Below are 56,034 nucleotides of genomic sequence, written 5' to 3'. Positions count from 1 at the left end.
TTCGACGACAAAGAACAGCGATACCGCACTGGCGATCAGGATCACAAGACCGTTGGCCCAGACCTTTGCCAGCATGATTTCAAACGGATCAAGCGGCATCACCAGCAGATGTTCAATCGTGCCATGTTCGCGTTCACGTATAAGCGCCGCCCCCGAGAGGATGATCGACAGCATGGTGATGTTGTTGATGATCTCCATCGCGCTGGTGAACCATGAACTGGTGGCGTTTTCGTTATAGGCATAACGTGTCACAAGTGTCGCCGGTGGTTCGTGATTTGCCGCGACATAGGCTGAAACCCCGCCCATGAAGGTCCGGACTTCCTGGGCGATGATATTGCTGACATAGCCTTGGCCGATCCCGGCCTGCATCATGGCGGTGGCATCGATGTTAAGCTGAATTTCCGGTTGATGACCGGCAATCAGATTCTTTTCAAAATCGGGCGGGATCACCAGAACAAAGGTGTATTCGCCGCCATCCATGGCCGCGTCAATGTCACCTTCGCTGATTTCCCCGGGTATCTTGAAAAATGGTTGCAGAAATGCATCACCGATCTGGCGCGACAATTTGGATTTATCCAGATCGGCAATCGCGATCGATGCGTTTTTAAGGTCATGGGAAAAGCCGGTGGCGGCATTGTAAATCGCAAATGAAAACGCCCAGCAGATCAGGATCAGCAACACGACATCGCGACGGAGGCTGAAAAGCTCCTTGATGCCCAGGCGATAGATATTTTCAATCCGTTTGCCATACATCGCGGTCATGCCTCCTGCTTTTTAAGCAGCAGCATCGAAAGTACGGTCAATGCCGGGAAGAAAATCACCAGGGTCAGGATTTGGGGATAAAGTTCGGCAAAGCCAAGCGCCTTGGTAAAGACCCCGACACTGATCGACATGAAATGCGATGTCGGCATGATGGTCGAGAGCACGGCGGGCGCCCCTTCAAGCGAGGATATCGGCTGCATCATTCCGGAAAACATGACCGAGGGCACCATCGTCGCAATCGCGGTTCCGAACAGGGCGGCGATCTGGGTCTTGGTAAAGGACGATATCAAAAGCCCCAAACCGGTTGTGGCAAAAACAAACAGGAAGGCCCCGACAATAAGGGTAAGCGGATTTCCCTGCATCGGGACTTCGAACCAGAACAGCGCCATTGCGACCATCAGAACGAAATTGATCAGGCCTAACCCGACATAGGGCAATTGTTTGCCAATCAGGAATTCGATCCGCGTGACCGGCGTGACGTAAAGGTTGGTGATCGATCCCAGTTCCTTTTCACGTACCACGCCGACCGCCATCAGAACGGCGGGGATAAACATCAGCAGCAGCGCAATCACGGATGGCACCATGGCATAGATGCTTTTGAAATCCTGATTATAGCGATAGCGTGTCTCAATGCTTACCGGCAGAGTTTGCGCGGGCAAACCGGTCCGGCGCATGCTGCGTTCGTTCAGATATTTGCTGTGAATGCCTTCGACATAGCCATGGATGGTTTCGGCGCGAAACGGCATGGTGCCGTCGATGGTTGCGGCGACTTCGGGGCTGCGTCCGGCTTCAAGGTCGCGGCCAAATCCCGGCGGAATTTCAATCGCCAGCGTGATATCGCCCGACAGCAACCGTTGTTCAAGCTCGTCATTGCTGTTTAACGGCGGCTGTTCGCTGAAATATCGCGACCCTGCAAGGTTTTCAAGATAGGTGCGACTGGTTTCCGTCCTGTCGCGGTCGAGTGCGGCATATGTCAGATTTTCAACGTCAAAGGTAATGCCAAGCCCGAAAACCGGCATCAGAATCGCCGTACCCAGCAAGGCAAACATCAACCGGATCGGATCGCGGATCAGTTCCATGGTTTCGCGCAGTGAATAGGCCCACAAACGGCGCAAACTGAAAATTGATGCCTTGGCCGGTTTCCATTTCATCGCACCGGTTTCATCGTCCCCGTTCATGGCCGATGCATCCGGGGCAGGGGCGTTGTCATCAATGCCGCTGGCTTCTTCCAGATGGCTGATGAAGGCTTCTTCAAGCGTTTCGCAACCGCGTTTCTGCGTAATTTCATGCGGGGTGTCGCTAATCAATACCTTGCCCGCATGCATCAGCGATATGCGATCACAGCGTTCCGCCTCGTTCATGAAATGGGTAGAGATAAAAATCGTCACCCCCTGATCGCGCGAAAGCTCGACCAGTAATTGCCAGAACGCGTCACGTGCCACCGGATCGACGCCCGATGTCGGTTCGTCCAGTATCAGGATTTCCGGGCTGTGAATGATCGCAACCGCAAGCGATAAACGTTGCCGCACGCCAAGCGGCAGGCTTTCAGCCATGTCATCGTGATATTCGCTCAGGCCGAACCGTTCGGAAAGCTCGTCAATCCGCGGCTTAATCCGATCTGACGGCAGATGAAACAGCCGCGCGTGAAGCTCAAGGTTCTGATAGACGCTCAGCTCGGCATAAAGCGAAAAGGCCTGGCTCATATAGCCGACCCGTTTGCGAAGTTCGGTATCCTGCCCATCGACCGGTTTGCCGAAAAGCTCTGCCGTGCCTTCGGTCGCGGGCAAAAGCCCGGTCAGCATCTTCATGGTTGTCGTCTTGCCGCACCCGTTCGAGCCGAGAAACCCGAAAATCTCGCCTTTTTCGATGCGGAAACTGACATTATCGACCGCGGTGAAATCGCCAAACCGCATGGTCAGGCCGTCCGCGACGATGGCCGGAACATCGCCATGTGTGGTGCGCGGCGGAATGACAAGGTCCTTATGGCCCTTGCGTTCTTCTTCGGGCAGAAGCCTTACAAACGCGGTTTCAAGGTTATCTGCCCCGGTGCGCTCCAAAATCTCGTCCGCTGTGCCGCTTGCCAGCACCTTGCCGTCATTCATCGCAATCAGTTGGTCGAAACGGGCGGCTTCATCCATATAGGCGGTTGCGACCAGCACGGTCATGCCGCTTTGGGTTTTGCGGATCTGGTCGATCAGTTCCCAGAACTGTCGACGTGACAGGGGATCGACGCCGGTTGTCGGCTCGTCCAGTATCAATATTTCCGGATCATGGATCAGGGCGCAACACAGGCCAAGCTTCTGCTTCATCCCGCCGGAAAGCTTGCCGGCTGCGCGCTCGGTAAAGGGTTCAAGCCCGGTCGCCTTTACCAGCTTTTCAATCCGGTCATTGCGTTCGCGCGCCGACTGGCCAAACAAACGGCCAAAGAATTCAAGGTTCTCGCGGATCGTCAGGTCCATATAAAGGTTCTTGCCCAGTCCCTGGGGCATATAGGCGATTTTGGGCAGAACGCTGTTTCGGTGGCGCGTGTCGTCCATCGGCCCGCCCAGCGTCTCGACCACGCCATCCTGCAATTTGCGCGCACCCGATATCAGGGCAAGGGCGGTGGATTTACCCACACCATCGGGCCCGATAAAGCCGATGGTCCGGCCTGTGGGGATATCAAGGCTGATATCGTCAAGCGCATGAACATGGCCGTATCGGTGGCGGACATGGTCCAGCCGCGCGGCAAGATTTGCGCCATTTGCAGGAGCATTACTCATTCCTGAAGGCTCTGGTTCAGTGTCGCGTCATCGGGAACATTGGGGGTAAAGCGTTCCGGCCAGTTTTTATGATCGGCCAGCATGACATAGGCCTCGCCGGGCAGGCCGGTTTTGACCCGTTTGCTATGCTCTTCAAGCAATTCGCGCGCGATGCGGATTTTAACCCGGAACATCAGCTTGTCGCGTTCGCTTCTGGTTTCGACCTCGCGCGGGGTGAATTGTGCATCATCAGCAACGAATGATACATAGGCCGGGATCACAAAATTCGGTGCGGCATCCAGAACAATGCGCGCCTCGTTGCCGACAAAGGCCAAACCGGCCTGCCGGGTCGGAAGGAAGATCGTCATGTAAACATCGGTGAGGTCCAGAACCGTTACCACCGGGTCGCCACCCGCAAGAACTTCGCCCGGTTCGGCAAGGCGATATTGCACCCGCCCGCCGCGCGGTGCCTTAAGCACGGAATCATTGATCTGCACCTGAATGCGGTCAAGTTCGGCCTGGGCGGCTTCGACATTACGTTCGCTGCTTGTCAGGCGCGATTTTGCCGCCGCAAGGGCGGCCTCGGCCACGTCGCGTTCCGATTTGCGCTGATCGACCTGTTCACGCGCGATATTGTTGTTTTTGACAAGCTCGTTGGCGCGTTCAAGCTGTCGCTGCGCGAGCGAAAGCTGGCTTTCTTTCTGAGCGATATCGGCCCTGGCTTCGAAAATGCCTTGTTGCGCACTCGCAACTTCGGCGCGGGCCTTGGCAAGGCTGGCCTGAAGTTCGGCCGTATCCATCCGCGCCAGAACCTGACCGGCTTGGACCACATCGCCCTCATCGACCAGAACCTCGTCGACCCGGCCGGCATATTTGGTTGCCACCCGGACTTCTTCGGCCTCGATCCGGCCATTGCCGCTGGCGATGAATTCGGGAAGGGTTTCCTGATTTTGCTGCCAGTAGTAGTAACCGCCCCCGGCAATCGCGATGATCACGACAAGGATCGCCAAAGGCACGCGCAGTTTGCTCATTCCGCCCTCCAAGACAGGATTGCCGGGTTTGTGGCCACGGATGTGCCATCGGCATATAGGGGTTATCGCAAGCAGGTTATAGCTTTAACGCGATAAAGTCTGGAATGATCCTGACCTGAACGGCAAGGTAAATCTTTGATCTTACGCAATTTAGAAAAGTATCAGGAAGGTAGCGAAAGGTATTGTGATCCAACGCGCTTAGATATCGATGTCAGCCCAGATCAGGTGATGATCCGATGCTGCCTGATGTTTCCTGATCAGGTCGGGATAGGTTTCCCAACGCGGCGGGCGTGATCCTGGCCAGATGCCCTTGCGGTAAATGCCGCCCTTGGTGACGCGGTCAAACAGGGCAGGCGATAACAAAAGATAATCGATTTTATCATCATCATTGCCAAGGCCATGCGTGCCGGTCCCACGGTCGCCATTACCGGCATTGAATTCGAACTCGGTAAAACTCGGGTGGGTCGACACATCCCGAAGGGCCGTACCATGCAGCAACGGATCAAGTTCGGGACTGTCGGGGGTATCGTTAAGATCGCCCAGAACCACGATATTTTCGAACCCCTCGGCGATCAGACGATTGTAATAGGCGGCAACCGCCAATGATTGCGCCAGTCGCTTGGCGCGGCTTGCCGGATCATTGCCGCCATATTTGCTTTTGAAATGGTTGGGCAGGACCATGATCTGTGCGCCCGATGGTGTGATGATTTCATATTCCGGGCAATCGCGGCTGAAAATCGGGGCACCGTCGGGTTTCAGGTCATCAACGTGGCTTCGCATTTCGCCAATCGGGTAACCTTCGTGGGTAGCAAGGCCGACATCAATGCCGCGCCCGTCATTGCCATCAATGATCATCATATGGCGATAGGGCACCGGCAAAACGCCCTTTTCGCGCATGAAATCCTGAAACGCCAACAATACCGGGCGGCTTTCGATCTCGACCAGTGCCAGAACATCCGCCCCGATATCACCGATCATGCGCGCGGTGTTTAACATTGCCGCTTCGTCCACCGGCCCCATGCGAAGTTCACACCAGCCAACCCAGTCATCGCGGCCATCGGCCTTGATATAGGGTTGTTTTGGCGGGCGCGGGCGTGAAATAAGCTGGCCACGGATTTTGCGAATGCGGGTAAAGGGGCCTTCGTCGCCGCGCAACATGCCCATTTTTGTTATCAGCGTTAACATCTGTGCCTTGTCGGCATCGCTGTAAACCGGCTTTTCAAACAGCTTGTTCAGTTCTGCATGGGCATCCAGCACATCGCGATGGGCTTCGGGGTTTTCATCGTTAAAGACTTTTGCCCGGTCAAACAGGTTTTCGACGTTAAACGCAGCAATCCGCATGACGTGCCCCGATGCTCATGTCGCCGTGGCGTGGTGAAGGATGAAATTCTACCACAGGTATTATGCGGGCATGGCGTCAAATATGAAGTGTCATGTTTGTGACGATATCGGGAAGGACGGACGATTTAGTCCCCATATGGGGATGTTTTGAAATCCCGACCCGCCATAGGGTCCGGCATGTAACGGGCGATCAGCTGTGTGAAGCACTGCGGGATCGCGTTCTGCTTCATCGGGAAGGCTTTGCAAATATGAACAACGTTAACCCCTTCAAACCGACCGTCGTTTTTGTCGATGATGACGAAAATCTGCTGCGTGGCGTTGCGCGTGCCCTGGGGCAGCGTTACAACGTGGTTTCCTTCTCCGATCCGGTCGAGGCTCTTTCATGGCTTCGCGATAATCATCGAAAAGTTGACGTGATTGTTTCGGATCTGGCCATGCCGGGCTTTTCCGGCATGCGGTTGTTACGCGAAATGGTCGGTATTGCGCCGAATATCCCGCGTGTTCTGCTATCGGGGCATCTTGATAATTCTGCAATGAACAAGGCCATCAACACGGCTTTTGTATCGTGCATATTATCCAAGCCCGCATCGATTGAACTGATCCGCAAATCCATCGAACAGGCGCTGAGTTCGCGGGCGATTGATCTGGCCGGGACCCTGATTACACCGGGGCTGGTCATGCGGGCGATCAAAAATAACGGTTATTCTATTGTCTTTCAGCCACGCATCGAGACAAAGACCGGCCTGGCCTGCGGGCTTGAAGTCCTGATCCGTTTTCCGAACCTTCAGAAACGTTTCCTTCTTGAGGAAATCATTCTGGCCTGCGAAGGGCATCCGGCCATCAATCTGCTGACCACAGCGGTGATGAATGAAGTGCGCAGGCAGGCCAAGGATATCCGGTCCCGGTTCGATTTTTCGCCGACCGTCTCGATCAACTGTTCGCCCTATTCCATTCGCAATAATTGCTTTCTCGAAGAAATCCTTCATTTCAGAAGCGACATGCTGCTTCGCGATATCAGGATCGAAGTCGAAATCACCGAACATAGCGACATCGTCAAAGACCCGGCATTTCTTGCCAATGCCAAAATGCTTAAAAAGCGGGGTGTTGCGATTTACATTGATGACTTCGGCTCGGGCAGCAATTCGGTGGAGCTTCTGGAAACCGGTGTTTTCGCCGGGGTCAAGATTGATCGCGAATTTATCGCAACAGCAAACGGGGATTGTCTCAAATCATCATTTGCCGCGTGGGTTGTGAAAGCTTCGCATGATCTGGGCCTGCGCGTTGTTGCCGAAGGTGTCGAAGACGCCAATGTTGCGCAAAGGATGCAGGCGCTTGGTGTTGAAGAAATGCAGGGCTTCTTTTTCGCAAGGCCGGCAGCGCTTGATAAAATACCGACCGGTGCTTTTGCCCTTTGCTGAAAGCTGTTTTACCTTTGAACGGCTAAGCCTGATTCTTACATCTTCAGATCAAATACAATCAGCCCGGAAATCTCGCCATCGGCGGCTTTGACCAGCTCGGCACCCAGCGCCTGATGTGTCGGATGCGCAAGATAGGCATCGCGCGCCCTGGCATCGTCAAAATCGATGCAGAAACCGTTCGTGAAACCCTGTTCGAGTTTTTCCGGGCTGACCGATACGCCGCCATCAAATCCGCGCATCCCTGCGATCTGGTTGCCAAGTTCTGCCAGTGCATCAAACAGGCTGGTGATCGCCGCCTCGTCAATACCGGGTTTGAATTTGATCAGGACGATATGACGGATCATGGCGGGGCCTTTCACTTGGCTGCGGAAACGCTTGATTGAACCGGTATATCGCGTTGGGTGTCAATAGAGGGGATCAGACTATTATGCGTAATGGCATAATGGCTTATCCAAAAGTTTTGGTTGAAATAATGTGACATACCGCACTTCCGTAAATTTTTCCTCTTGAAATATAGCATCAAATACATACTTTAGGATAGGTTTGGTTGCGTGGTATAGGTGTTTTTCCCTTGCGCAGTCGTAATCGGGTGAAAAGGGGATAGGTGATATGGCTTTCAATATTTTCGGGAACAATGGATCTTCACAAGGACAGCAGATCTATGAAGCCCTTGGCAGATCGATGGCGGTGATCGAATTTTCGCTGGATGGCAAAATCCTGACGGCCAATGCCAATTTCCTTTCGACGATGGGCTATGAGCTTGGCGATATCGTCGGCAAGCAGCATGCGATTTTCGTCACAACCGATTACGCAAAAAGCCCGGAATACAAGCAATTCTGGAAAACCCTTTCGGATGGAAAATTCGTAGCCGATGCATTCCAGCGTGTGCGCAAGGACGGGGATATAGTCTGGCTTGAAGCGACCTATAACCCGATCCTGAATGCGGCAGGAAAGCCGGTAAAGGTCATCAAGTTTGCGACCGATATCACCGCACGACGCAAAGAACGTGCGCTTAACGAGGGCGTTCTGACCGCGATTGACCGATCCCAGGCGATGATCGAATTTGATCTGACGGGCAAAATCCTTAAGGCCAACGCGAACTTCCTGAAAACCATGGGCTATTCCGAAGGGGAGGTTGTCGGCAAGCATCACAGCATGTTTGTCGCCCCGGGCTATGCCCAATCAACCGAGTACAAGGATTTTTGGGCCAGCCTGCGCCGGGGTGATGTGCAGGCCGCACAGTTCAAGCGGATTGCAAAAGGCGGCAGGGAAGTCTGGCTTGAGGCGACCTATAATCCGATTTTTGATCAGAATGGCAAACCTGAAAGGGTGATCAAGCTCGCTACCGATATTACCGAGCAGGTGCAGCTTCTGATCGACCTGAAAGCGATGATTGACAACAATTTCACCGAAATTGACAGCAATATCGCAAGTCTTGACGAGGCCGCCCTGAGCGGCACATCCGCCGCGGCGCAAAGCTCCAACTCGGTCCAGACCGTTGCCGCCAGTGCAGAGGAATTATCCGCCTCGATTGCGGAAATCTCGCGCAGCATGGCGCAAAGCCGCGATGAAACCGAACGTGCGTTCTCGCAAACCGTCAACGCCAACCAGTCGACCCAGAAAATGGCCGATGTGGTTGCCGCGATGACCGGCATTGTTGAAGTCATTCAGGGCATTGCCGGGCAGATCAACCTGCTGGCGCTTAACGCAACCATTGAATCGGCACGTGCGGGCGAGGCTGGCAAAGGCTTTGCCGTCGTCGCCAACGAGGTCAAAAACCTTGCCAATCAGGCTGCCAAGGCCACCGATCAGATTTCAGCCGAAATCAGCGGGGTTCAGGAAATTTCAAACGAGGTTGTCAATTCGCTTGAAACCATTCGTGGGTCCATCGAAACGGCGCGCGATAGCGTGACCAATATTTCGTCCTCGGTCGAAGAACAGAGTGCAGTGACCGAAAGCGTGTCGCAAAACATGCAGACAATGGCCGTATCGGTCGATGAGCTTGTCCGGCGGCTTGACGAAATCCGCACGATTTCAAGCGGGGTTGGCGGATCGGTCAAACGCACCCGCGAAGCTGCCGAAGTCCTGACGCGCTAGTTCCGGCGATATCCGATACGATAAAAGCCCGGCTGGTTAAGCGATTAGCCGGGCTTTTGTCTTTTTTGGCGGGGTGAGGAGGGGGCGATTAGCGGTCCGACAATGCGCCTTCAATCGATTTGGCGATGATCGACAGGCCAAGGTCGAGCTCCGCGTCGCTAATCGTCAGCGGCGGGGCAATGCGGAACACACCGCCCATGCCGGGCAGCTTGACGATATTCATGCTAAGCCCGTTTTTGAACGCCTCGGTCGCAATCGCGGCCCCCAGATCATGATCGGGTTCCCGGAACTGGCCATCCGCGCCACGTTTGACGATCTCCACACCCAGCATAAGCCCCCGCCCGCGCACATCGCCGACGCAATCATACCGGTCTTTGAGCCTTGATAATCCATCAAACAGCTTCTGACCCGATGTCCGGGCGCGGTCGACAAGTTTCTCGTCGCGTACTACGTCAAGCACGGTCACACCGACCGCGGCGGGCAGGGGATCGGACACATGGGTGGTGTAAAACAGGAAGCCCTTTTCATGGGCGGCATCCTCGATTTCAGCCGTGGTCATGACAGCCGCCAGTGGCAGGCCAGCACCGATGGTTTTGGACAGGGTCATGATATCGGGTGTCACGCCATCGCGTTCAAAGGCGAACATATCGCCGGTGCGGCCCACGCCCGTCTGGGCCTCGTCCAGGATCAGCAACATGCCGCGTTCAACGCATTTCTGTTTAAGCGCGGCCAGATATCCCTTGGGCAGCGGCAACATGCCGCCCGATGACAGGATCGGTTCGGCAATAAAGGCGGCAAGATTGCCGGTCGACTGGCTATCGACCAGATTAAACGCATCATCAAGCTCCGTCTGCCAGTCAAGCGACCCGTCGGCATGTTTGAAGCGCGGGCGAAAGGCATTGGGGGCGGGAATGGCGAATGATCCGACGGCCGCCGGGCCATATCCCTTGCGCCCGGCACTATAGGTTGCCGATGCGGCAACGCCGGTCATCCCGTGCCAGCTTTTGGAAAAGGCGACGATTTCATGCTTGCCGGTGACAAGCTTTGCCATGCGGATCGCGGCCTCGTTGGACTCTGCCCCGGTGGAGAGCAACAAAACCCGATCCAGCCCCGGTGCCAGTTCCGCCAGACGTTCGGCCAATGTCACCACCGGGCGGGACAGCATGCCGCTAAACAGATGGGCGACTTTTTCGACCTGGCTTTGCACGGTTTCGACGATTTTCGGGTGTCCGTGACCCAAAAGGGCGCTCATTTGACCGGATGTGAAATCCAGAATGGGACGGTCATCGGCGTCATAAACGAACGATCCCTTGGCGCGTTCGATGATGGCGGGTTCGAACGTGCCGCCATAGCGGATCAGGTGTTTTTTGGCGGCGTCCCAGAATTTCGGATCGGCGTTGCGTGACATGATCGGCTCCCTGCAAGCATGTGTCTTTGATTGATCCAGATGGTATCTGCTGGCAGGCAACCCGTAAAATTGATAGTTATGGCATTCTGGTATTGGAAAAATTGATATGGTGCTGGGGCGGCGATGCAGACTTTGCTTGATCTCAAATTGCTTGCGACCTTCGTGCGGGCCGCGCATTCCGGCACGCTCAGCGCCACCGCCATTCAGGTGGGCCGCACGCAATCAACCGTGACCATGCAAATCCAGCGTCTTGAAGAAACGCTGGGCCAAAGCCTGTTTCACCGAAGCGGCAGCGGGGTGAGCCTGACCGGGGCGGGGGAGCGGTTTCTGGGCTATGCCGAGCGGATTTTACGCCTGCATGACGAGGCGGTTTCGGCCTTTTCCGACAAGGGTTTGCATGGCTCGATGGTGTTTGGCTGTCCGGAGGATTACCTGATCACGTTTTTCCCGGCTTTGCTTAAAAGCTTTGGCACCATCCACCCGGATGTCGAGATCAAGGTGGTATCGGCGCCAAGCCCGGAATTGAACCGCCTGCTGCATGCCAGCCAGATCGATATGGCCATCACCTCGACCCCGGAAATCCATGACCGGCACAAGATCGTGCGCACCGAACAGCTCGCCTGGGTCGGAAGCAAACCGGCGCTGGAACTCCATGATTTCCCCGATGGCGCCATTCCGCTTGCGATGCCGGCCTCAAACGCCATGGATCACAAGGCGGCCTGTGATGCGATGGATGAGGCGGGGATGCGCTATAAAATATCCTATGCCAGCAATAGCCTGACCGGCCTGATCGCGGTGGCACGGTCCGGCCTTGCGATCAGTGTCATGATGCAAAAGGCCGTCCCGGCGGACCTTTACATCCTCAAATCCCCGATGCCTGCCTTGCCGCAACTGGGTTTGCAGGTCGTGACATCAAGCACCGCGCGCAGCCCGGCGATTAGCGCGTTTGGGGATCACATCCGCAATTTGTTGCCGTTTTTGTGATTATGAAAATAACATTCTAGGTTTTGTTTGTATATTTTTTTGAGTTTAGGTTGTTTCGTTTGATTGTATTTCTTTTATTATTTCTTTGCATAATTTTTCTTCAATATCTATTTTTCCATATTCTTCTAATCCCTCTTCGTGGTTTTCAATTTTTATTTTTATGTTAATCTCCTTTTTTATTTCATCTTCGATTTCAGAAAAGAAGCTTAACTGTCCGATTTTTGTTGCTCTTGTGTACGGTTTAAATTTCTCAAAGAATCCTAAAGGTCGTGACGTGGGCATGCTTTTAAAGTGTGGTGTATATTTTTCGCCGTACTGATTTGATTTTTTTGAAATTTCCGAAGATATTTCTTTGTTTCTGAAGTTAAACAAATCAATTTCCATTGATTTTTCTAGTTCTTCTTTTTTTATAAGTTTCTTTATGGAGTTTTTTTTGTTTATTTCCATTTCAACTATTTTTGATTCATAATCTTTTTTGGTCGTTATAGATATAAATCTACCAAAAAATTTCACGTTTTTATTTTTGTCTGTGTGTCGAAATTCTGCTTCGAATGTTCCGAATAAAGTAAATGTTCCATCTATGTCAAATTCAATTATTGAGTGATCTGTGAAAGGGATTGACATTGGCGAAATGTTTTTAAATATTTTTGATTTATCTATTCCTGCATCGTCAGCTATTCGTGCAATTTCAGTTGACTGACTTGAGAAGATTCGTTGTATGGCTGGGATATTCCATTCTTTATCATCACTCATCTTCCCATTCCTCTTCGATCATAGGGGCCGTAGACAGATCGCATAGCGTGAACGTGCTATGATTTGCTCCGCTTTTGTCGAAAGAGAGGCCAGTTTCCATAAGCTTGTTCCTCAGAAACTGTTCTGCCAGAAATAGTTTTTTGGGATCAGACTTTTTTGTATCTTTCCATTCAAGGTTCTCTGCCTTGTAACGGATATCGCTAATATGGATATCTTCTCTTTTGCACCGAATGGTAAGCTGTACTTCCGGTTCTAAAGCTTTGGAATCTTTGCCTCTCTCATCGCGTATCGTCATTAGAGGCTGTTCTTTAGGATCCCATCCGCTACCCTCTAAAAAAGCCTCTTGGCTATTTCCTGCTTGTAGTTCATGTGCGGGTGACAACAACCATATTGGATTGCCATCGTTGCCGTAAGTTGTTGTGATTTTTATCTCAAATAAATCGCGATTATTTGTAAGCTGTCGCTCGTGCTGCTTTGTGGTATTGGCTTCGGCAACGAGGCTTGCATCTGCGAGGATTCCGCTGGTTTTGGCTATTAATGCAAGCCCTCCACCAACCTTGGATGACTTCTGTTCCTTAATGCTTTCTGTGTGATTCACTGTTTTGACGCGAGAAAGATCAAGTGTTTTCTCGGGGTTGATTTTAACATCACCAACTGGTCGAGCTAATATTTCTGCTGCTTTTAACCTGACTGCGAATTCGACATTGTCGTTGTCGCCTCCACCGAGCCTTCCTTTATGAAAATGTACGCGCGCATGGATTGTCATTATTTTTGATGATCGATTTTTCTTCTTGTGCCATGCGTCCACCCCAAGCAGAGCATCAAGATGTCGTATTCTGTTACCTGCCATCGTAGGGGGCTCTCCACGTTCTTTTGGGGGACAGAAAATGTTAATACGGCTTGGTTTTAGCTAAAACCGAAAGATTATAACTCAGTATTTGTATGCTTTGAATGCGCTCAAAGCTGATGATGCCTAATTGAAGGCAAATTTTAATAAAACTTTGAAATAAACTCTCTCACGAAGCAAGAAGAAATCCTTTCTCTCGAAAATGAACTATGTATTTCAAAGTCATAGATTTTTAGCGGAGATAATTTTTCCGTTGATGGGGCTTAGACCAACTCCGCCAGATATTCCACGGGATGCTTGGGCTTCGCCCCTTCAAATCGTGCGACCTGACAGCGGCAGGAATAGCCGGTGACGAGCATGTTATCCAAGCCCGTCTGATCGACTTTCTTTTTCCAGCTTTGGTCATAAAGGGCGCGGGAGGTTTCCTGATGGCGGGTTTCGTGGCCGTAAACGCCGGCCATGCCGCAGCATCCGGTTTTCCCGGTCGCGAGTTTGATGCCAAAGGCCTCGAAAATCTTTTGCCATTTGATGCTGACATCGGGGATTGATGTTTTTTCCGTGCAATGCGGGAAGAGCGTTGCCGGGGATGACGCAGACGCAGGGTTTGCGCCGGTTGCGGGCAGGGTGAGGCGGTTTTCCGTGATCTCGCCCGCCAGCCATTCATGGAACAGATGCACGCGGTAATCCGGGCGGTCCGTGCCAAGGCGCTGGGCGTATTCCTGCCGATAGGTGAGCGTCACACTGGCCTCAATCCCGATCAGGGGGACGCCGGTTTTCGCCATTCGGCCATAGACAATATCGTTTTGCTTTGCCTGATAATCAAAGCGTTTGAGGAAGCCCTTCACATGCAATGCCTTGCCATTCGGGCGATAGGGCGGCACGAAAACGCGGTAACCAAGCTTTTGCAGCAGGTCGATATGGGCGGTGAAAACATCGATGTCATAGTGGCTGGTGAAGCAATCTTGCAAAAGCACCACGGATTTGGCACGATCCGCAGCGGAAAGCGCTTCGAGCTCGGCGAGCCTGAATTTGCCGATGCCGCGTTTGCGAAGGGCCGAACGCACGCTTTGGCGGCTGAGTTTTGGCAAATCGGTCAGGCCGATCAGGCTTTTGAAAATCCACGGCAGCGGCGGGATGGATTGCAAGCTATTGAAAAGCAACGGTGCCTTGGCCATCAGGGGCGCAATGCTTTCAAGCTGTGCGATCACGTAATCCTTCACCGGGCGTTTGTAACGGGTGTGATAGGCCTCCAGGAAGCGTGATTTCATTTCCGGGATATCGACCTTGACCGGGCATTGCCCCGCACAGGCCTTGCACGACAGGCAACCGGCCATCGCATCATAGACATCGTGCGAGAAATCGCGCGCATTGATCACGGCGAGGTCCTGATTGCGCGGATCGGTGCCGACCGAAAGCTGCCTTATCCATTCACGGACAAGGCCTGCCCGGCCCTTGGGCGAATGAACGCGGTCGCGTGTGACTTTGTAGGACGGGCACATCGCATCCATCAGGTCCCAGTTAAAGCAGGCCCCATTGCCGTTGCACCGCGTCGCGTTAAGGTATTCATCACGCAGCCTGTCTTCGATCTGGCGGTCAAGCTGGCCACGCATCGGGGCTTCGTCAATTGCGGTGATCGGGGTGTTTTTCGAATAGGGGGAGGCGATCTTGCCGGGGTTTAATTGTCCTTCCGGATCAAAGGCTTCCTTGATGCGCTTGAGCACATCATAAAGCTCCGGCCCGAAATAGGTGGGCGAATATTCACCGCGGAAACCCTTGCCATGTTCGCCCCAGATCAGGCCGTTATATTTTTTGGTCAGGTCCACAACCCTGTCCGATACACGGCGCAGGCGCGCTTCGTCCTGCTCGTCACACATGTCAAGCAACGGGCGGACATGCAGACAGCCGACATCGACATGGCCAAACATGCCGTAATCAAGGCCTTCGGCGTCGAGCAAAGCGCGGAATTCCGCGATAAAATCGGCAAGGTTTTCGGGCGGGACGGCGGTATCTTCGACAAAGGGGGTCGCGCGGCGCTTGCCCTCCAGATTGCCAAGCAGGCCAACCGATTTCGCCCGGATTGACCAGATGGCGGCGATTTGGGTGGGGTCGGTGGCCTGCACAAAGCCGATGGGGGCGTGATCTGCATTCGGATGGGCATCAAGATGGGCGCGAAGTTCGGCCTGTTTTGCCGCGACTTCCTCGGGTGTTTCGCCAACAAATTCAACGACATTGAAGCCGCGTGTCTGGACCGTGCTGCCCTCTGTGCCCAGCAATTTGCCCAGCAGATGCCAGCTTTCATCCTGCTTTGCCAGCTCCATGACCTTGTCATCGATGCTCTCAATCGCGACCGGGTCAAACTGCACAAGGGTGCCGACATGGCGAAGCGCACTGTCGAAGCTGTCATAACGCACCACCGTGACCGCCTTGTGCTTTGGCAGGGGAATGACACGCAGCGTGATTTCCTTGACCATGCCAAGGCTGCCCTCCGCCCCGGCGATCAGGAAGCTTAAATTCATATCCCCTTGATCCGAAACGGCTTCCTTGATGTTATAGCCCGTAAGCCCCCGGTTCATTTCCGGGAAAATCGCGTTGATCTGATCGCGGCGCGGCATGATTTCGTCGTGGATTTTGCGATAAAGCCGACCGGTGCGGTCATTGCGGTTCATGATTTCGGCGGCGTCCGTGGCACTCATCGCATGGGTGCGGAAATCGGTGCCGTCGATCAGAACGGTGGTCATGTCATTGATATAATGGCTTGTTTTGCCATAAATCCGCGATCCCTTGCCGGAGCTATCGGACCCGATCATGCCGCCAATGGTCGCCCGGCTGGCGGTGGAAACGGCGGGCGGGAAGAAGAAACCGTGCGGTTTGAGCCAAGCATTCAGCTGATCAAGCACCACGCCCGGTTCGACATGGACCAGCCCCTTTTCGGCATCAAAACCCAGTATGTTATTGAGATGCTTGGATGTATCGAGCGTGATGGTGGTGTTGAGAGACTGGCCATTGGTGCCCGTCCCGCCGCCGCGCGGGGTGATTTTGACCTCGCTAAATTCCTCGCGCCCGGCAAGTTCCATCACAACGTTGATATCATTGCGGTTTTTGGGTTGCAGGACAGCGGTTGGCATCACCTGATAGACGCTGTTGTCGGTGGCATTGATCAGGCGGGACGGGAAATCGGCATGGATTTCACCGGCAAATTTGCCTTCTTTTTCAAGGGTTTTGAGGAAACCAAGTGTCAGACTGTCAAGCGACCGGTCCGGGGTCAGAACCGGCAGGCGATTGAAGCGCGAAAAGCTGCGGCGGGCGGGTTTTGGCGCGGGTGTCGGCTTGGCGATTGGGGCGGGCGCGGTCATGATGTCTCTCTGGGCTTTTTTGCGGCGCGGGCGGCATTATTTTCCCCATTTGACAGGAGGCCGATTAAATAGACAAATTTAAAATTCCGAACGATTATTCATTTTTAGTGAATAATCCGATTTTTCAACCCGGTCGGTGGCCCTATGCCGAACGTGCCGAGGGGGCAAAAAAGGGCTCCGGCGTCGGTTTTGTTAAAGTCGTATTATATGATTATAATGAATTTTGTATAAATTATACTATCACTTTGGCGCGCAAATGGTCCCGATCCATCAGTAAAACGGCGGTGTTCAGCGCTTTGAGGCACCGCCAACGTGGGAAATTATAAAAGTCTTATCATATGATTTTTTTTTGATGCTGTTTGAGCCTCATTTCCGCCCCGGTATTCGCCTGGGTCACGCCAATACCGGTTCCGGCGTATCGGCCCGCACCGATTCATCATGCATCAGCGACAGGATGGTTTTTTTGTAATGCATGAATTCGGACGAGGTCAGGGCATCGATGCTGCGCGGGCGGGGAATGTCGATGGCAAGCGACTGTTTGATTTTGCCGGGACGCGCGGTCATGACATGGACCTCGTCGCCCAGGAAGATCGCCTCGTCAATGTCATGGGTGATGAACAGCACGGTTTTGCGGCGGCTTTGCCAGACATCAAGCAGTAGTTCCTGCATCAGCTGGCGGGTCTGGCTATCAAGCGCGCCAAAGGGTTCATCCATCAGAAGAATGCGCGGATCGTTGGCAAGGGCACGGGCCAGTGCCACGCGCTGGCGCATCCCGCCGGAAAGTTCCTTGGGGTATGATCCCTCGAACCCGGTCAGGTGCACCGCCCGGATCAGATCATCGGCAATGTCCTCGCATTCGGATTTCGGCAGTTTTTTAAGCTGCGGCCCGAACATGATGTTTTCGCGCACGGTCAGCCACGGAAACAGGGTGTAGCTTTGAAACACCATACCCCGGTCGGCCGACGGCCCGGCAATTGGCTGCCCATCAAGCGCCATCGTGCCCGACGTCGGGATCTCCAGCCCCGCCACCAGTCGCAACAGCGTTGATTTGCCACAGCCCGACGGGCCGACAATCACCGAAAACGTATCATGGGCAACCGAAAGTGACACATCATCAAGGGCCAGAACCGGCGGCTTTCCCTTGGGCTCGAAACGGACCGTGATATCGGAAAGGGTGAGCATGCTCATGATGTTATCCTTGATGTGTTCGGGAAGCGGGCACCCGGTTGCACGGGGCAGGGTAAAGGGGGGCTGTCGCGTCGACCTTGCAGGAGGCAGCGTATGGATGCCGACGGAGGTTTGGGGTTTGCGGACTGGGTCGCCGGGCGGAGGTTGTCGTTCGGGGCTTGCAAGAGGCAGCGTAGAACCGACGGCCAAGGTTCGGGCGCGGGTTGGGTCGCGAAGGTGGCATGTGCCGTCCTGTTGGTGCCGTCGATGCCTTCGTCTTTGCCGTTTCTGCCGCTGCCATTTTCGCGGCTATCGTGGTCGCGCGGGGCGTTGGAGCCGTGCGCGGAGCAGCATGGATCGGGGCCTGATTTTTCGTGCGGGCCTTGCGGGAGGCAGCGTAGAACGGGCCGCCGAGGTTTGGGCGTTGCGGGTTTGGTTGCCGGGCAGGGAGTGCTGGCTTCGCCCTGCAATCGGCAGCGTAGAACGTTCGGCCAAGCTTTGGACCTTGCGGGATTTCTGGTGTTGCCGTTCCTGCCCGTGCAGTGGCCGCGTGGGGCGTTGGAACGGTGCGCGGGGCAGCGTATATCCGGGGTGTGTTTGTTGCGCGGGCTTTGCGGGAGGCAGCGTAGAACTCGTGGCCAAGGTTTGGGCGCTGCGGGTTCGATTGTGAGGGTGGCAGGTGCATGTGCCGTTCTGTTGCTGCTGTCGCTGCCTTTGTCTTTGCCGTTCCCGCCACTGCCCGCGGCTACCGTCACCGCGTGGGGCGTTGGAGCGGTGCGCGGAGCAGCATGGATCGGGGCCGGGTTGGTCGTTCGGGGCTTGCAAGAGGCAGCGTAGAACCGACGGCCAAGGTTCGGGCGCGGGTTGGGTCGCCGGGCAGGGAGTGCTGCCTTCGCCCTGCAATCGGCAGCGTATATCCGGGGTGTGTTTGTTGCGCGGGCTTTGCAGGAGGCAGCGTATAGCTCTTGGTCAAGGCTTGGGCGTTGCCGTGCTGCGGGGGGGGGCTGATGCCGTTTTGGGGGCATCTGCTGTGTGCGTTGCTGCTTGTGCTTCTGATGGGGCATGTCACGGTGCATGTGAGCGTATCCGTCTTGCATGGCCTTAGAAATCCGCAGACCAGGGCAGGAGCTTTTTGCGCAGCACCTTGAAGATGAAATCGGTGATCAGGCCCAAGATGCCGATGGTAAACACACCCAGCAGGATGACGTCGGTAAACAGGCCGCGCATGGCATTGAGGATCATATAGCCAAGGCCGGTATCGGCGGCGACCAGTTCTGCCACCACCAGATAGGTCCAGGCCCAGCCCATGGTAACGCGCAGGTTATCCATGACACCGGGCATGCAGGCCGGAACCAGAATGCGAAGGGCCACCTGTTTGCGGTTGGCACCGAGCGTATAGGCGCAATCAATCAGATCCTTGGACACACGGGCCGAGACATCGGAAATCAGGATAAGCTGCTGAAAGAAGGTGCCCAGAAAAATCACCATGATTTTCTGTTCGATGCCGATCCCGACCCAGAGGATCAGAAGCGGGATCAGGGCCGATACCGGGATATAGCGCATGAAGCCGGTCAGCGGTTCAACCAAGGCCTGAACGGCGCGAAAGCTTCCCATCAGGATGCCGATCGGAACGGCGAAGATGGAAGCAAGGATAAAGCCCGACAGAATGACCGAGAGGCTGGCCCCGATATGATGAAACAGCGAGAGATTGCCGATGCGCTTGATCGCGGCTTCGATTACCTCGTGCGGGGCGGCAAGGAAGTCCTTTGGCGTGATGCCGCCATAGGTGAGCAGGCACCAGAGACCGAGGACAAGAGAAACCGAACAGAGCGACAATCCGATAAAGGCGGATTTCGGTATTTCGGTCTTGGGCGAAAACAGCGATCTGGTCCACATGGTGCTTGCTCTTTTATGGTCGTCGGAAGGTGGCGATTTAGATGAAATGCAGCTTACTTCACGATGTCAGCGGCAATCAGGCTTGCCGGTTCGGCATCAATGGTAAACAGGCCGCCTTCTTCGCCAAGGGTCTTGGCGTTTTTGATCGTGCCCAGAATGCCGCCTTCGTTGGACGGGTCCATGAAGGTCTTGTTCATCGCATCGTCATAGAAAACGATACCGGCACGGGTTTCGGCAAACACCGCCGGGTCTTCAAGCCAGCCGCCAACACCCTTTGCCATGATTTCATCGGCTTCTTCGACATTGTCCTTCTGCCATGCAATCGCCTTGGACCATGCCCGGTACAGGCCTTCCATTGCCGGGCGGTTTTTTTCCAGCATGTCATTGGTGGTGACCATGATGTCGGTGATCAGGCCCGGGGTTTTGGTGCTGTCGACCAGAACATGCCCATGATCGGTATCCTTGCCGCGCGTCAGCCACGGTTCCCACGTCACCGCCGCATCGACCTTCTGCGCGACAAAGGCCGCACCGGCATCGCCGGCCGACATGTTAAGCGCGTTAACATCCGAAAGCTTCATCCCGGCGTCTTTCAGAAGGACGCTCAGGAAAAACTGCGAAACCGAGCCCTCGGTAAAGGCGATGGATTTGCCCTTGAGGTCGGCAATGGTTTTGATGTCCTTGCCCGCGACAATGCCATCGCCGCCGCGTGAATCATCGAGCGCGAACAGGTAGGATAACGGGTGTTCGGGGCTGTAGAAGGCCAGCACCGTATCAATGGTGGTGACGGCAACGTCAATCCGGCCAGCGGCCAGGGCCGGCATGCGGGTTTTGACGTCTTCCATCACGACGAGTTCTACATCAAGGCCTTCTTCTTCGAAGAATCCCTTGTCGCGTGCGATGTAAAGCGGGCCATACCCGACCCATGTGGAATGGGCGATGGTAAGTTCCTGATTGGCCGATGCCGGGGCCGACAGGCCCCAAACCGTGCCAAGGGCGATGGCCGACAGGCACAGTCCTTTGAACAGATGTTTCATTTCAAGTCTCCGCTGTGAAGTTCACTGATGATGTTTTTATGGATGGGGGCTTTGGCCCCCTTTATGGACGTCATTTATGGGCGTTATTTGTTGTTGGGGTTGCGTGTAGCTGGTGACGTGGCCAGAACACAAAGCAGTTCAAACATGATCGAAATGCCAAGCCATGCGGTGCCGCCCGATGGATCAAAGGGCGGGGAAACCTCGACCAGATCGGCCCCGATCAGGTTAAGGCCATCCAGCGCGCGCACCATGCGCTGTGCCTCCCGGCTGGTGAAGCCGCCGATTTCGGGCGTGCCGGTGCCGGGTGCAAAGGCGGGATCGATGCTGTCGATGTCAAAGCTGACATAGGTGGGCTGATTGCCGACGATCTTGCGGGCTTCCGCCATCACGGCATCAATGCCGCGATCCTCGACTTCTTCCATGCGGATGATGCGCACCCCTTGGGCAAGGCCCCATTCGACATCCTCGCCATCATACATGGTGCCGCGAATGCCGATCTGAACGACGCGTTTGGGATCAAGATAGCCGTCCTCAATCGCGCGGCGGAAGGGCGTTCCGTGGGTATAGCGATAGCCGTTGAAATAGCTGTCAAACAGGTCGGTATGGGCATCAAAATGCACCATGCCAAGCGGCTGATCCGCCCCCAGTGCCTTCAGGATCGGATAGGACACCAGATGATCACCCCCCGCCGAAAGGGGTGCTATGTTTCTGGCCTTGAGCGCGCCGATGAAAGCACAGACCTTATCAAGTGTATCCATGATGTCGGCCGGGTTGACCGGGCTATCGCCGAGATCGGCGACATTGCGCACGGCAAAGGGATTTAACCCCGTTACCGGATGGCGCGGGCGGATCATGGTCGACAGATCGCGCAACTGGCGCGGGCCGTGACGCGGACCGGGGCGGTTGGTGGTGCCGCCATCCCATGGCACGCCCAGAATGGCGATATCGACCTGTTCAAGGGCGGTGTCGGACAGGCCCAGCAGCGGCAGGCGCATGAAGGTCGGCACACCGGCAAAACGCGGGATTTCCATGGCCGATGGCGGCTCGAACGATTTGACAACCGGGCCGGTATGGGGCTTTGGGATGCTTGTGGTGTCGCTTGGCATGTTTTTTCTCCGTGAAGTCCTTGCATTCACGTTGCCATAGGGTGACGTGTCCAATAATATCGAACTTCAAGAGTAAACGTCGGAAATTTCCAACCTATCATGGCACCCAATGTTCCCCCGTTAAGCGATGTTGATCTGCGGCAATTGCGGATTTTTCGCGCCATTGTCGAAAGCAACGGCTTTAGTGCTGCGCAGGAACAGCTTGGCCTGTCGCGTTCGACCATCAGTGCGCAGATGTCCGCCCTTGAAACCCGGCTTGGCGTTTCGCTGTGTCGGCGCGGGCGGTCGGGCTTTGCCTTAACCGAACATGGGCAGAAGATTTATAACGAGGCGATCAAGCTTTTTGCCGCCGAGGACAGCTTTCGCGCCGAGGTTGGCGCGATCCGTGGCAGCCTTGTCGGGGAATTGCGGATTGGCGTTGTTGATGCGGTGGTGGAAAATCCCAATTGCGCGCTTGATCTCGCACTGGCGGCGTTTAACGAACGCGCACCCGATGTGCATGTCACGCTTCTGATCGTGTCACCCAACCAGATTGAAAATGCGTTGCTTAGCCGACAGATGGAAGTGGCGATTGTGCCCAACCAGCCGATGAACAGTGCGGTGCAGATGCAGCAACTGTTTTACGAGGAACAGCGGCTTTATTGCGGCATGCGCCACCCGCTTTTTGAGCGCGATACCGCGAAAATGCCGATGGAAGATGTGGCGGAGCTTACCTTTGCCAGGCGCGGCTATTCGGTGGCAACCGCGTTTCAATCGCTTTTCAAACATCCGCCGAGTGCGACGGCCTATGACATGGAAGGGCTGGCGCACCTGATTTTAAGCGGCCGGTTCGTCAGTTTCCTTCCGACCCATTTTGCCGCCCGGTGGGAAGAGCGCGGGGAAATGAAGGCGCTTCGCCCCGATTTCCTCAGCTTCAAGATCGGCATGTGCATGGCGCATTTCCCCAATACCGTGCTGTCGCGCATGGCACGCGAATTTTGCGACTGCCTGAGGGCGGTGCATCCGGTTTATGGCGGGGCGAAGAAGCGGGCGGGGTAGGTGGCGGCCTCGTTGATTTTGCTGCCTCCTTTCGTCCCTTCCGCCGCTCATGAGCACGGGCGATACCCCCCCCCATTTTCGCCCCTCCCGCGCAGGCGGGAGTCCATCGGGCTGCGGGCCCGGTGGCGATTTTGGTCGATGCGGCACAAAGGACTGGATTCCCGCCTTCGCGGGAATGACGGGGTGGGGCGATTGACCGTGCCGCGCTTTACAGGCGGAACCGGTTGCGCAGGCCAAGGCCGATCAGGAACAGGAAGACGAAACTGAGCACGCCTTGGGTGATCATGAGGATATCGACGCATAGGCCGGGGTCCGTGCCGTAAAGCGCCGTTAGTGCATCTTCACGTAAATCGCGTGATTGCGGGAGGAAGGGGAGGCTGTTGCTGGCTGACAAGACTGCACCTTGCGCCCATCCCGTCCACCCGTCGGCGGATGTTTCTGTTGCAAGTGTTCTATACAGTCCCATGCTGGCGGCGGTGAGGACGATAAGGGCGACAAAGGGCCGCAGGATATTCTGGCCGTAATCGCTAAAGGCACTAAAGGCCATATCGAGAACCGAGCCAAACCACGAGGTTTCGATCCATCGTTTCGCCCGGTTTTCATCGGCGGAAAAGCGCAGGGCGGCCTGATGATCCTTGTTGGTTTCGGCAATTTCTTTGAGGCGGCGTAGTCTTGCTGCGTCTTTCGGATCCTTTGCCAAGCGTGATAGTTTCGGTGGCCAACCAAGTTTTGGAGATATTCGCGGGAGTTTGACATTGAGGTCGCTAAGATCAACCTGATGCGAGTACCGGGTGGCGCGAATATCCGGGATGATTGAAAGATCGCCCCTAAGAGTGAGCGGTCCTTCAAAAGAAGCGCTATGTACATTCAAGGATTTTAATTTAGCAGCAGAGGGCGGGAGAACGAAAATAGTCCGGCCTTTGATTGATAATTGCTCAGCTTGAATGCGGCTCGATCCAATCGCTTTAGGAGTAAAGTGTAATTCTCGGATCTTTGCCTGACGGAAGTTTATATTCCCGTCACCCAAAATAGCACCGTCGAAGTTTACGTCGCCATTTTTAAAAGTAGCTCCATAAAAATTCGTATTTCCGTTACCAAATGTGGTGGCTTCAGTGAAGAGTAAGCTACCATCGTCAAAAGTAGATCCTCCGAAGTCTAGTTTGGCATTCTCGAATGTGGTGCTTGAGAAGTTCAAATTGCCTTGTTCGAAAGTGGCATGAGAAAACATCAACTCGACTTTATCGAAGGTTGCTCCATAGAAAGCCACTTCGCCATTGAAAGTAGATTCAGAGAAGGTCACCTTTCCGTCTGCGAATCTGGCTCCTGAAAAGTCGACCTTACCTTTACCGAATTTAGCTTTTGAGAAGTCCACCTTTTCGTTCTCGAAAGTGGCTTTATTGAAGAGCACTCCACCGCCGAATCTGGCCTCGGAGAAGATCAACTTGCCTCTACCGAAGTTACTTCTGGAGAAGTCTGTCCCACCACCAAAAGTAGCTCTGTGGAATATTTTATCCCCGTCTCCAAATTGATAGCCGACGAAGTATTTTAGTCCAAAATCATCCTCTTCAAATGAGAAGTCGATGCCGGAAAAATCAACATTCCAACCTGAATGTTGATCAACCCAACTATTCCATGCTTCTCTCCCTCGTCGCCATAGGTCCAAGGCTTCTTTGCCTTTTAACGTTGGTGCTTTCGAAGATAGATCTTTCATGAATTCATTCTCTATTTCGCGCGGGTGTGATTGCGTATCAGAATGCCCTTTAAAGTAGCGTTTGGCGATATAAAACCGGTGGGGGCGGGAGAGGTTTTGCCGTCGGCAAGCTTATCCCCTATCCGTCATTCCGGGCGAAGACCCGGAATCCATATCGCCACGGGTACGGTTTTTGACATGACCGGGTGAAGTGGATGCGGCGCGGAGGACTGGATTCCCGCGGGCGCGGGAATGACAGGGTGTGGGTGGTTTGATGCGGCGGGGCCGTGTGTTGCCCGGTGGGGTCGGGGGCGCGTGGTTTGGGCTTTTGGGGCGGTTTGGCGACGGGATGAGCGGGCGCATGCAGGAATATCTGCACAACCGTCAATTTACCCGTTAGTGTTGCAGTCTGGTCAATCAGTTAGCGGATGAAACATGCTGTCTTCCATCAGTTTGCGCCATATGCGGGTTTTTGTTGCGGTCGCCGATCATGGCACTTTTACCGCTGCGGCGGAGGTTTTGGGGCTGACGCCGTCGGGATTGACGGCGACGATCCGGCAGTTCGAGGATGTGGCGGGAACGCCGCTTTTTGATCGCACGACGCGACAGGTGACGTTAAGCGCCACGGGCGCACGGTTTTTGCCCACCGCACGCCGGTTGATCAGCGAGTTTGAAGAGGCGCTTGGCGATCTTGATGCGCTGTCCAAGGGCATTGGCGGGACGATCCGCATTGCGGCTGCGCCCTCGGTCCTGACGCGCATTCTGCCCGGCGTGATCAGCCGGTTTGTCGATGAACATCCCGATGCGCGGCTTCGCCTGGACGAGTTGAACGCGGGCGAGGTGCATGAGGCGGTGGCGCGCAACGAGGCGGATTTTGGCATTGCCGGGGAATGGCATGCCCTGCCCGATATTGCGTTCAGCCCGCTGTTTTCCGACCGGTTCGGGGTGCTGTGCCGCCCGACCCATGCCTTTGCCACGCGCAGTGCGATTGCGTGGTCGGAACTGGCCGATCAGGCCTTTGTCGGGCTGGGCCCGGAATCGGGCACGCGCGCGATGATGGCGGCACAGGGAAGCTGGGCCGGTGGCGCTGGTGGCGCTGGTAGCACTGCCGGTTCTGGTGGGGGCGGCGCGGGAGAGGTGCCGGTGGACCCGGCGGAGGTCGGGGCCTCCGACGTGCTGAAACGCGCCGCCGCCCTTGGCCTGCCTGAGGCGCAAATGGCCCTGCGCCGGGCGAATGCCAGCGAACGGGCGATTGAACGGGTGGCGAAAATGGCGAAACCCCGCCAATCGGATGCGGTCCAGAACGGCAACGGCGGCGGGGCCAAGGACGGGCCGGGCAGTGCGATGATCGACCCGGTCGCGCAATTGCGCCCGATTGTCGAAACATCCAATACGCTGACACTGGCCGCGATGGTGGCCGAAGGGGTGGGGATCACGGTGCTGCCGGAACTGGCAGCAAGGGTTGCTGACCTTGCAGCACCCGGAAAACTGGCCTTCGTGCCGCTATGCGAGCCGGTGCGCAAACGCCCGATTGGCATCATCACGCGGCAAAGCAGAAGCCTGTCACCGATTGCGCGGATCTTCCTTGCGATGGTGATGGAACAGGCCCCCAAAATGGATCTGCCTGCGGCGATTGAGTGGGGGTGAGGGGCGGTGTTACTCGCAAAGAGAATGCCGCACCAGAAGGCGGGCGTGGTGTGGCCTTCTGGTGCGTTTTGACTTTGGTAAGTGCCGGTATCCCGACCCTAGGGTCTGACCCTGGGGTCTGAACCTGGGGCCTGATCCTAGAAGCGTTTGATCAGGCCAATGCGGATATTATGGGATTGGAAATCCGAGTCATATTTGAAATCGTCGGTGTTTGCATTGTCCAGATTGTCGCTGCCATCGGTGATGTCGGGATAGTAGCTGAAGACATAATCGCCGCGCAGGACCCAGCCATCGTCAAGCATATAACCCGCACCAATCGCCGATGAAACGCCGATGGCGGTTTTGGTATCGGAGAAGGTCATGCTGTTCGGGGCTGCGTCGCTGAACCGGTGTGTGGTTTTAAACCGGCTGATGGACGGGCCCAAAGAGGCGTAAAGCTGAACCCTGTCCTGCACATATCCGATTTTTGGCCGCAGGCTTAGCGAGAAGTTTGTTTCAATGGTTGTGCTGCTGCTAAAGGCGTTGGTATTTGTATTGTAGTTTCCGCTGAAATTCTCGGTTTCAGAGAAATCCATCACGCTGACATCGCCTTCAAGCCCGTAGGTGATGTTGCCAGTTTGCCAGTCATACCCTGCCAGTAACGAGCCGGTGACATCCCATCCGTCGATCTTCCGTTGCAGCAACGGGTCAAGCTGTGTCTTGTCCCCCGCGAAGAAATAGGGCGACACGATAGCGTTTGAGTCCGGATTTGCGGCACTATAGGCACCGCCCAGTGCCAGACCGCCATAGAGGCCCTGCCAGTTTTGGGTGGATTTTGCATCTTCGGCAAATGCCGGAGTGATCCCCGAAATCATTGCCGTCATTGTGCCAAGCATCAAGGCCGCAGCCATTCTGCGTGTGTTCATTTCCCCACCCCTATATGTGAATATCGCACTGAAACTGTTCCTGAACTTTTGGGGAAAATCGTTGAGGGAAGCAAGCATATTCGTGTTTTTATATATTTGGAAAAGCTTGATAAATTGACAGTGGGATGTATCTGGCGGTGTGCCATTGGTTTGCACCGCGTGGGGTGGAGGGCAAACTGATCCGGTTCCTGGCCAATTTTAACCCTTCCAAACTGGCAATTCTTCGCATGTGCAACATATCATGAGGGTGGGCGTGGCCCGCGAGTGATGTGACGCAGGAGTTGGCATGAGCGAGAGTGCGAAGAAACCGACCGTGAAGAGCAAGGCGAACGGGCGCGGGAACGCGAACGGCAAAACCAACGGCAAGGCCAATGGCAACGGCAAGGCCAGAAAGCCGCGCAAGCATATCAGTCTGGCATTGCAGGGCGGCGGGTCTCATGGGGCGTTTACGTGGGGGGTGCTTGACCGGTTGCTGGAGGATGAGGAAATCACGGTTGAGGCGATTTCGGGGACCTCGGCCGGGGCGATGAATGCCGCGGTGGTGACGTCGGGCTTTGCCAAGGGTGGTTATGAGGGGGCCCGGATCGACCTTGAGACATTCTGGCGCGCGGTATCGGAAGCGGCCCGGTTCAGCCCGCTTCAGCGCAGCCCGATTGATATTCTGTTTGGCAACTGGTCGCTTGAAAACTCGCTGGCTTATATGTGGCTGGATATGAGTGCGAAGATGTTTTCGCCCTATGACCTGAACCCGGCGGGGGATAATCCGTTAGCCGCGATTTTGAACGAGGTTGTCGATTTCAGGGCGATCAATGAAAGCCCGGCCAAGCTTTTTGTCACCGCGACCAATGTGGAAACCGGGCAGGGGCGGGTGTTTCGCAACCCCGATATCACGGTCGATGTGCTGCTGGCGTCGGCCTGTCTGCCGACGATTTACAAGGCGATTGAAATTGACGGGGTGCCGTACTGGGACGGCGGATATTCCGGCAATCCGAGCCTGGGGCCGCTGGTGCGCGAATGCGGATCGGATGATACGGTTCTGGTACAGATCAACCCGGTCAAACGGCCCGGCGTGCCGAAAACATCGCGCGAGATTGCCAATCGGCTCAACGAGGTATCGTTTAATAGCAGCCTGATGAAAGAGCTTCGGATGATTGCGGTCCTGCGCCACGATGCGCCGACCCATGCGTGCGAGGCCAGCAAATGGGGGGCGATGCGGATGCATTGCATCGCAAGCGATGTGATGCTGGAGCTTGATCAATCCTCCAAACTCAATGCCGAATGGGATTTCATGACCATGCTGCGCGACAAGGGGCGCGAGGCGGCAGCGAAGTTTTTGCGCAAACATCGCGGCGATATTGGCGAGCGACCGACACTGGACCTTGATCTGTTTGCGCCGGATTGACGGGTGAGGGCTTGCGGGTTTGGTGGCGGGGTTTGAGGCTGCGGCACGAAGGGCTGGATTCCCGCGTGCGCGGGAATGACGGTTTTTGGGGGTGTTGCTTTTCCATCCGTTCGTCACTCCCGCGCAGGCGGGAGTCCATGGGGCTTGCGGGCTCGGTGGCGGGGGTGTGTGGTTTGGCGGGGGCGGTGGGGTCCTCTCGCGCGGCTCTCCAAGCTGTGATCGGGGCTTGATTTCCGGTTTCGGGCAAAGGCGGGTACACCGGATGGAAAGATCAATCCGGAGATAAGCAGATGTTGAAATCGGTTGTTATGGGTGGCGGGATTGCGATGGCGATGCTGGCAGGGTTTGCCGCCCCGTCGCAGGCCGCCCCGCAGGTTATCGAAATCACGCAGGTGCCCTGCCAGTTTCTGGAGCCAGAGGGCACCAACCATCATTATACCAGCACCAAGAAAGCCGATTGCGTTGCGATCAATAACGAAAGCGGTGATCAGCGCGTGGCAAAGGCCGGTGAAATGACGCTGGCACCCGGTGATTACATTTTCCGGGTCGCCAACGATGGCGTGTCCTATGAGGTCGGTTTCTGGCTGCGCGACAAGGATTATGACTGGACCGACAAGATATTGAGCCAGAAGATTTCGGTGTCGGGCGGCGGGTTGCTTAAGGGCAAGACCAAGGATTATGCCGTGACGCTTACGCCCGGTGAGTATCTTTATAGCTGCCCGCTTAATACCACGCCCAATTACAGGCTTGTGGTGAAGTAAGCTTTTTTCTGCCGCCTCCCTGACGACCCGACTGGCAGGTTTGAAGACGTCTCCCCCCTGATCTGACCTGCCGTAAAACCCGCATATGCCCCCACATATGCGGGTTTCTTTTATTTGCGCGAGGTGCGGGCGGGGCGTAATCTGGGCCCCGCCATCCTTAACAACGCCCCGGATCGATATGCCCCAAAGCGAGTTTGAAAAAATGAAGGAAGGGCAGTGGTATAGCTGCCTTGACCCGGAACTTGATGCCATGCGCGCACGTGCCCATGAGGCGGTGCATGAACACAGCATCCTGCCGCCATCTGATCGTGGCAATATCGCGTCAAAGCTGCGCGCGCTGTTTGCGCAATGTGCCGAAGATGTTCGGATCGAAACGCGGTTTCATTGTGCCTATGGGATCAATATCCGCCTTGGGCGCGATGTGTTCATCAATGTCGGCTGCACGATCCTTGATACGGCTTCGGTGATCATCGGTGATCATTCAATGCTGGGCCCGAATGTGCAGATTTATTGCGCGCAGCATCACAAGGACCCGGAGCTTCGAAAGCAGCATCTTGAAATCGCGCTGCCGGTGACGATTGGCAGGAATGTCTGGATCGGCGGCGGGGCGATCATCCTGCCGGGGGTTTGCATCGGCGATGATGCGATTGTCGGGGCCGGTTCGGTGGTGACAAAAAATGTCGCGCCCGGTGTCACGGTGGTCGGCAATCCGGCACGCGTGATGGGCGGATAGGGGCAGCAGCCCCCGATGTCCGCACACAAAAAACGGGCGGGGATAAACCCGCCCGCAAGTTTCGGCTTCGTATCCGGCAAGAAATTCGAGGGAAAATTTCAAAGGATTTTTCAGGCCGTTTGGGAGATCGCGTTCGTCGATCAGGAAATATCGTCAGACCCGGCAACCCGTTTGCGGCCATTGATCATGGCGCGGACAAGGTTTTCGTGGTGACGCAGGCTTGCCAGCAGCACCCCGCCGATATGGACCAGCACAAGGGCAAGCAGCGCATTGGCAAGGAATTCGTGGGTTTCTTCGACCCAGTCCACACCCCAGAAGGCGTCGGTTGTGTACATCCAACCCGTGAGCGCACAGCCGATCATGCCGATGATCAGGGCGACAATCATCGCAGCCCCGGCCGGGTTATGGCCGATATAGCGGTTTTCGCGGCCGGTGATGACATCGCCAAGATAGGCCATCACGACCGACGGGCGGCGGATGAATTGCGAGAAACGGGCATAGCGCGAGCCGATCAGACCCCAGATCAGGCGAAAGGCAATCAGGCCGCCGGCGGCATAACCGGCCCAGTGATGCAGGGCATCCCATTCATCAGCGGTGATCCAGGCGAGGGCGAAACTTGCCGCCAGGCCCCAGTGAAAAATACGGACCAGCGGGTCCCAGACTTTAACCTGCATTGATCGGGTTCCTTTTTTAGGCGGATGCTCCGGTGATGGGCGGGTGAGGGAGCGTCACATCACCGGAGCGGGGGCAACGGGTGCGGTTCGAGAAGATCGGATTGGAAAGAGTGGGATCAGTCTTCCTTGGTTTTGACGGCTTCGAAGGTTTTCGGGTTGAAATAGGCCTCGACCCGCTTGCCATCCGGCGTCTTGGCGTAAACTTCGTAGCAGCCGTCTTCGGTTTTGATTTTCCTGATGGTCCAGCCATCGGCCGTCAGCTTGGCCTCAAGGTTTTCCATCGGCTGCCATTCGGCTTTGGGGGCGTTGCAAAGATCATCGCTGGCGCGTGCCGGGGCGGATTGCAGGGTCAGGGCGGCACCCGCCAGAAGGGCGAAAGTCAGTGCGGTTGCGGAGGCAGTCGGGAAAAGCGTTCTTTTCATTGTCGGGGTCCTTTAAGATCAATTTGAAACAGTCAAGGTTGGCGTATCGAATGGGGTGATTCTGACGCGGTTTGCTGACAGGAAGCTGAACGGGGGTTGGTCCGGCCTTCAGGTTGTTGTCAGCTTTGCACGGCATATCTGCCGGTTTGGGATCGTATTCGAACGGGAAACGGGGACGCGGGGCGCGATGCGGATTTTGCTGGTGGAAGATGAACGTTATCTGGCCGAGGCGGTGCGCGACCATTTGCTGGCGTCGGGGGATGCGGTTGACATGACCGAAAGTGTGGTCGAGGCCGAGATCATGTTGCGCGGCACACCTTATGATGTGCTGCTGCTTGACCTGAACCTGCCCGATGGCAGGGGGATTGATCTTTTGCGCGCCCTGCGCCGGGCGGGCAGTGTGACGCCGTGCATCATCCTGACCGCGCAGGACCAGATTTCAGACCGGATTGCCGGGCTGAATGCCGGGGCGGATGATTATCTGGTCAAGCCGTTTGATTTGCATGAGCTTTCGGCACGGTTGCTTGCAGTCGCCCGGCGTTATTCGGGCAATCCGAACCCGTTGATCCGGCTTTCGGGGGATAACGGCGGTGCGGTCGAGGTTGATCTTGCCAGCCGGTCGGTTGTGATTGACGGGCAGCAGACCGATCTGACATCGCGGGAATGGGCGTTGCTGGATCAATTGCTGCGCCGTCCGGGCGCGACATTATCCAAGGCACAGCTTGAAGAAGCGCTTTATGAATTTGGCGCGGAAATCGAAAGCAACACGGTCGAGGTTTATGTCAGCCGCCTGCGGCGCAAGCTGGGCAAGGCGGTGATCCATACCGTGCGCGGCGTTGGTTATCGCATTGAAGGATGATCCGAGCTTATGAGCAAGATGGCCAAAAACAGCCTGCAATTCATGCTGGCCCGGCGATTGACGGTGACGGTCAGTGTTTTCTGGCTGGCGGGGTCGGTTCTGGCCGGTTACAGCATGTATCACGAAATGCAGGAAGCGTTCGATAACAGCCTTGTCACCACGGCCTATCGCTATGCGCCGCTGATTGATGATTATCTGCAACGCCATGATGGCGGCAGTGCGCAGGAAGTGCTGCCAAGCCCGGCCAAGGGCGAAATCCGCACCGAAGATCACGGGGATGGCGACGGGGACGAGGAACTTGGCGAGGATTACCTGATGTATCAGGTGCGCGAGGGCGGGGGCGGGCTTTTGCTGCGGTCCTATAATGCGCAGGAAAATCCGTTTGAAGCCCCCCTGATCGAAGGATTTTATAACGAGCAGGATTTCCGCATTTATACCGCCGTCCTTCTGGGGGGCACGCGGATCATTCAGGTGGCAGAGCCGCTTGAACACCGGCGCGAGGCGCTTTTTGAAAGCGTGATGGCGCAGTTCCTGCCGATTGTGCTGCTGATCCCGGCGGTGATTATCGGGGTGATCGTAGCACTCCGGCGGGGGTTAAGCCCGGTGCTGCGCGTCCGCGATGCGATCGAGGAACGCGGCGAGGGCAATCTGCAACCCCTTGAACTCGACGATGCGCCCGAGGAAATCAGCACCATCGTCACCGCCGTCAACCGGCTGATGGAAAAGCTTGATGCGGCATTGAGTGCCGAGCGGACCTTTACCGCGCATAGCGCGCATGAATTGCGCACCCCGATTGCCGCCGCATTGGCGCAGACGCAAAGGCTTGTGCTCGAACTGCCCGAAGACCATCCGGGGCGCATACGGGCCCGGCAGACCGAGGAAAGCCTGAAACGGCTGTCGCGGCTATCAGAAAAGCTTTTGCAACTGGCCCGCGCCGAGGCCGGGGTCGGCACCAGCCCGACCGGGGAAAACCAGAAACTGGGCGCGACACTGGGGCTTGTGATTGATGATCTGGAACGGGTGGCCGATGGCGCGGGGCGCATCGCCTTTGACGCCAGATCGGCAACCGCGCTTTCGGCCAATATCGATCACGATGCCTTTGCGATCTGCATGCGCAACCTGATTGAAAACGCGCTTAAACATGGCAGCGATCAGGAAAAGGTGATGGTGGAAGTGATTGGCAGCGACACGGTCAGGGTTTCGAACGCGGGCGATGCGGTGCGGCCCGAAGACCTTGATGACCTGACATCGCGGTTCAAACGATCCAATACCAAGGCCAGCGGGGCGGGGCTTGGCCTTTCGATTGTCAAAACCATCGTTGGCAATATCAATGGGGAATTAACGCTCCATTCCCCGCGCCCCGGCAAGCCGGATGGTTTTATGGCGGAGTTGCGGTTGCATCAGAGTTGAGGGTGGGGAGAGAGTTTCTTTCAAGCAGATTTGCGCGGATTTTCCCGCAGCGATTAAGTATAGTTAAGGTCAGGCTGACTTCTGTCTTTAATTATAAGTGATTAGCTTTGGAGCCTGATTTAGCAAGTGCTTCAAGGTCATCAAAGCTTTTTTCAATTATTTTATCACTTACGTTTTCGGCTTTTAACCCCTCCTCCTTACAGAAGAAGGCGAAGGCTATGATAACACGAGCCGCCAGTTCGTCCGGTTGTAAGCCATTGATATTATAAAATGATTTTGTTGGTGATTCCGAACCGTGAACAATTGAAGACCGAACGTCGTAAACCTTTTTGAAGTTTTCATATAGGTCAGAATACGGCTCATTGGACAGGAATGACACGAGGGCAGCGCCGCGGTTTCGAAAAATGGAGCTGACTTCCAAACCTTCCTTAGAGGAAGTTATGAGTAGCCTCTCCATTGCTGTTACATATTTAACTGTTTGTGATGCATAATTATTGTCTCTTGTTGCTTCTCCATACCAAGCGAGTGCATCGGTAAGTCTGCCTGCGAGTGGTCGAGAAGAAGAATGAGAGTGAAGTGCTTCCGTTATTGCTGTTCCCACTAAATCGTAGAACTCTTTCATGTGGTTCGACGATACCGAGGACCACCAATTATCGGGAAGGGTATTCGTCTTCCAACTGACATAGCCGCTTACATCAATTTTGCCATCTTCTTTTTGGACAATTTCCCCTCTCCGGTCTACAAAGAGATTTGGTCCAAGCATTCTTATGTATTTGGATTTATACGATCTAAGACCCACATGAATGCTGTCCAATGCAAGTTGCACATGGCGCTCTGCCAGCATTCTGGAGTTGTTTTCTGAGCAATCTTTGATTGATATCTCAGCAACGTAGTCAAAAGATTGATAATATTTTATAGCATCATCTAAAATATTTTTTCTGAATTCATTTTTCTCTAGGTGATTATACTCAGCAATTTCTTTTTCGATTTTTTTCAAGAAATTTTTCGAAAGATGAAATTCAACTTGGCCAATTTTAAATTTTTTGGGAGATGTTTTGTTTCCAATATGACAAGGTATGAAATACTTTGTCGTCGACATTCTTGATGCCGCTTGTTTTATAGCAGAACTAACTGCTCGATCTGCTTGTCTTTGATCAATAGGCTTACCTTCCCCGATAAATCGTTCCGATATTATATTTTTTAAATATTCGAATACTTCATTAGGGTCTATTCGGCCATGGTAAGAGCTTTTTTGGCAGGCTCGTTGAGATAGTAAGTACAGTCGGTTAAGGGCTTCTCTGCCGCATGGCAAGCTACCTCGGCCATAAGGATCAGGCAAAGTTGCCAAGACTTCGCTCAAATTCATTTTCGCATAAGTCTCTGGAGAGTGTGAAGCTGCTGATAGTCTTGCAACTTCTGATACAACGAATGTGATTTCGGTTTGGTTCTCGTGAGGCATGGCGGATCTAAGCTCGCTTAGATAAGTTTTGTTTTCGAAGAATATGAGTCTAATAAATAAAAATGATTGAGTTTAGTTAGCTTCAAATCCGGTGAACTGTTTAAACCCAATCCTCAACCCGCAGCCCATCCACCCTCTCAAACTCCCTGCGATTGTTCGTCACCAGTGTCAGGCCCTGACTGCGGGCATGGCCTGCGATCATGAGGTCGTAGGGGCCGATGATGTTGCCCTGTTTTTCAAGGATGCTGCGGATATCGCCGTAGTGACCGGCGGCGTTGGTGTCGAAGTCCAGCACCGTCAGGCGGGCGGCGAATTCTTCGATGGTTTTGAGGTTTCTTTCGGGCTGGGCCGATTTCATCGCGCCATAGATCAGTTCGGCCTGTGTGATGGTCGAAATACACATTGCCCCGCTGTATCGGTTGAACTGTTCGCGCACCGATGGCGGGCGGTTTTTGATCGTATAGATACAGATATTGGTATCGAGCATGAAGCGCAGCATTGTCTAGAAATCCTCGCGCTTTTGCATGTCCGGCTGGTTGCGGGTGCTCATGAAATCGTCAGAGACGCTATGCGCGTCAAAGAAGCTGTCCCAAAGCTGATCGGTTGGCGTGAGCACACGGGTATTGCCGACCGTGATCACCTCGACCGATTTGGTGCCTTCGGGGAAGGCGACGTCCTTGGGCAGGCGGACGGCCTGTGTCTTGTTATTGAGGAAGATGGATGCCTGGGTCATTGCGGGTGCCTTTGGTATATACGTGTTGCATATATTTTGTTGTGCGGTTCGGTATATGTCAAGGGTATATACGTGGCGTGGCACGTTTAACGGCGTGACGGTTGGGGATGTGCCGACGGGCGGGACATTCGGGGCCGGGCTGGCGGGGAAAAACAAGGGGGCGGGGCCATGCCGGGGCTTGGGATGTCGGGTTTTGGGGCAGGTCGTGATTTAGTGAAATCGCGGTTTTCTGCCGATGTAAACGTTTCAAATGTTCATAAAACGGCAACAAATACGTTATCAGACTGACTTGTAACTTGCCTATGGTGGGGGCGTTACAGGAGTTCTGGTATGTCGTCAAAACCCACCATGCGCGATGTGGCGCGCAAGTCCGGTCTTTCGATTGCGACGGTATCGCGCGTGATCAATTTCCCCGGCGAGGTTCCGGCGGAAACCGCCGAAATCGTCAATACGGCGATGCGGTATCTGAATTACCGGCCCAACATCAATGGCCGCCGGTTGAAGATGAGCCAGACCCGCACGGTCGGCGTTCTGGTGCCGACCCTTGCCAATCCGGTATTTGCCACATCGGTGCAGGGGATCGAGCAGGAAGCCAATATCGAGGGGCTTACGGTTCTTCTGACATCATCGAATTATGATCCCGAACGCGAAATGGGGGCGGTTTCAGCCCTTTTGAACAATCGCGTCGATGGGTTGATCCTGACCCTTGCCAATGCGGATAACAATCCGGTGGTGGATTTGCTGTTAGCCGAGAAAATCCCGTTCGTGTTGCTGTTTAACCAGCCCGAACGTGCCGATATCGCCGCGATCAGCGTTGATAACGCGAAGTCCGCCTTTGACATCACCAATGCGATGATTGCCAAGGGGCACCGGTCGCTTGTGATGGTGGCAGGCCAGTTTGAAAGTTCGGACCGGTCGCGCCAGCGCTATGACGGGTTTTGCCGGGCGCTGGATCAGGCCGGGATCGAGAAAAAGCATCTGGTGCAGGTGCGGTTTGGCGAAACCGATCTGGTGGAGCCATTGCGCGATCTGCTGTTGGGGCCGGATGCGGTCACGGGGATTGTCTGTTCGACCGACATGCTGGCGATTGCCGCGATCAGCGCGTGCCGGGCGCATGGGTTATCGGTGCCCGGTGATGTTTCGGTTGGCGGTATTGACGGAATTTCGGTGGGTGGGCTGATCACGCCAAAGCTGTGTTCGGCAGTTCAACCCACCCAGGAGATGGGCCGGCAGGCGCTTGCATTCCTGCGCGGCCTGATCAAGGGGCAGACAAACCCGCAGAGTTTGTTGCTGCCTCATCATCTAAGCGACGGGGACTCCATTGGAGCATTCCGAGGGGATTCCCGACGCCGTTCATCAACCCGAGTATAGGAAGATCAAAAGTGCGTTTCAAACAACTTGTCATGGGTGCGGCGTTTGCTGTTGTGGCTGCGCAGCCTGCCTTCGCCGAAGATGTTGCGATTTGCTATAACTGTCCGCCGGAATGGGCCGATTGGGGCGGGCAGCTCAAGAACATTGCGCGCGACCTTAAAATCGATGTGCCGCAGGACAACAAGAATTCCGGTCAGACTTTGTCGCAGCTTCTGGCGGAAAAGGATAATCCGGTTGCCGATGTTGCCTATTACGGGGTTTCGTTTGGCATCAAGGCCAAAGAGGAAGGCGTTGTTGCCGATTACAAACCGGCCAATTTCGACAAGATCCCGGCGGGCCTGAAAGATGAAAACGGCGCGTGGTTTGCCATTCATTCCGGCACCATCGGGCTTTTTGTCAATACCGAAGCCCTTGGCGGGGCGCCGGTTCCGCAAAGCTGGTCGGACCTTCTGAAGCCGGAATACAAGGGCATGGTGGGCTATCTTGACCCGTCAAGCGCGTTTGTCGGTTATGCCGGTGCGGTTGCGATCAACCGGGCGATGGGGGGATCGCTTGACGATTTCACGCCGGGGATCGAGTTTTTCAAAAAACTGAAAGCAAACGATCCGATCGTGCCAAAACAGACCGCCTATGCGCGGGTTCTGTCGGGCGAAATTCCGATCCTGATCGATTATGATTTCAATGCGTACCGTGCGAAATACAAGGACGAGGCGAGTGTCGCCTTTGTCATCCCGACCGAGGGCACGGTTGCCTTTCCCTATGTCATGAGCCTGGTTAAAAACGGGCCGCATGCCGAGAATGGCAAGAAGGTTCTCGATTATGTGATGTCGGATGCCGGGCAGGCCCATTGGGCCAATGCGTTCCTGCGCCCGGTGATTGCATCGGCGATGTCGCCGGAAGCATCGGAAAAGTTCCTGCCGGCCGCGGAATATGAGCGTTCCCAGCCGGTGGATTACGCCAAGATGGCCGAAGTTCAGGCCGGTTTTGGCGAGCGTTATCTGTCCGAGGTGCGGTAAGTGTCGTCGGTTGAACATATCAAAGAGGGGCGTTCGCGCCCTTCTTTCCCATGGGCTTTCCCATCCTCTTTGTTCGGGCGGGCAACACCGGGGGCGGGAAGCCCGGCCATTCTGGCATTGTTGATGTTGCCCGGCCTGATCATTGTCGCGGCGTTTTTCGCGATCCCGATGGCGCTTGTCGCGATGCGGGTGGCGGATGGGCCCGATGGGCTTGCGACCTATTTCGTGATCCTGACAAATGATCGGTATCTGGCAAGCCTGATCCAGACGCTTGTGATGTCGGCGGGGGTGACGGTGACGGCGCTTATTCTGTGCGGGATTTGCGGGCTGTTTCTGGTGCGTAACCGGTTTGCCGGGCGCAATGTGATTACGGCCCTTTTGACCCTGCCGCTCTCGTTTCCGGGCACGGTGGTTGGGTTCATGGTGATCATGCTGGCCGGGCGGCAGGGCGTGATCGGGTCAATCAGTGATGCGCTTTGGGGCGAGAAGATCGTCTTTGCCTATGAGATCACCGGGTTGTTTGTCGGCTATCTTTATTTTTCGATCCCGCGGGTGATTTTGGCCGTGATGGCATCGGCCGAGAAGCTTGATCCGCAGCTTGAAGAAGCGGCCCGGTCACTGGGCGCTCCGACATGGCGGGTGGTCCGGGATGTGATCCTGCCGGGGCTTATGCCCGGTCTTGTGTCGTCCGGTGCGATCTGCTTTGCGACCGCGATGGGGGCGTTTGGCACGGCCTTTACGCTGGCGACCGATATCGATGTGCTGCCGACGGTGATCTATACCGAATTTACCCGAAACGCCAATATCGCGGTGGCAGCGGCGCTCAGCATTGCGTTGGGTGCGATGACATGGGCGGTTCTGGCCGCGGTGCGCATTTTTGTTGGCAATGGTGCGACGTCGGGCACCGGTGGGGGAGCGTGATCATGCGGCGTGACTGGAAGTTTTACAGCCAGCTTGGCCTGACGATTGTGTTGTGCCTGTTTATCGTGGTGCCGGTGGTGATGTCGGCGCTTGCCGGGGTGACGGTCAATGTGTTCAAGGGGCTATCGTCGGGATTGACGTTACGCTGGATCTTCGAGGTCTGGGACCTTTATGCGCAAAGCATCCTGTTGTCACTTGGCATTGCGATGGCGTGCCTTGTGGTGACGTTGGTCGCGGGTGTGCCGCTGGCCTATGTGCTGGTGCGACGGCCCAGCCGGATGATGCGGCTGTTTGAGGAATTGCTGACACTGCCGGTGGCCATACCGGGGCTGGCATTGGCGCTGGCGTTGCTGATCACCTATGGCGGGGTCAGTGGATACCGGTCGAGCTGGCTTTTCATCCTGACCGGGCATGTTTTGTTTACCCTGCCTTTCATGGTGCGCTCTGTCGCGGCGGTGATGGCGGCGATGGATATGAAGATGCTGGAAGAAGGGGCGGCAAGCCTTGGGGCGGGTTTCTGGCGGCGGTTCTTTGGCGTCATCGTGCCCAATGCCAAGCCGGGCATTCTGGCAGGGGCGCTTATGGTGGTGACGCTTTCCATCGGGGAATTCAACCTGACCTGGATGCTGCATACGCCGCTCACCAAGACATTGCCGGTTGGTCTTGCCGATGCCTATGCATCGATGCGCCTTGAAATCGGCAGTGCCTATACCCTGATTTTCTTTGTTTTGATCATGCCGTTGCTGATTGCGATGCAGGCACTTGCCAACCGGGGCAGTCGCGCATCGAAGCGCATCGATACGGCGGAGGATACGTTATGAGTACGCAGATCAGACTTCGCAATTGTGCGAAAACCTTTGCCGATGGCACACGCGCCCTGGCCCCCTTTGACCTGACGATCGAGGGCGGGGAAACGATTGTTCTGCTGGGCCCGTCGGGATGCGGCAAGACGACGATTTTACGCATGATTGCCGGGTTGGAATTTTCTGACGCGGGCGGTGTGATCAGCTTTGACGGGGATGATGTCACCCGCCAGTCGATTGAAAAACGCCGGGTCGGCATGGTGTTTCAGTCCTATGCGCTGTTTCCCAATATGACGGTGGCGGAAAACGTTGCCTATGGGCTTAAGGTGCATGGGGTGCCGGGCAAGGAACGCGATGCGCGCGTCGATGCGATGCTGGAAATGATGCATATCGATATGCTGGCCGACCGTGCGATTGATCAGCTTTCGGGCGGGCAGCGCCAGCGCGTGGCACTGGCGCGCGCGATTGCGGTGCAGCCGCGTGTTTTGTTGCTGGACGAACCCCTGACCGCGCTGGATGCGAAACTGCGCGTAAGGTTGCGCACCGAGATCAATGCGCTTCTGCGCAAGCTTGGCATTACCGCAGTTTACGTCACCCATGATCAGGAAGAAGCCATGGCGCTGGGGGATCGGATTGTTGTGATGCAAAAGGGCGAGATCGCGCAGATCGGCACCCCGCGCGAGATTTACCGCAAGCCGCAAAACCCGTTTGTTGCCGATTTCGTCGGCGCGGCCAACCGGATGACAGGGCAGATGCGCGACGGGCGATTGCATATCGGGACCCATGTTTTTGATGCGGTCGATGCGTTTGATCCGCGCCATGGCGCGATTATCGATCAGGGCCCGGTGGAGCTTTATTTCCGGGCGGACGGGCTTTCGCCCTGTGATCTGGACGAGGCGCATTTTACCGGCCGGGTCGAGGCAGTTTCGTATCTGGGTGAACGGTTGCGTCTGACCGTGTCGGGGATTGGCCCGCAGGCGATCACGATGGATACCCATGCCGATGACGTGATTGAAGCCGGGGCCGATGTGCATTGCCGGGTCAATGCCGACCGGCTGACGGTTTTTCCCGCTGTTGCGGCCCAGTCATAAAACAAAAGAAAGAAATCAAAGAAAATGCTGATTGCACAATTGACCGACCTGCATATCGGGGCGGGCCGCAGGCTTGCCTATCGCAAGGTGGATACCGCAGGTGCGCTTGAAAAGGCGGTTGCCCATGTGATGGCGATGGTGCCGCGCCCGGATGTGGTGCTGTTTACCGGCGATATCGGGGATCTTGGAAGCCGGGACGAATATGAACTGGTCGCCGAAATCCTGACCAAACTGACGATCCCGTATTTCATGGTGCCGGGGAACCATGACCGACGCCAACCGCTGCGGGCAGCTTTTCCCGATGCCACCCCGGTTGGGGCCGATACCGGATTTGTGAATTATGTGGTCGATGATTTTCCGCTGCGCCTGATTGCGCTGGATACGCTTGACGAGGGCAAACCGGGTGGCGTTCTGGGCCCCGAACAGCTTGACTGGCTGCGCGATGTGCTTCTGGACGGGGATGGCCGGGATTGCGCGATTTTCATGCATCATCCGCCGATTGTGACCGGTATTGCCCATATGGACGCGCAAAATCTGGGCGAAGGTGCGGAAGAACTCGCGGCAATCGTTTCGGTGCATCGTGACCGGATCAAGGCGATTTTCTGTGGCCATGTGCACCGCCCGATCCATACGATCTGGGCCGGGGTGCCGTTGATGATCGGCCCGTCGGTCGCCCATCAGGTGGCGTTTGATTTGCGCGCCGATGGTCCGTCGGCCTTTGTCATGGAACCGCCCGCGATGCATCTGCATGTCTGGGATGCGGGGCAGCACAGCCTGATGACGCATCTGGCCTATCTTGACCGATATGACGGGCCGCATCCCTTTTTCGGGCCGGATGGGAAGCTGATTGTTTGACTGTTTTGGCGGAACCGGGTGGGGCTAAGTTATTTCCCCACCCCGACCTTGATCGCGAGTTTACGCAGCGGGCCGATGCGGTTGATGGCGGTCAACCCGGCATAGCGCAGGTCGCGCAGTGTTCTGGGCTCGAACATGGAGGCGCGGTTGAGCAGATCAATGCCGCCAACCCGTGCGAGCGTTTTGGGAAGCTGTTTGCGTTCGTAGGATTTAAGCAACGTGGTGGCCCCGATATCCTCGCCCTTGAGCTTGGCCTGTGCCATCAGGTCGGCAAGTGTTTCGATGTCATGGAGGCTCATATTTAACCCCTGCGCGCCAATCGGCGGGACGACGTGGGCGGCTTCGGCCACCAATGCAAGCCTTGCCGAAATCAGGCGCGACGGGACCTGTGATATCATCGGCCAGACCGCGCGCGGGCTTGCGACCGTAAGCGGGCCAAACATCGACATGGTGTCACGGGTGATTTCAGCCGAAAGGGTTGCGTCATCCATGTTGTAAAGCTGCTGGGCGCGGTCGGCCGGTGTCATCCAGACGACGGACGAGCAGGGCTTGCCATCCAGATCGGGCATGGGGACCAAGGTCAGCGGCCCGCCGGTGCGGTGGATTTCGGTCGAGATATTGTCATGCGGTTTGTCGTGTGTGACGACAAAGACCAGCGCACTTTGATCATAGGCCCAGCGGCGATGCTTGATTCCGGCAAATTCGCGAAGCGATGAATTGCGGCCATCGGCGGCGACGACCAGCTTGGCGCGGACGGTTTCGCCGCCGGATAATGTGGCCTCGCCATAACGCGCGGTGCCGGTGAAGCCGGTAACGGTGGTGGAAAAACGGAAATCGACATTGGGCAGCGTTTCAAGTTTCGCCATCAGGGAAACACGCGCGGCCTTGTTCGAGACATTCCAGCCAAAGAAGCCCTGCGTGGTTTCGGCCCCATCAAAATCGGCGGTTTCGCGCGGGGTCATTTCAGTGCCCCCGGCATCGACAATGCGCATGACGCGAAGTTCGGCACCCGTCGGTTTGATCGCGTCCCAGACGCCGGCCTTTTTAAGGGTTTCGATACCCGGTTGCAGGAAGGCGGTGGTGCGAAGGTCCGTCCCCTCGCCAATGTCGGCGGGGGCGGGATCGACAATCATGATCCTGTGGCCGTCGGCGGCAAAGCGGGCCGCCGCACTCATGCCGGCGATACCGCCGCCTGCAATCAGAATATCGGTTTCGATCATGTTTTTATCCCTGTTTTATTCGGGCTTCAAATCCGGGCGCAGTGTCGCATGTTGGTGGCCGGGCCGCAATGTGCCCGCAATGTGCCTTGGCGTGCAGTTATACGCAATGGCTTTGGCAGGTGGTTTGATGCAGATCGGGTTGCTGTGAAAATTATCGCGACGGATGGCTTGCCCCGCGCGGTGGTTTTGGCCATTTTGGGCGCACAAATCTTTGACCGTGAAGGGGTTGGTTATGCTGGCATGGGTTTATCTGTTGGGCGCGATCTGCCTTGAAGTGGTCGGGACGGTGTCGCTTAAATTTTCCAACGGTTTTACCGATTGGCGGTTTGCGGTTTTGAGCCTGTCGCTTTACGGGGTCAGTTTCTGGGTGCTGTCATTAACGTTGCGCACGATTCCGGTCAGCACGGCCTATGCGGTGTGGTCGGGGCTTGGCACGGCGGCGGTGGCGGTGATCGGGATGATGTTTTTCAAGGAACCGATGAGCGTATTAAAGGCGGTTTTCCTGTTGATGATCATTGGCGGGGTGGTCGGGCTTAACGCGATTAGCGGCAAGCATTAGGATTTCAGCACGATTTTCAACAACAACCCTAACCTGCATCAGTCCTGAAAATACAATTGACGACTACAATATCCGACAGGTGTTTCTTTTCCAGCCCCAGAGTATTTCGGGGGAACACTTCGGGATCGGTCTGTCTGGCCGAGCCGAACCGTGCTGGTCAAGGGGCTTGTTGTGGCGCATTATTCCTCGTCTATCGGTCTTGACACAAAATACGACCAGTTCCTGCAAATGCCGGTTGGTGATGACAGCAAAGGGACCAGTGTTACGGTTCTGTCGATGCTGGCACGGCTTGGTGTTGATCCGTGGCAGGAGGCATCCGACCTTGCGGCGCTGCCGAAAAAATCCGCGTGGGAACGGCTTGACGGGCTTGTTGCGCGCTTTACCGATGTGCCATCGGTGATTGCCGAACGTGCCGACGCGGTAAGCCGAATGATCGCATCCCTGCCCGGCGGGGAGCTGGCGGATCGTACGCGTCAGGAAAACGCAGGCACAGGCACAGGCACAATACTGCCCGATATCCTTGGCAACCGGCTTTATCTGATGGTCGCGATTGCGTTTCTGGTGATTCAGGTCGCCGTTTTCTGGTTCGGCAAATAGAAGCCCCATCCGCCGCCAAGCCTGATGCTTCTTCTGCGGATTGATTCCCAAATTGTGCGCAAAGGCCAATTGATGACAGACAAAGACGATCTATGGGTGCTTGAAAAGAAGTTCTGGACCGAGGGGGCGGATGGTGTTCATCACCTGACGGCCAAGGGGGCGATTGCGGTTTTGCCCTATCCGGCGGGTATTCTGGTGGATGAGGCGATCTGGCGCAACAACGCGGTCGCCCAAAGATGGCGGACGGTGGCATTCAGCGATCTTGCGATCACGCGCAAGGGCGATGTTGCGGTTCTGGCCTATTGCGTCTCGGCGGAACGGGCCGAAGACCCGATTTACGAAGCACTTTGTACCTCGACCTATCTGAACGATGACGGTGTGTGGCTGCGGTTGTCGCATCAGCAAACGCCGTCCGGCCCGCATGATTAAAGGCGGTCGCGATGGGGCTGATTTGCCTTTCAGATTATTTTCAACATAGCAGGAGACGACCAAATGTCGTTAGTCGGTACCATTCTTGTCGTATTACTCGTGATTTTCCTGCTGGGCGGGTTTAGCGGCCGCTTTGGCGGGTATGGCTATGGTTTTGGTCACACCAGCATCGGTTTGCTGGGCGTCGTGCTGATTATCGTGGTCGCGCTGGTATTGCTTGGCCGGATTTGATGGGGGGCTGATCCCTAGGCTGCTGCGGAAACCCCGCAGCAGCTTTGCAGGTCACGCGCGATATCGGTATGGCGCGGTTGCCAGCCGAGTTCGCAGATCGCCTTCTGGCTGGTCATGCGGTGGCTATGCGCAAGGCCACGCGCCCATTGCCCGTATTCGCGGGCGATGTCATCGGGGCTGATATGCTCGATCTCGCAATCGGCCCGGCCAAAGGTTTGCGCGATCTGACGGGCAAGATCGCCGGTCGCGATACCTTCGATGCCAACCCCGATATAGCTTTGACCGCGTTCGCCGTTTTCAAGCACCAGCCGATAAAGATCGGCCAGATCATCGGCATGGATCAGCGGCCAGACGACTTCATCCCCCGGCCCATCGCCAACAATCCGAACGCGGTTTTCATCGCGCGCCCTGCGGGCCATGTCATGAAGCGCCCCGCCCGGCAAGGTCGGGCGGGTGCGAGACGGCGGATCGGTGCGATAGACGGTGGCGGGATGGATCACCATGCCATGCAGGGCCGGATCGGACAGGATTTTGGTCAGGCCTGCGACCATCCATTCAAAACCCGGCACCGGGGCAAAGGGCGTTTTTTCATCATGGATGGCGTCAGAAGATTTCATCGCGGGGTAAAGCCAGCTTCCGCCGGTATAGATGAAGCGTGGCAGGGCGGGGGCCTTTGGCCCGGATTGGCGATGCAGAACGTGCAGCAATTCGATCAGCATCCCGGCATCAACCGCGCCCATATCGGCGGAAAAATCACATGCGGCATGGATGACGGCATCGACAACGGGCAGTTTATCGCACCACGGGCCGGGATTGTGAATGTCGCCGCGGATCGGCCATGCGCCCATGACGGCAAGATGGGCGGCACTGTTTTCGCTTCGTGCCAGGGCAAAGACATGATGCCCGGCCGACACCAGATTGCGCACAATCGCCGCCCCGATCAGGCCGCTACCACCCAGAATAAAAACACGCATCGCCATTCTCCTGAATTCGTGATGCGTTCGTTCATAGAACCTCAAGTAAGGGTAAGGTCAAGGGGGAAATTTTACCGAAAAATACAAAGCCGGGCATGTGCCCGGCTTTTGGATGTTTGCGAAAGGCGTATTTACGCGACTTCGAAGATGCCGTCGATTTCGACCGCAACGCCGAGCGGCAGGGACGCGACGCCAACCGCAGAACGGGCGTGCTTGCCGGCATCGCCGAAAACTTCGACCATGGTGTCGGAGGCGCCGTTGACGACCTTGGGCTGATCGGTGAAGGCGGGGTCGGAATTGACGAACGCGTTCAGTTTGACGACGCGTTTGACGTTATCAAGATCGCCAATCGCGGCACGGACCTGTGCGATCAGGTTGAGTGCGCAAAGCCGGGCGGCTTTCTGGCCGTCTTCGACCTGATAGTCGCGGCCAAGTTTGCCGATGAATTTCAGTTCGCCGTTTTCCATGGTGATCTGACCCGAGACATGCACAAGATTGCCGGAACGGACATAGGGCACGTAATTGGCAACCGGGGCGTTTGCCTGGGGCAGGGTGATGCCGAGTTCGGCAAGGCGGGCGTCGATTTTTCCGGCCATGGATTTGATCCTCGTTATTGGGTGTGGCGAAAACGGTTCCAACTTATCGGCCTTGGCGCGCAAACAAAACCATTTCTTTTGTGTGAAATGGTGCGGTGGGGGGAGGCTTGCATCAGCAATGCTGATCGATTGATGAGAAATTTGGATTTGTCATATACCCCAATCCGTCGCACAAGAAAGCCAAGCCGTAAACGGATGGCATAAAACAATCAGGGGACGCGGACGAAATGGGATCAGGACGGTTTAAAATTGCCGATTTGCACGGTGCGTGGCTGGTGCTGATCGGGGTTCTGATCATCAGTCCCGATGCGCTTCTGGTCAGGCTGGTCAAGGCCGATGACATGACGACCGCGTTCTGGCGGTTGCTGATCCTTGGCAGCACACTTGCCCTGATCGCGTTCTGGCGCGGGATGCGTCGCCGTCAGTCATTGCGCCATGCGATGATGCCGACCCGCGATGAAATGCTGGCCGGGCTGTTTTATGGCGGGACAAGTGCGTGTTTCATCCTGTCGATCCGCAATACCGATGCGGCCAATACATTGGTGATCATTGCCGCGACCCCGTTATTATCGGCCCTGATTGCGGTATTTGTGTTCAAGCGCGTTCTGGCCGTGCGGACATGGATTGCATCCGTCGTGGTGTTTGTGTCGCTTGCGGCGATTGTCGGGGCGGGGTTTGGCGGGGCCAATACGCTTGGCGATATTCTGGCGCTTGGCACGGCGATCTGCATGGCGTGTTATTTCAATGTGGTCGGTACGCGCATTCATATCGATGCGGTGCGTGCGATGATGGTGGGGGCGTTTCTGGCGACATTGGTGATGGTACCCAATGCCAGCCCGATGGCGCTTGAGCCGCTTGATCCGATTTGGCTGATCCTGCTGGGCTGTGTGGTGTTGCCGCTGTCGTTTCTGTTCATTACCGCCGGGGCCAAGAAAATCCCGGCGGCCGAGGCCGGGCTGATCATGCTGAACGAGGCGATTTTCGGATCGCTTCTGGTGTGGCTGGTGATTGACGAGGTGCCCAGCCGCACGACGCTTATTTGCGGGTCAATCGTGATCGTCACACTGGCGACGCACAGTTACCTTGGAGTTCGGCAAAGCAGAATGCGCAAGCGGGCCGCCAAAACCGCCTGAACCCCGTTTTGCAAAGGCAGGAAAGCACCGTTCAGGTTGCTGTCAGTTTCGATTGATAGCAATCGGGGGCCGGTTGGTTTGACCGGTTGCCCCACGTGATCGGGTTGATCCCGGCATTGTTGGTCCGGTTGCCAAACGCGGACACATATTGCAGCGCAGACGTGGGGCATTTGCCCCCTTTTGTGCGAGTGCCGATGCCCCGTTTCAGCCTTCCTGTTCGCTTTTTTAACCGGATGCGATTGCGTTTTTCGCCGATTGATTATCGCTTTGTCATTGTCGGGCTGGCGGTTTATTTCGCGCTTGTCCTGAACTGGAAGGTTCTGGGGCATTTTTATCAAATCCTCGGGCAGCTTGAGGCCTATGACCTTGGCTTTGCGGCCAGTGCGCCGTTTGTTTTGCTGCTGGGGTCTATCGTTTTATTCACGCCGTTTTCGTTCAGATACCTTCTGAAGCCGTTTTTTGCCCTGCTGATTTTGACCGGCGCGCTTGCGAATTATGCGATGGTCAAATACGGCATCGTGTTTGACCGCGGCATGATTGAAAATGTGGTCGAAACCAATTCAGCCGAAGCGTTTTCGTATCTGAATGTGCAATCGGCGATCTGGTTTATCGGGACCGGGATCGTGCCGGTGATTTTGCTGTTCCTGCTGCCGGTGCGCTATCCGCGCAGTGTTTTGCGCGGGTTTGTGCAACGGGTGGCGATGATGGCGGTGCCGCTGGTGCTTTTTGGCGGGATTGCCGGGCTTTATTTCAAGGATTACGCATCGGTCGGGCGCAATCACAAGGTGCTGGGCAAGGAAGTTTCGCCGGTCAATTACGTGACGGGCAGTATTCAGTATGTCAAACGGCGCTATGTATCGTCATCGATGCCATTCCAGACGGTCGGCAATGACGCCCATCAGGTGGTGAAGGTCGCGGGCAACGGCAAGCCGACTTTGATGTTCCTGGTGATCGGGGAAACCGCACGGGCGCAAAGCGTGCAGGCCAATGGCTATGCCCGCCCGACATCGGAATTTACCCAAAAAATTCCGGGGATGCTGGCGTTTCAGGATGTGCGGTCCTGCGGGACGGCAACGGCGGTTTCGGTGCCGTGCATTTTTTCGAGCATGGATCACGCCAATTACAATGGCGAGGTCGCCAGCCATAGCGAAAGCCTGATGGATGTGGTGGCGAAGGCCGGTGTTTCGGTGTTCTGGAAGGAAAATGACGAAGGCTGCAAAGGGGCGTGTGACCGCATCCCCAATGTTGACATCAAACCCGAAGATTTCCCGCAATATTGCGGTAATGGCACCTGCCATGACGAGGTGATGCTTGACGGGCTTGACGAACAGATTGCCGCGATGGCGGGCGACCGGCTGGTGACCCTGCATCTGATGGGCAGCCACGGGCCGACCTATTACAAACGTTATCCCGATGAACACCGGTTTTTCACGCCCGACTGCCCGCGCAGCGATATTGAAAACTGCACGCAGCAGGAGCTGATCAATACCTATGACAACACGATCCGCTATACCGATTTTGTGATTTCAAGGCTGGTGGAACGGTTGCAGTCCTATCAGGACCGATACAATACCGTGCTGCTGTATGTGTCCGATCATGGGGAATCGCTTGGCGAAAGCGGCATGTATCTTCATGGCGCGCCATACATGTTTGCCCCGGACGAACAGACGCGGGTGCCGATGTTTGTCTGGGCGTCTGACGGGTTTGTCGCCGATCACGGGATCAATCGCGTCTGTCTTAGCGATCAGGCCAGAACCGGCAGTTTTTCGCATGACAATGTGTTTTCAACCGTGCTGGGCGTGATGGGGGTTGAAACATCGGTCTATCGCAAGGGGCAGGATATCTTTGCTCCTTGCGAAAACGCCACCTATCAGGCCGAGCTTGAAACGCAGCCCGAAATGACAGGCAATTGACAGCGGCAGGCATCAGGTTTAATTGAGTATGCTCATTGAGTGTGCTCAGTTAAACAGGGGATGTCTTATGCAGACCGGTGTGAAGAGCCGTGCGACCAAACGTGAACAGACGCGTGAAAACATTCTGATTGCGGCGCGCAAATGCTTTGACGCGCAGGGTTATGACGGGGCATCCACGCGCGAAATCGCCAGGGAAGCCGGGGTTGCCGAAGGCACGATTTTCAGCCATTTCCCGACCAAGGAAGAATTGCTGATTTCCAGTGTGGGTGACCATCTGGCCGATGCGATCAAGCAGGGGCTGCATACGATGGAGCCCGAATGGTGCTTTGTCGACAAGCTGATGCATATCGCATCCTATCGCTTTGCGCAGATCGCGTTGCAGCCGGGACTTTGGCAGGTGATTTTGCAGCAATTGGTGTTTTCACCGCGCAAGGGGGCGGTCAAGGAGCTGATGCGCGGTAGCGGCCTGATTGATGCGGTGATGCGCCTGATCGAGGATGGGCAGCTTGACGGGGAGCTGAACCCGGCAATCGAACCCGCAGCAATCCACAAAACCGTTATCGCGCTGTTTTTATTCACCATCCATGAACATGTCGGGGCGGAGAATTACGATTGCGAAGACATGTGCGCGACATTGCGCGACCTGCTTGACACCCAGATCAGGGGCATCTGGCTGCGTCGGCCGGAAATGGCGGCGTAAGGCGGCAAGCCGGGCTTATTCCCCGATCAGATGCAGGGTGATCTGGCGGTGATGCGGGGCGTGGCGATGTTCGAACAGGTAAATCCCCTGCCACGTACCCAGAACCGCACGACCGTTTGTGACCGGGATGGTCAGTGACACATCGGTCAGCGCAGCCCGGATGTGGGCCGGCATATCGTCCGGCCCCTCGGCGGTGTGTCGATAGAGGCTGGGGTTTTCTTCGACCAGCCTTGCAAAGAAGGTTTCGAGGTCCAGCACGACATCGGGATCGGCGTTTTCCTGGATCGTCAGGCTGGCGGATGTATGACGGCAATAGATTGTGACCTGACCGGTTTTGATGCCGGTTTGCTGTAACCAAGACTGGACCTGATCGGTGAATTCAAGCAGGCCCTGTCCGGTGGTGCTGATTTCAAGGGTGGTCTGGTTTTGCGACAGCATGGGGCATTCCGTCTTGCGAGGTTGATGTCTGAAAATGATCGTAATCGCCGGGGTGAACAATAACAAGGGCACCTAATCTTTTGAAATATAAGGATATGCGGCGTGCCGCAATATTGCCACTTGACGTTGCCCGTTGCCGGGCATAACGATTTGGGCGTTTACATTTGATCGGAAGCCATGTTGCGTTTCATTTCCTGCACACTTGTGATCCTGATGAGCCTGACAGTTTTGCTGTCGGTCAGCGGGAACGTGCGGGCGCATTCCGGCCATGACGGCAACAGCCATCATGGCATGGTCAGCGATATGGATGACATGTCCAAGCCGTTTTCCCACGATCCGTTTTCATCCCATGCCGATATTTGCGGCATGACGGTCTGCGGGCCGTTTGTCGAGGAACTGGTCGATCTGGTATCGGTCACGCTTGTGGTTTCACAAGCTGCATTCTGGATCACGGAGCGTTCGTTCGTTTCGATTGAGGCAGATGGCAGCTACAAGCCGCCGCGCGCCTGAAAATAATCCCGTCTTTGTCTTAAATGCCGTCATCTGGTCGTCCGTTTCGGGGATCAGTGCAGCTTGCGCAGATGTTTGTGCAGCAACGGCAATCATTCTGACGACTATTTTCAGGAGCATGATATGCCCAACGTCAAATCGAATTTTCTTACCCGTATTGCCGTTTCAACCGCGATTGCAGGTGTCCTGCTGAGCGCACCGCTTGCCTTTGCAAGCCCGGGACATGGTCAGGGACATGGTTCGGTCGCCCCGGAAATCGGTGCGCCGGGAAATGCCGCCGATGTTACCCGCACCATCAAGGTTGTTATGGAAGACAATTTCTTTGATGCGGAAACCATCGAAGTCCGTGCCGGTGAAACCATCCTTTTCCAGATTGAAAACAAGGGTGAGTTTGTTCACGAGTTCAATATCGGCACGGCCGCCATGCATGCCAGCCACCAGAAAGAAATGATGATGATGATGGAGCATGGCGCGCTGGATGTGGACAAGATCCATATGGACATGATGAAAATGGATATGGGGAACGGTATGACCATGGAACATGACGACCCCAACAGCGTCCTTCTTGAACCCGGCCAGACCGCCGAGATCATCTGGACGTTCCCAGCGGATGCGGAGCTTGAATTCGCCTGCAATGTACCGGGCCACTATGAAAGCGGCATGATGGGCAAAGTCCGTCTGAAGTCATAAGCCGGTCGGTTCGAGGTGCGAGAGGCGGGGCGGTACCTTGCCGTCCCTGAGGCCTCTGGCGTTTCCGCAAGTTTTTGGGAATCCATTAAATGAAAATCAACTATGTCAAAGGCGTCCTTGCCGGGGCGCTGGCGATGGTTGCCCTGTCGACGGGAAGTCAGGCGGCGACCTATGACCTGACGGTCGATTATGTCACCATCGATACCGGAGATACCAAGACAAAGGGTATCGGCTATAACGGGGCATCCCCCGGACCGACACTTCGTTTCAAGGAAGGCGAAGAGGCGGTCATCAATGTCACCAACAATCTGAAAGAGGCCACCTCGATCCATTGGCATGGTCTTATCCTGCCCTATCAGATGGATGGGGTGCCGGGCATCAGTTTCCCCGGTATCGAACCGGGTGAAACATTCACCTATCGCATTCCGGTCAAACAGAGCGGCACATACTGGTTCCACAGCCATTCCGGTTTTCAGGAGCCGGACGGCGCATATGGCTCGATCATCATCGAGCCGGAAAAACGCGAGCCGTTCAAATTCGACCGCGAATATGTGGTGGTCCTGAAAGACAAGCATCCCCATTCGGGTGATCGCATTCTGCGCAATCTGAAAATGATGCCGGACTATTACAACCGCAAACAGCGGACCCTTGGCGACTTCATCGATGATGTATCGAAGAACGGTCTGGGTGCGACGTTGTCAGAACGCGGCGACTGGGGTTCCATGCGGATGATGCGGACCGACATCGAGGATGTGCAGGGCTTTGTCGGCCTGATCAATGGCATGTCACCCGATCAGAACTGGACCGGATTGTTCAAGCCCGAAGAACGGGTGCGGCTTCGTTTCATCAATGCGTCGGCGATGACCTATTTCGATGTCCGGATGCCGGGGCTTGAAATGACCGTGGTGCAGGCAGATGGCAATAATGTGCAGCCGGTCAAGGTTGACGAGTTCCGCATTGCGGTTGCCGAAACCTATGACGTGATTGTCCAGCCAAAGGACGACAAGGCCTATCCGATTTTGGCGGAATCCATGGGGCGGTCGGGCCATGCCTTTGCCACCCTGGCCCCGCGCGCCGGAATGCGGGCCGAGATGCCGGAATTGCGCACGGAATCACCGATGCTGACCATGGCCGATATGGGCATGGCGCATGGGGATATGGGCCATGGCGATATGGCGGGCATGAATCATGGTGCTGCTGCCACCGACAGCGGATCGCAAGGATCGATGCCCGGAATGGATCATTCCAACATGGATATGGACGAGAAGGTCGATCCGTTCTATGCGGCGGGCAGTGGCCTTGTTCCGGAGGCGGCCAATGGCGGCAGGTTCCTGTCCTATAGCGATCTGAAAGCGCAGAAACCGCTTTATGCAGAACGCCCTGCCACCCGCGAGATCGAGCTTCGCCTGACCGGAAACATGGAACGCTATAGCTGGTCGATCAATGGCGTGAAATACGAAGATGCCGAGCCGATCCGCCTGAAATACGGGGAACGTGTCCGGTTCAAATTCGTCAATGAAACCATGATGACCCATCCGATGCATCTGCATGGGATGTGGTCGATCCTTGATACGGGGCAGGGTAAATGGAACCCGGTCAAACATACGATCAGCATCAATCCGGGCACCACGGTCTATTCCGAAACCGAGGTTGATGAACCGGGCGAATGGGCATTCCACTGTCATCTGAGCTATCACATGGCAACCGGCATGTTCCGCAAGGTCGTGGTCGAAGGCGGCCCGGCAGTCACACAGCTTGAGAGCGGGAATTGATCCATCATGAAAAAACTTGATCTGATGCTGATCGGCGGGGGTGTCGCATTGGCACTCGGCCCGTTCGCGCGTGCCGGTATGGCGATGGATGCCAGTATTTATTACGGCTTTCAGGCCGAACAGTTTGAATATCGTGTCGGTGACGAAAGCGAAAGGCGCCTTGTCTGGGATGCGGATGCCTTTGTGGGCACGGACGAACTTAAACTGCGCTGGCAGGGTGAGGGCGAACGTGACCTTGATGCCGATAGTTACGAGAAACTTGAAAACCGCTTTGTCCTGCAAACCCCGATCAGCGACTTTTTCGATGCCAAGGGGGGCGTGCGTGTTGATACCCCCGAGGGGGCTGATCGCTGGTATGGCACGGTCGGCATTGTCGGACTTGCGCCGCAATGGTTTGAAGTCGATGCCGATCTGTTTGTCAGCGAGACGGGCGATGGTTCGGCAAGGCTTGATGTCGAATATGAAGGGCTTCTGACCAACCGGTTGATCCTCACACCATCGTTCGAGATCAATGCGGCCTTCTCGGAAGATCGCGAGATCGAAGTCGGCAAGGGGATTTCAAGTGCTGAGATCGGCTTGCGACTGAGCTATGACCTGATTGATCGCGCCATCGTGCCCTATGTCGGTGTTGCCTATGAACGGAAGTTCGGGGATACCGCCGATTTCGCCAAACATGACGGCGAGGATTATGAGGCAACCTATATCGTCACGGGCATTCGCCTGATGTTCTAGACAAAAGGCCGGGAGGTGACGTCTCCCGGCCTTCTTGTTCTGGTCTGAATATGTTCGTTCAGGCCGCTTGCTGGATGCTTTGGGGATCGTCAAAGCGAAGTGCGGTCATGGCAAGGTTGCCGAATTCAAAACTGTCATGCAGGGTTTCGGGCACGAAACCCTCGTCCGCCGCACCGAGTGCCACATAAAACGGCATCAGGTGATCGTCTTCGGGATGGGCCATGGCGGCGTGCGGGGCCTGTGCACGGTAATCAAGCAGGGCATCGATATCGCGGGTGGCCAGTTTGCCCAGCATCCAGTTGGTGAATTCCTGCGCCCACGGATCAATCGGGCCTTCGTTGCGGTCAAGGGCGCGCAGATTATGGGTCATGGCACCACTGCCAACCACCAGAACACCCAGATCGCGCAAGCCGCGCAGCTTTTTACCCAGTTCATAATGATCCGCCGGGCTGCCATGGGCCAGCATGGAGAGCTGAAATACCGGGATATCGGCGCCGGGGCGGGCGATGATCAATGGCATCCATGCACCGTGATCAAGACCGCGCGCGGCATCGGTGGCGGCCCCGATCAGACCGGCGATTTCGGATGCCAGTGCCGGGTCGCCCGCAACATCATAATGCAGGTCATAAAGCGGTTTGGGGAAGCCGTAAAAATCGTGGATGGTTTCCGGGCGGGCCGCGGTCGAGATGGTCGGTGTCGCGGTCTGCCAATGGGCCGAGACGATCAGGAGGGCGCGCGCGCCATCAAACTGATTGCCAAGATCGCGGGCAAAGAAATCGAATGCCGGGGTGGTTTGGCGCGCGACCAGCATCGGTGATCCGTGCGAGATGAAAATCGGCGCAAGATTGCCCTGCGGGGTGGCAGAAGCAGAGGGGGCAACGGGACTGGTCATGGTGGGGCACCTCGACATTCAAACAACATTGATTGCGAATATGTGCCTGTTTGGTCCACCTGACCAGTCACCGTTCGTCAACAGTGTGTTGCCATCATCCGCGAAAGGGCGGTTTGGGGAAACAATGACAACAGCCGGATCGGGAAGGATCAGCGGGCCTTGGCACCGAACATCATCATGATGAAGCCACCGATTGCGGCGGCACCACCCGCGATCAGATACCAGAGCGTTTCATCGGTGTAGCTGCCGAGGAAGGTTTCGGAGAGCTGATCGGCGGCACTATCGGATGCGTTGAGACCAACGATCAAAAGGGCAATGCCGATGACGCAGATGACGATGCCGGCAATACGACTGATGGGCATTGGGGGCTCCTGTTATTATTTTATGTTGCGTTTGCGCGTGTCCCGAAAGCGGGACTTGTGTAACTGAGATCACAACGCGGCTTTCGCGAAGTTGTTCCCGCGGGTAAATAATTGATCTGGCTGGATGTATGGAGAAACGCAAAACCCCCGGCCTGTGACCGGGGGCTTCTGGTTGCGTGCCTGCGATCAGAAAGGCATCGATATCTGGATTTCGAGCCTGCTGGTGTCGGTATCGTCATCATCATTGGCAATCGACATCATGTGGCTGAGTGCAAGTTCGCTGGTAAGCCTGCCGGTATCAAAGCCCAAACCGGTGCGGATGCGCTGATTGCCATATTCGTTGAGGTTGCTGGCAAAGAACGGTTTGATGATCCCGATGGAACGGCCATCATCGCCAACAAGTTCAAAGCCGTAAACGAGGGTGCCGCCGATGGTGTATTCGTTATAGTCCGAACGACCGGCAAGATAGTTGCCTTCAAGGGCGGCACTCAGACCGGTAACAGAGTCAGACAGTCGGACACCACCACCAATTTCAAACGCGGTTTTGTCATTGTTGAT

General features: G+C 55.8%; 56 protein-coding genes (1 of these 56 only partly in view). 29 read left to right on the top strand and 27 right to left on the bottom strand.

Translation table 11 applies throughout. The annotated features are described in order from the left end of the window. The 4 genes from SMB34_RS04270 to SMB34_RS04255 form a co-directional block, all read right to left on the bottom strand. Positions 1–753: the 5' portion of an ABC transporter permease gene (locus SMB34_RS04270; RefSeq protein ID WP_037987960.1), read on the bottom strand. It extends 390 nt beyond the left edge of the window; the window shows 753 of its 1,143 coding nt (coding positions 1–753); it begins with the start codon at positions 751–753; the stop codon falls past the left edge of the window. A 5-nt stretch (positions 754–758) separates the two neighbouring features. Continuing rightward, complete coding sequence (rbbA, locus tag SMB34_RS04265; protein WP_037987879.1) at positions 759–3,524, bottom strand: ribosome-associated ATPase/putative transporter RbbA; 2,766 nt, start codon at positions 3,522–3,524, stop codon at positions 759–761. Continuing rightward, on the bottom strand, positions 3,521–4,534 hold the full coding sequence (locus SMB34_RS04260; protein ID WP_037987877.1) for an HlyD family secretion protein: 1,014 nt from the start codon (positions 4,532–4,534) through the stop codon (positions 3,521–3,523). Before SMB34_RS04260 ends, rbbA begins: the two co-directional genes overlap by 4 nt. A 198-nt stretch (positions 4,535–4,732) precedes the next feature. After that, a complete protein-coding gene (locus SMB34_RS04255) occupies positions 4,733–5,875 on the bottom strand; it encodes an endonuclease/exonuclease/phosphatase family protein (RefSeq protein WP_037987875.1) in 1,143 nt (380 codons plus the stop codon). Between the two features lie 248 nt (positions 5,876–6,123). Here SMB34_RS04255 and SMB34_RS04250 point away from each other — a divergent pair, with 248 nt between their 5' ends. After that, complete coding sequence (locus SMB34_RS04250) at positions 6,124–7,293, top strand: EAL domain-containing response regulator (RefSeq protein WP_167332732.1); 1,170 nt, start codon at positions 6,124–6,126, stop codon at positions 7,291–7,293. Positions 7,294–7,328: 35 nt separating this feature from the next. Here SMB34_RS04250 and SMB34_RS04245 read toward each other — a convergent pair whose 3' ends face one another. After that, positions 7,329–7,637, bottom strand: coding sequence for a Dabb family protein (locus SMB34_RS04245; protein ID WP_037987870.1), 309 nt, complete (start codon positions 7,635–7,637; stop codon positions 7,329–7,331). A 265-nt stretch (positions 7,638–7,902) separates the two neighbouring features. Here SMB34_RS04245 and SMB34_RS04240 point away from each other — a divergent pair, with 265 nt between their 5' ends. After that, positions 7,903–9,390, top strand: a complete 1,488-nt coding sequence (locus tag SMB34_RS04240; protein ID WP_037987869.1) for a methyl-accepting chemotaxis protein — start codon at positions 7,903–7,905, stop codon at positions 9,388–9,390. A gap of 88 nt (positions 9,391–9,478) precedes the next feature. Here the strand turns inward: SMB34_RS04240 and SMB34_RS04235 are convergent, their stop codons facing one another. Further along, the gene (locus tag SMB34_RS04235) at positions 9,479–10,798 is read right to left on the bottom strand and encodes an aspartate aminotransferase family protein (protein ID WP_037987867.1); all 1,320 of its coding nucleotides are present in this window, start codon (positions 10,796–10,798) and stop codon (positions 9,479–9,481) included. Between the two features lie 123 nt (positions 10,799–10,921). On the opposite strand from SMB34_RS04235, the gene SMB34_RS04230 reads away from it, so the two are divergent. Next, positions 10,922–11,782 carry a LysR family transcriptional regulator gene (locus tag SMB34_RS04230; protein ID WP_037987866.1) on the top strand — a complete coding sequence of 287 codons (861 nt, stop codon included), beginning with the start codon at positions 10,922–10,924 and terminating at the stop codon, positions 11,780–11,782. Positions 11,783–11,827: 45 nt separating this feature from the next. Here SMB34_RS04230 and SMB34_RS04225 read toward each other — a convergent pair whose 3' ends face one another. The 4 genes from SMB34_RS04225 to SMB34_RS04210 all read right to left on the bottom strand — a co-directional run bounded on the left by SMB34_RS04225 (position 11,828) and on the right by SMB34_RS04210 (position 17,923). Beyond that, entirely contained in the window at positions 11,828–12,535 is a 708-nt protein-coding gene (locus SMB34_RS04225) for a hypothetical protein (RefSeq protein WP_037987864.1), read from the bottom strand. Next, positions 12,528–13,385, bottom strand: a complete 858-nt coding sequence (locus tag SMB34_RS04220; RefSeq protein ID WP_037987861.1) for a hypothetical protein — start codon at positions 13,383–13,385, stop codon at positions 12,528–12,530. Before SMB34_RS04220 ends, SMB34_RS04225 begins: the two co-directional genes overlap by 8 nt. A 260-nt stretch (positions 13,386–13,645) precedes the next feature. Continuing rightward, positions 13,646–16,735, bottom strand: a complete 3,090-nt coding sequence (locus SMB34_RS04215) for an FAD-binding and (Fe-S)-binding domain-containing protein (protein ID WP_051682123.1) — start codon at positions 16,733–16,735, stop codon at positions 13,646–13,648. A gap of 393 nt (positions 16,736–17,128) precedes the next feature. Next, positions 17,129–17,923: an ABC transporter ATP-binding protein gene (locus tag SMB34_RS04210; RefSeq protein ID WP_037987859.1), complete on the bottom strand. Its 795-nt coding sequence runs from the start codon at positions 17,921–17,923 to the stop codon at positions 17,129–17,131. A gap of 221 nt (positions 17,924–18,144) precedes the next feature. Between SMB34_RS04210 and SMB34_RS21505 the strand changes: the two genes are divergently transcribed. Further along, positions 18,145–18,270: a hypothetical protein gene (locus tag SMB34_RS21505; protein ID WP_276202142.1), complete on the top strand. Its 126-nt coding sequence runs from the start codon at positions 18,145–18,147 to the stop codon at positions 18,268–18,270. Between the two features lie 733 nt (positions 18,271–19,003). Here the strand turns inward: SMB34_RS21505 and SMB34_RS04205 are convergent. From SMB34_RS04205 to speB, 3 genes are all read right to left on the bottom strand, one after another. Next, positions 19,004–19,798 carry an ABC transporter permease gene (locus SMB34_RS04205; protein WP_037987857.1) on the bottom strand — a complete coding sequence of 265 codons (795 nt, stop codon included), beginning with the start codon at positions 19,796–19,798 and terminating at the stop codon, positions 19,004–19,006. A 53-nt stretch (positions 19,799–19,851) separates the two neighbouring features. Next, positions 19,852–20,832: an ABC transporter substrate-binding protein gene (locus SMB34_RS04200; protein ID WP_051682122.1), complete on the bottom strand. Its 981-nt coding sequence runs from the start codon at positions 20,830–20,832 to the stop codon at positions 19,852–19,854. 83 nt (positions 20,833–20,915) lie between these two features. Then, positions 20,916–21,938, bottom strand: a complete 1,023-nt coding sequence (gene speB, locus SMB34_RS04195; RefSeq protein ID WP_051682121.1) for an agmatinase — start codon at positions 21,936–21,938, stop codon at positions 20,916–20,918. A gap of 99 nt (positions 21,939–22,037) precedes the next feature. Here speB and SMB34_RS04190 point away from each other — a divergent pair, with 99 nt between their 5' ends. Then, positions 22,038–22,976 carry a LysR family transcriptional regulator gene (locus SMB34_RS04190; RefSeq protein WP_037987855.1) on the top strand — a complete coding sequence of 313 codons (939 nt, stop codon included), beginning with the start codon at positions 22,038–22,040 and terminating at the stop codon, positions 22,974–22,976. A gap of 208 nt (positions 22,977–23,184) precedes the next feature. On the opposite strand, the gene SMB34_RS04185 is transcribed toward SMB34_RS04190, so the two are convergent. After that, positions 23,185–24,687 carry a pentapeptide repeat-containing protein gene (locus SMB34_RS04185; RefSeq protein WP_037987854.1) on the bottom strand — a complete coding sequence of 501 codons (1,503 nt, stop codon included), beginning with the start codon at positions 24,685–24,687 and terminating at the stop codon, positions 23,185–23,187. A 414-nt stretch (positions 24,688–25,101) separates the two neighbouring features. Here SMB34_RS04185 and SMB34_RS04180 point away from each other — a divergent pair, with 414 nt between their 5' ends. Then, the gene (locus SMB34_RS04180; RefSeq protein WP_037987853.1) at positions 25,102–26,313 is read left to right on the top strand and encodes a LysR family transcriptional regulator; all 1,212 of its coding nucleotides are present in this window, start codon (positions 25,102–25,104) and stop codon (positions 26,311–26,313) included. 137 nt (positions 26,314–26,450) lie between these two features. On the opposite strand, the gene SMB34_RS04175 is transcribed toward SMB34_RS04180, so the two are convergent. After that, positions 26,451–27,218: an outer membrane protein gene (locus SMB34_RS04175; RefSeq protein WP_240478741.1), complete on the bottom strand. Its 768-nt coding sequence runs from the start codon at positions 27,216–27,218 to the stop codon at positions 26,451–26,453. Positions 27,219–27,504: 286 nt separating this feature from the next. On the opposite strand from SMB34_RS04175, the gene SMB34_RS04170 reads away from it, so the two are divergent. The 3 genes from SMB34_RS04170 to SMB34_RS04160 all read left to right on the top strand — a co-directional run bounded on the left by SMB34_RS04170 (position 27,505) and on the right by SMB34_RS04160 (position 30,114). Beyond that, positions 27,505–28,620 carry a patatin-like phospholipase family protein gene (locus tag SMB34_RS04170; RefSeq protein WP_037987847.1) on the top strand — a complete coding sequence of 372 codons (1,116 nt, stop codon included), beginning with the start codon at positions 27,505–27,507 and terminating at the stop codon, positions 28,618–28,620. A 290-nt stretch (positions 28,621–28,910) separates the two neighbouring features. After that, complete coding sequence (locus SMB34_RS04165; RefSeq protein WP_051682120.1) at positions 28,911–29,381, top strand: hypothetical protein; 471 nt, start codon at positions 28,911–28,913, stop codon at positions 29,379–29,381. A gap of 202 nt (positions 29,382–29,583) precedes the next feature. Next, positions 29,584–30,114, top strand: a complete 531-nt coding sequence (locus tag SMB34_RS04160) for a sugar O-acetyltransferase (RefSeq protein WP_276202141.1) — start codon at positions 29,584–29,586, stop codon at positions 30,112–30,114. A 140-nt stretch (positions 30,115–30,254) separates the two neighbouring features. On the opposite strand, the gene SMB34_RS04155 is transcribed toward SMB34_RS04160, so the two are convergent. Further along, entirely contained in the window at positions 30,255–30,788 is a 534-nt protein-coding gene (locus SMB34_RS04155; protein ID WP_037987842.1) for a cytochrome b/b6 domain-containing protein, read from the bottom strand. A 116-nt stretch (positions 30,789–30,904) separates the two neighbouring features. Next, positions 30,905–31,210 carry a PepSY domain-containing protein gene (locus SMB34_RS04150; RefSeq protein ID WP_037987840.1) on the bottom strand — a complete coding sequence of 102 codons (306 nt, stop codon included), beginning with the start codon at positions 31,208–31,210 and terminating at the stop codon, positions 30,905–30,907. A gap of 187 nt (positions 31,211–31,397) precedes the next feature. Between SMB34_RS04150 and SMB34_RS04145 the strand changes: the two genes are divergently transcribed. Continuing rightward, a complete protein-coding gene (locus SMB34_RS04145; RefSeq protein WP_037987949.1) occupies positions 31,398–32,069 on the top strand; it encodes a response regulator in 672 nt (223 codons plus the stop codon). 9 nt (positions 32,070–32,078) lie between these two features. Beyond that, the gene (locus SMB34_RS04140) at positions 32,079–33,479 is read left to right on the top strand and encodes an ATP-binding protein (protein ID WP_051682119.1); all 1,401 of its coding nucleotides are present in this window, start codon (positions 32,079–32,081) and stop codon (positions 33,477–33,479) included. Between the two features lie 91 nt (positions 33,480–33,570). On the opposite strand, the gene SMB34_RS04135 is transcribed toward SMB34_RS04140, so the two are convergent. From SMB34_RS04135 to vapB, 3 genes are all read right to left on the bottom strand, one after another. After that, positions 33,571–34,938, bottom strand: a complete 1,368-nt coding sequence (locus SMB34_RS04135; protein WP_156962638.1) for a HEPN domain-containing protein — start codon at positions 34,936–34,938, stop codon at positions 33,571–33,573. 100 nt (positions 34,939–35,038) lie between these two features. Next, positions 35,039–35,437: a type II toxin-antitoxin system tRNA(fMet)-specific endonuclease VapC gene (gene vapC, locus SMB34_RS04130; protein ID WP_037987837.1), complete on the bottom strand. Its 399-nt coding sequence runs from the start codon at positions 35,435–35,437 to the stop codon at positions 35,039–35,041. A gap of 3 nt (positions 35,438–35,440) precedes the next feature. Then, complete coding sequence (gene vapB / locus SMB34_RS04125; RefSeq protein WP_007091811.1) at positions 35,441–35,671, bottom strand: type II toxin-antitoxin system VapB family antitoxin; 231 nt, start codon at positions 35,669–35,671, stop codon at positions 35,441–35,443. 55 nt (positions 35,672–35,726) lie between these two features. Here vapB and SMB34_RS21000 point away from each other — a divergent pair, with 55 nt between their 5' ends. The 7 genes from SMB34_RS21000 (at position 35,727) to SMB34_RS04095 (ending at position 41,728) form a co-directional block, all read left to right on the top strand. Continuing rightward, positions 35,727–35,885 (top strand): hypothetical protein, encoded by a 159-nt coding sequence (locus SMB34_RS21000; RefSeq protein ID WP_156962637.1) that lies wholly within the window; start codon positions 35,727–35,729, stop codon positions 35,883–35,885. Between the two features lie 116 nt (positions 35,886–36,001). Then, on the top strand, positions 36,002–37,042 hold the full coding sequence (locus SMB34_RS04120) for a LacI family DNA-binding transcriptional regulator (protein ID WP_084716486.1): 1,041 nt from the start codon (positions 36,002–36,004) through the stop codon (positions 37,040–37,042). 11 nt (positions 37,043–37,053) lie between these two features. Continuing rightward, entirely contained in the window at positions 37,054–38,058 is a 1,005-nt protein-coding gene (locus SMB34_RS04115) for an ABC transporter substrate-binding protein (protein WP_037987835.1), read from the top strand. Then, positions 38,059–38,979, top strand: coding sequence for an ABC transporter permease (locus tag SMB34_RS04110; RefSeq protein ID WP_205618035.1), 921 nt, complete (start codon positions 38,059–38,061; stop codon positions 38,977–38,979). 2 nt (positions 38,980–38,981) lie between these two features. Further along, entirely contained in the window at positions 38,982–39,800 is an 819-nt protein-coding gene (locus SMB34_RS04105) for an ABC transporter permease (protein WP_037987834.1), read from the top strand. Beyond that, positions 39,797–40,873 (top strand): ABC transporter ATP-binding protein, encoded by a 1,077-nt coding sequence (locus tag SMB34_RS04100; protein WP_037987833.1) that lies wholly within the window; start codon positions 39,797–39,799, stop codon positions 40,871–40,873. Before SMB34_RS04105 ends, SMB34_RS04100 begins: the two co-directional genes overlap by 4 nt. Positions 40,874–40,897: 24 nt before the next feature. Further along, on the top strand, positions 40,898–41,728 hold the full coding sequence (locus tag SMB34_RS04095; protein ID WP_037987831.1) for a phosphodiesterase: 831 nt from the start codon (positions 40,898–40,900) through the stop codon (positions 41,726–41,728). Between the two features lie 29 nt (positions 41,729–41,757). On the opposite strand, the gene SMB34_RS04090 is transcribed toward SMB34_RS04095, so the two are convergent. Then, on the bottom strand, positions 41,758–42,948 hold the full coding sequence (locus SMB34_RS04090; RefSeq protein ID WP_037987829.1) for an FAD-dependent oxidoreductase: 1,191 nt from the start codon (positions 42,946–42,948) through the stop codon (positions 41,758–41,760). Positions 42,949–43,180: 232 nt separating this feature from the next. Between SMB34_RS04090 and SMB34_RS04085 the strand changes: the two genes are divergently transcribed. The 4 genes from SMB34_RS04085 (at position 43,181) to SMB34_RS20845 (ending at position 44,764) form a co-directional block, all read left to right on the top strand. Beyond that, complete coding sequence (locus SMB34_RS04085; RefSeq protein WP_037987828.1) at positions 43,181–43,507, top strand: DMT family transporter; 327 nt, start codon at positions 43,181–43,183, stop codon at positions 43,505–43,507. Between the two features lie 150 nt (positions 43,508–43,657). Beyond that, the gene (locus tag SMB34_RS04080) at positions 43,658–44,104 is read left to right on the top strand and encodes a hypothetical protein (protein ID WP_037987826.1); all 447 of its coding nucleotides are present in this window, start codon (positions 43,658–43,660) and stop codon (positions 44,102–44,104) included. 72 nt (positions 44,105–44,176) lie between these two features. Next, a complete protein-coding gene (locus SMB34_RS04075) occupies positions 44,177–44,533 on the top strand; it encodes a hypothetical protein (RefSeq protein WP_037987943.1) in 357 nt (118 codons plus the stop codon). 63 nt (positions 44,534–44,596) lie between these two features. Beyond that, positions 44,597–44,764, top strand: coding sequence for a DUF3309 family protein (locus tag SMB34_RS20845; RefSeq protein ID WP_071239857.1), 168 nt, complete (start codon positions 44,597–44,599; stop codon positions 44,762–44,764). Positions 44,765–44,778: 14 nt separating this feature from the next. Here the strand turns inward: SMB34_RS20845 and SMB34_RS20580 are convergent, their stop codons facing one another. Both SMB34_RS20580 and SMB34_RS04065 read right to left on the bottom strand, forming a co-directional pair. Further along, positions 44,779–45,738 carry an NAD-dependent epimerase/dehydratase family protein gene (locus SMB34_RS20580; protein ID WP_167332731.1) on the bottom strand — a complete coding sequence of 320 codons (960 nt, stop codon included), beginning with the start codon at positions 45,736–45,738 and terminating at the stop codon, positions 44,779–44,781. Positions 45,739–45,869: 131 nt separating this feature from the next. Next, positions 45,870–46,334 carry a RidA family protein gene (locus SMB34_RS04065; RefSeq protein ID WP_037987824.1) on the bottom strand — a complete coding sequence of 155 codons (465 nt, stop codon included), beginning with the start codon at positions 46,332–46,334 and terminating at the stop codon, positions 45,870–45,872. 227 nt (positions 46,335–46,561) lie between these two features. Between SMB34_RS04065 and SMB34_RS04060 the strand changes: the two genes are divergently transcribed. The 3 genes from SMB34_RS04060 to SMB34_RS04050 all read left to right on the top strand — a co-directional run bounded on the left by SMB34_RS04060 (position 46,562) and on the right by SMB34_RS04050 (position 50,080). Beyond that, positions 46,562–47,467, top strand: a complete 906-nt coding sequence (locus SMB34_RS04060; protein WP_037987823.1) for a DMT family transporter — start codon at positions 46,562–46,564, stop codon at positions 47,465–47,467. A gap of 194 nt (positions 47,468–47,661) precedes the next feature. Beyond that, positions 47,662–49,380: a phosphoethanolamine transferase gene (locus SMB34_RS04055; protein ID WP_240478740.1), complete on the top strand. Its 1,719-nt coding sequence runs from the start codon at positions 47,662–47,664 to the stop codon at positions 49,378–49,380. Positions 49,381–49,447: 67 nt separating this feature from the next. Further along, positions 49,448–50,080 carry a TetR/AcrR family transcriptional regulator gene (locus SMB34_RS04050; RefSeq protein ID WP_037987821.1) on the top strand — a complete coding sequence of 211 codons (633 nt, stop codon included), beginning with the start codon at positions 49,448–49,450 and terminating at the stop codon, positions 50,078–50,080. 15 nt (positions 50,081–50,095) lie between these two features. Here SMB34_RS04050 and SMB34_RS04045 read toward each other — a convergent pair whose 3' ends face one another. Then, complete coding sequence (locus SMB34_RS04045; RefSeq protein ID WP_037987820.1) at positions 50,096–50,518, bottom strand: secondary thiamine-phosphate synthase enzyme YjbQ; 423 nt, start codon at positions 50,516–50,518, stop codon at positions 50,096–50,098. 177 nt (positions 50,519–50,695) lie between these two features. Between SMB34_RS04045 and SMB34_RS04040 the strand changes: the two genes are divergently transcribed. The 4 genes from SMB34_RS04040 (at position 50,696) to SMB34_RS04025 (ending at position 54,222) form a co-directional block, all read left to right on the top strand. Continuing rightward, positions 50,696–51,028 (top strand): hypothetical protein, encoded by a 333-nt coding sequence (locus SMB34_RS04040; protein ID WP_037987818.1) that lies wholly within the window; start codon positions 50,696–50,698, stop codon positions 51,026–51,028. A gap of 123 nt (positions 51,029–51,151) precedes the next feature. Next, entirely contained in the window at positions 51,152–51,718 is a 567-nt protein-coding gene (locus SMB34_RS04035; protein ID WP_007091973.1) for a cupredoxin domain-containing protein, read from the top strand. Between the two features lie 89 nt (positions 51,719–51,807). Next, complete coding sequence (locus SMB34_RS04030; RefSeq protein ID WP_051682115.1) at positions 51,808–53,490, top strand: copper resistance system multicopper oxidase; 1,683 nt, start codon at positions 51,808–51,810, stop codon at positions 53,488–53,490. 6 nt (positions 53,491–53,496) lie between these two features. Next, the gene (locus SMB34_RS04025; protein WP_037987816.1) at positions 53,497–54,222 is read left to right on the top strand and encodes a copper resistance protein B; all 726 of its coding nucleotides are present in this window, start codon (positions 53,497–53,499) and stop codon (positions 54,220–54,222) included. A gap of 58 nt (positions 54,223–54,280) precedes the next feature. Here the strand turns inward: SMB34_RS04025 and SMB34_RS04020 are convergent, their stop codons facing one another. From SMB34_RS04020 to SMB34_RS21120, 3 genes are all read right to left on the bottom strand, one after another. Further along, positions 54,281–55,114 carry a DODA-type extradiol aromatic ring-opening family dioxygenase gene (locus SMB34_RS04020; RefSeq protein WP_051682114.1) on the bottom strand — a complete coding sequence of 278 codons (834 nt, stop codon included), beginning with the start codon at positions 55,112–55,114 and terminating at the stop codon, positions 54,281–54,283. A 149-nt stretch (positions 55,115–55,263) separates the two neighbouring features. Continuing rightward, entirely contained in the window at positions 55,264–55,476 is a 213-nt protein-coding gene (locus tag SMB34_RS04015) for a DUF3185 family protein (protein ID WP_007091969.1), read from the bottom strand. A gap of 186 nt (positions 55,477–55,662) precedes the next feature. Continuing rightward, positions 55,663–56,034 (bottom strand): hypothetical protein (locus SMB34_RS21120; RefSeq protein ID WP_037987814.1); only part of this gene is annotated, 372 nt, incomplete at its 5' end.

The sequence above is a fragment of the Thalassospira permensis NBRC 106175 genome, assembly GCF_000714555.1.
GTDB lineage: Bacteria > Pseudomonadota > Alphaproteobacteria > Rhodospirillales > Thalassospiraceae > Thalassospira > Thalassospira xiamenensis.
The sequence above is the reverse complement of the archived record's forward strand: the minus strand, read 5'-3'. Positions and strand labels throughout refer to the sequence as shown.

Excerpts from the sequence above, each read along its gene's own strand:
- rbbA (WP_037987879.1), bottom strand. The coding sequence starts at position 3,524 with ATGAGTAATGCTCCTGCAAATGGCGCAAATCTTGCCGCGCGGCTGGAC.
- SMB34_RS04260 (WP_037987877.1), bottom strand. The coding sequence starts at position 4,534 with ATGAGCAAACTGCGCGTGCCTTTGGCGATCCTTGTCGTGATCATCGCG.
- SMB34_RS04255 (WP_037987875.1), bottom strand. The coding sequence starts at position 5,875 with ATGCGGATTGCTGCGTTTAACGTCGAAAACCTGTTTGACCGGGCAAAA.
- SMB34_RS04250 (WP_167332732.1), top strand. The coding sequence starts at position 6,124 with ATGAACAACGTTAACCCCTTCAAACCGACCGTCGTTTTTGTCGATGAT.
- SMB34_RS04245 (WP_037987870.1), bottom strand. The coding sequence starts at position 7,637 with ATGATCCGTCATATCGTCCTGATCAAATTCAAACCCGGTATTGACGAG.
- SMB34_RS04240 (WP_037987869.1), top strand. The coding sequence starts at position 7,903 with ATGGCTTTCAATATTTTCGGGAACAATGGATCTTCACAAGGACAGCAG.
- SMB34_RS04235 (WP_037987867.1), bottom strand. The coding sequence starts at position 10,798 with ATGTCACGCAACGCCGATCCGAAATTCTGGGACGCCGCCAAAAAACAC.
- SMB34_RS04230 (WP_037987866.1), top strand. The coding sequence starts at position 10,922 with ATGCAGACTTTGCTTGATCTCAAATTGCTTGCGACCTTCGTGCGGGCC.
- SMB34_RS04225 (WP_037987864.1), bottom strand. The coding sequence starts at position 12,535 with ATGAGTGATGATAAAGAATGGAATATCCCAGCCATACAACGAATCTTC.
- SMB34_RS04220 (WP_037987861.1), bottom strand. The coding sequence starts at position 13,385 with ATGGCAGGTAACAGAATACGACATCTTGATGCTCTGCTTGGGGTGGAC.
- SMB34_RS04215 (WP_051682123.1), bottom strand. The coding sequence starts at position 16,735 with ATGACCGCGCCCGCCCCAATCGCCAAGCCGACACCCGCGCCAAAACCC.
- SMB34_RS04210 (WP_037987859.1), bottom strand. The coding sequence starts at position 17,923 with ATGAGCATGCTCACCCTTTCCGATATCACGGTCCGTTTCGAGCCCAAG.
- SMB34_RS21505 (WP_276202142.1), top strand. The coding sequence starts at position 18,145 with ATGTGCCGTCCTGTTGGTGCCGTCGATGCCTTCGTCTTTGCCGTTTCT.
- SMB34_RS04205 (WP_037987857.1), bottom strand. The coding sequence starts at position 19,798 with ATGTGGACCAGATCGCTGTTTTCGCCCAAGACCGAAATACCGAAATCC.
- SMB34_RS04200 (WP_051682122.1), bottom strand. The coding sequence starts at position 20,832 with ATGAAACATCTGTTCAAAGGACTGTGCCTGTCGGCCATCGCCCTTGGC.
- speB (WP_051682121.1), bottom strand. The coding sequence starts at position 21,938 with ATGCCAAGCGACACCACAAGCATCCCAAAGCCCCATACCGGCCCGGTT.
- SMB34_RS04190 (WP_037987855.1), top strand. The coding sequence starts at position 22,038 with ATGGCACCCAATGTTCCCCCGTTAAGCGATGTTGATCTGCGGCAATTG.
- SMB34_RS04185 (WP_037987854.1), bottom strand. The coding sequence starts at position 24,687 with ATGAAAGATCTATCTTCGAAAGCACCAACGTTAAAAGGCAAAGAAGCC.
- SMB34_RS04180 (WP_037987853.1), top strand. The coding sequence starts at position 25,102 with ATGCTGTCTTCCATCAGTTTGCGCCATATGCGGGTTTTTGTTGCGGTC.
- SMB34_RS04175 (WP_240478741.1), bottom strand. The coding sequence starts at position 27,218 with ATGAACACACGCAGAATGGCTGCGGCCTTGATGCTTGGCACAATGACG.
- SMB34_RS04170 (WP_037987847.1), top strand. The coding sequence starts at position 27,505 with ATGAGCGAGAGTGCGAAGAAACCGACCGTGAAGAGCAAGGCGAACGGG.
- SMB34_RS04165 (WP_051682120.1), top strand. The coding sequence starts at position 28,911 with ATGTTGAAATCGGTTGTTATGGGTGGCGGGATTGCGATGGCGATGCTG.
- SMB34_RS04160 (WP_276202141.1), top strand. The coding sequence starts at position 29,584 with ATGAAGGAAGGGCAGTGGTATAGCTGCCTTGACCCGGAACTTGATGCC.
- SMB34_RS04155 (WP_037987842.1), bottom strand. The coding sequence starts at position 30,788 with ATGCAGGTTAAAGTCTGGGACCCGCTGGTCCGTATTTTTCACTGGGGC.
- SMB34_RS04150 (WP_037987840.1), bottom strand. The coding sequence starts at position 31,210 with ATGAAAAGAACGCTTTTCCCGACTGCCTCCGCAACCGCACTGACTTTC.
- SMB34_RS04145 (WP_037987949.1), top strand. The coding sequence starts at position 31,398 with ATGCGGATTTTGCTGGTGGAAGATGAACGTTATCTGGCCGAGGCGGTG.
- SMB34_RS04140 (WP_051682119.1), top strand. The coding sequence starts at position 32,079 with ATGAGCAAGATGGCCAAAAACAGCCTGCAATTCATGCTGGCCCGGCGA.
- SMB34_RS04135 (WP_156962638.1), bottom strand. The coding sequence starts at position 34,938 with ATGCCTCACGAGAACCAAACCGAAATCACATTCGTTGTATCAGAAGTT.
- vapC (WP_037987837.1), bottom strand. The coding sequence starts at position 35,437 with ATGCTGCGCTTCATGCTCGATACCAATATCTGTATCTATACGATCAAA.
- vapB (WP_007091811.1), bottom strand. The coding sequence starts at position 35,671 with ATGACCCAGGCATCCATCTTCCTCAATAACAAGACACAGGCCGTCCGC.
- SMB34_RS21000 (WP_156962637.1), top strand. The coding sequence starts at position 35,727 with ATGTCAAGGGTATATACGTGGCGTGGCACGTTTAACGGCGTGACGGTT.
- SMB34_RS04120 (WP_084716486.1), top strand. The coding sequence starts at position 36,002 with ATGTCGTCAAAACCCACCATGCGCGATGTGGCGCGCAAGTCCGGTCTT.
- SMB34_RS04105 (WP_037987834.1), top strand. The coding sequence starts at position 38,982 with ATGCGGCGTGACTGGAAGTTTTACAGCCAGCTTGGCCTGACGATTGTG.
- SMB34_RS04100 (WP_037987833.1), top strand. The coding sequence starts at position 39,797 with ATGAGTACGCAGATCAGACTTCGCAATTGTGCGAAAACCTTTGCCGAT.
- SMB34_RS04095 (WP_037987831.1), top strand. The coding sequence starts at position 40,898 with ATGCTGATTGCACAATTGACCGACCTGCATATCGGGGCGGGCCGCAGG.
- SMB34_RS04090 (WP_037987829.1), bottom strand. The coding sequence starts at position 42,948 with ATGATCGAAACCGATATTCTGATTGCAGGCGGCGGTATCGCCGGCATG.
- SMB34_RS04085 (WP_037987828.1), top strand. The coding sequence starts at position 43,181 with ATGCTGGCATGGGTTTATCTGTTGGGCGCGATCTGCCTTGAAGTGGTC.
- SMB34_RS04075 (WP_037987943.1), top strand. The coding sequence starts at position 44,177 with ATGACAGACAAAGACGATCTATGGGTGCTTGAAAAGAAGTTCTGGACC.
- SMB34_RS20845 (WP_071239857.1), top strand. The coding sequence starts at position 44,597 with ATGTCGTTAGTCGGTACCATTCTTGTCGTATTACTCGTGATTTTCCTG.
- SMB34_RS20580 (WP_167332731.1), bottom strand. The coding sequence starts at position 45,738 with ATGCGTGTTTTTATTCTGGGTGGTAGCGGCCTGATCGGGGCGGCGATT.
- SMB34_RS04065 (WP_037987824.1), bottom strand. The coding sequence starts at position 46,334 with ATGGCCGGAAAAATCGACGCCCGCCTTGCCGAACTCGGCATCACCCTG.
- SMB34_RS04060 (WP_037987823.1), top strand. The coding sequence starts at position 46,562 with ATGGGATCAGGACGGTTTAAAATTGCCGATTTGCACGGTGCGTGGCTG.
- SMB34_RS04055 (WP_240478740.1), top strand. The coding sequence starts at position 47,662 with ATGCCCCGTTTCAGCCTTCCTGTTCGCTTTTTTAACCGGATGCGATTG.
- SMB34_RS04050 (WP_037987821.1), top strand. The coding sequence starts at position 49,448 with ATGCAGACCGGTGTGAAGAGCCGTGCGACCAAACGTGAACAGACGCGT.
- SMB34_RS04045 (WP_037987820.1), bottom strand. The coding sequence starts at position 50,518 with ATGCTGTCGCAAAACCAGACCACCCTTGAAATCAGCACCACCGGACAG.
- SMB34_RS04040 (WP_037987818.1), top strand. The coding sequence starts at position 50,696 with ATGTTGCGTTTCATTTCCTGCACACTTGTGATCCTGATGAGCCTGACA.
- SMB34_RS04035 (WP_007091973.1), top strand. The coding sequence starts at position 51,152 with ATGCCCAACGTCAAATCGAATTTTCTTACCCGTATTGCCGTTTCAACC.
- SMB34_RS04030 (WP_051682115.1), top strand. The coding sequence starts at position 51,808 with ATGAAAATCAACTATGTCAAAGGCGTCCTTGCCGGGGCGCTGGCGATG.
- SMB34_RS04025 (WP_037987816.1), top strand. The coding sequence starts at position 53,497 with ATGAAAAAACTTGATCTGATGCTGATCGGCGGGGGTGTCGCATTGGCA.
- SMB34_RS04020 (WP_051682114.1), bottom strand. The coding sequence starts at position 55,114 with ATGACCAGTCCCGTTGCCCCCTCTGCTTCTGCCACCCCGCAGGGCAAT.
- SMB34_RS04015 (WP_007091969.1), bottom strand. The coding sequence starts at position 55,476 with ATGCCCATCAGTCGTATTGCCGGCATCGTCATCTGCGTCATCGGCATT.